The sequence below is a fragment of the Methanolobus sp. ZRKC2 genome (assembly GCF_045291185.1).
Lineage (GTDB): Archaea > Halobacteriota > Methanosarcinia > Methanosarcinales > Methanosarcinaceae > Methanolobus.
In genome coordinates this window covers 1384118-1441526 of record NZ_CP146980.1, presented here as the reverse complement: position 1 = coordinate 1441526, position 57409 = coordinate 1384118, and the positions used below count along the sequence as shown (strand labels likewise).

The following is a 57409-nucleotide window of genomic DNA, read 5'->3' as shown; positions in this document are numbered from 1 at the left end:
TGAACCTCTTTGAGAAAACTCCCTTTGCGTATACTAAGGCTGCGGAATGGAGCTCAAGGGAAGAAGAATTCGTTAAAAGATCAGGCTTTGTGCTTATGGCTCGTCTGGCAGTAAGTGACAAGAAGGCAGATAATTCTGCCTTTGAACAGTTCTTCCCTTTGATTGTCCGTGAGTCCTGCGATTCAAGAAATTATGTAAAGAAAGCCATTAACTGGGCACTACGGCAAATAGGAAAAAGGAACCTTTACCTGCATTCACGGGCCCTTGAGACAGCAGACGAGATTCTTTTGGTCGACTGTACACCTGCCAGATGGATAGCAAGAGATGCTATCAGGGAGCTTACCGGGGAAAAGGTCCGGAAGAAGTTGTTATCAAAAAAGTAACTTGTTTTTGGATCGTTGTTATTCTCCTGTATCTTACATGTAAATCTTACAGGAGCTCTTCGACTTCTCTCATTCAGTAAAACCTTTAGTCTGCATTTTATCCGCGTCCTTAAATCGTGCCATTCCGGTTTTCAATTTTTTAAAGTTCATCTTTTCATAGAATCCTTCTTTACCCGGAGAGGCATACAATATGACATTACATTGTGGAATGCTTTCCAGAATATTATTAAGAATCATTTTACCCAACCCTTTGCCCTGGTATTCCCGTACTACAGCCACATCATAGATGGCTGCCTCGTATGCACAATCTGAAATGGCACGACCAAAGCCAATGAGTTTGTCATCGTCATATACAAACACGACCGAGGAACTGTTTTCAAATGCTTTTTTATGAACATCTCCTTCAAAATGCGTCATATGAACACTTTTCAGGATTGAAGATACGCAGTCCCAATCCACGTTTGAGCAATCATGCTTCAAGCTTATATTCTTGGGCATGTCTTCTTTTGCCATATTTCTCCCATAATAGATTAAGATTAATTGGCAAATGTATTTTACTCATATCGGAGTGCATCCAGTGGTCTCATCCGGGAGGCCTTCCAAGCAGGATACATGCCGCCAAGCAGGCTTGTTCCTATTCCGAAAAATATTCCTTGCAGAATGTAGACTATATTTGAAAACTTCAATAGGTAGGCGGCGTCATCCATTATGTAAGAGATGATCATATAGCTGCCTCCCAGCGTCAACAAACCACCGATAAGGCTTGCAGCAACTCCCAAAAACAGTGCTTCCAGAAGGAACATCTTGAGTATGTCTTTCCTGGATGCACCCACTGCTTTCATGACTCCTATCTCTTTGGTACGCTCCATGGTTGACATGAGCATCACGTTGAGGATACTTACGCCTGCCACCAGCAGGGATATTGAGCCGATTCCCATGAGAAAGAGGGAGATTGCATCAAAAACACCATCAATACTTTCTGTTATCATATTGGTGGCAAAGATCATGATAAGTTCATCTTTCTTATTTATCCTGTCTTCAATGTCTTCCTGGATTCTGTCCAGCTCATCGATATCATCGACTGTTATTATTGCAGAATTGTATCCTTCATCTTCATCCGGGTAGAGTTTATCATACATCGCCGAGGAAGTGAATATACCGCTGTCCGTATCGATATCAAATCCAAGTCCTCTCTCTTTCAATATACCTACTACCCTCAGTTTGGAGTCATCTACTACTATTTTGCTACCTATAGTAACCTCCAGGTTCTCGGCTGTGCTTGAACCTACAACACAGTCAGTAGATCCTGATTTGAAGAATCGTCCTTCCTCCAGTTCGGCAAGGTTTGCAAGACCACTTTCTTCTATGTCGTAGACCGATCCGAAACTCTTCTTATTTTTATACTCTATCAGCTCTCCATGAGATCTGAGAGGAATTATCTCGTCAATGCCAGCTACCTTTCTGATCTGGTCTATCTGTTTCTCGCTTATGGATTCCTCGCCGGGAGCAGGATACACCATAAGTTTGTCACCGATGTCTGCAAAAGAATCGGTAACTGACAGTTTCATGGTATTGCCCAGTATGCCCATGGAGGATATCGCGATAACACCTATGATTATGCCTATGGCTGCCAATATTGTCCGGACAGATTGCCTTTTGAGATTTCTTTTGGCAAGCTCGGCATACATATTATCTTTCAGAGGATCAGCAATTTTCATCGCATATCACCCCATCCTGCAGTCTTATGGTGGTATTTGAAAACTCTTCCAGCTTGGGGTCGTGCGTGACCACAATAACAGTTGTGCCTGCCAGATTGAGCTCCTGCAGTAGTTCCATTACACTGTGACCAGTTTTTGAATCAAGATTTCCTGTGGGTTCATCGGCAAGCAGTATGGGCGGGTCATTTGCAAGAGCCCTTGCAATTGCAACCCTCTGCTGCTGACCCCCTGACAACTCGTTGGGCTTGTGTTGGTCATACTCTGCCGGAAGCTGTGCTTTCCCAAAAAGCTCCAGTGCCTTTTTCCTGCGTTTTGCAGGTGAGCTACCATTAAAGATCATGGGCATCTCAACGTTTTCAAGGGCAGTCAGGGTCTGGATCAGGTTGAATTGCTGAAAAATAAAACCGATATTGTTCCTTCTTATTGATGTCAGCCCATCATCATCAAGCTTGGATATATCTGTGTCGTTGATCATTACTTTCCCTTTTGTGGGAAGGTCAAGGCATCCTACCATATTGAGAAGTGTACTCTTACCTGAGCCCGAGGAGCCCATTATCGTAACAAAGTCCCCTTTTTCAATGGATATGTTAACCTTATTCAGGGCGTATATCTTATTATCTCCAAGGGTGTAGATCTTTGTTACATCCCTGAGTTCTACAATGGGTTTTGGCATGTAAGCACCGATACATTCATTCTTCGGGGAATTCTGAGTTTTCTTCTTGATCGGTTTTTTCCTCATCCCTGCGCTTCTTCCAGGAATATCCTATCAGCGCAATGACTGCAATAGCAACAATTCCGGCAACAACCCAGATGGCAACAGGACTTGAACTTTCCTTGTCACTGTCTCCTGCAAAAGATATCTGGCCATCAATCTCGATATCCTCTTCAATGGAAATATAAGCATTATTCGGGTCCCTGAATTCTATCAATACCGGAATACTTGAAGCATTATCGGACAACACCTGTGCTGAAAGTTCAAAACTGCTGAAATCATCAGCTTCAAGAGTCCCTATAAAATATTTCGCATATGGCTGAACGGGTACTACGGCATCTGACTTTGGAATCGATACGATAACATTCTTTGCATCGGTAGTCCCGAAATTGTTGAGATCTCCTGATACTGTATATCTGTTTCCACTCTTCTCCGTCTCTATGGATGTGAAAATAAGAGAATGCTGACCCGTGATGTCAACTTCTTTTGTTATTTTTTCTCCATTATGGAAATTATCACCGTTAAAGTAGGATACGGCAAAGGATACATCGCTTGCCTGTTCACCGGAGTACATTGTGTTCAGGGTAAAGGTCGCTGTTGACTTGTTTCCCGCCGGAATAGCACCGATAAAGACTTCGGAAGGACTGAATACCATGCCCTCCCCTTCCGGGCTTACAATGACATTTGTTACTTCATTTGGTCGTCTGTTCACTACTTCCACGCTTACGGAAGATACTTCGTTCATCAGGGTCGATGGGAGATTGGATATAATAAGCTTGAGGTCCCTGTCATCGATCTTTATGGGTATCCTGGAGTTGAAGTCATACGTAGTACTCCCACCGGCAAGTTCAAGATCAAGGAAATGAACTCCATTAGGTGCATCATCTTTGGCTTTAATGTTGAACGTAAGCTCAAGAGCATCTCCCGGTCCCACAAGGCCTACATCCGTATAGCTTTCTCCAAGTATTTCAATAACCTCATTCCCCTCAATTGCTGCATTGGCAATATATGCATTCTTTTGCATTGTTATTGTTAGAGTTCCGGTATCTCCGGGCATCAGCACTTCAGGCTCCGTTGAATAGCTTAGTGTTAATGCTGGCCTTATATCAGTATCTGCAAGGGCAAAAGAGGAACATGCAGCCAGGATCACACAGGCTGCTATGATTGTTTTTAAAATCGTTTTCAAATTCATGCACCAAATATTCTTAGTTGGTATAATGTATAGATGATATATATCAGGATAGGTATTCCCACTGTAATTGCTCCATCTCTTACCGACAGGTTTCTGGAATGTACCATTGCAAATAACCAGATGTTTGCGCTCCATAAGGTAAACAGTATTCCTATGATGCCTGCGATCTGAAGTGAAGGATCGGATAACAGGGTTTCCTGAAGAGCCTGAGGGTCCTGGGTCGCCCAGTCAATATTTGAGTAAAGATTGCTCGTAAAGTACGTACTGATCAGAGAATTCAGTATTGAGGGTATGTATCCGTAGGAAACAAATTCAAGCACTCTTTTGAAGTCTCCTTCTCCGTGGAATATCATGGATATAAGGTAGAAAATTCCACTGAAGACGATCCACATTATAAATGTCATGACAAAAGCAGCGATTGCTCCAAAGGCTGCACCAATTGCTGCAAAGCCAGCAGCCTCTTCAGGCAGTGTTCCCATAATGCTCTGTGTTATTATAAAAGCACTAATTGCTCCTACAATGGCTAAAATGGCTATTATTATCAGCGGTGTCTTAAATTCAACATCTTCATTGCTCTTTCTTTTGAAAAAGCCATTGGGGTTTGTCAGGACTTCCAGCATGTTTTACACTTCCGGTTTTTCAGGTATAATTTGTTCATATTCAGACTCGACGATTTATAGACGAACCTTTCTCCATCAATGTATTTATACTTTTGCTTCAGCCTACATTTTTTTAGGCTTGAAACCAAATAAACTATTTATAACTTCAAACAACTCTCTTTATTGGAAGGTTGCAAATTCAAAACGGGGTTTTAGTTTCCATCCTTTGGTCAGGGGATAGTCATGGGTGAATTAATCGATAGTTTCGGAAGAGGTGAGCCTGTAATCGAACTTGTCGATTTGTGCAAGAGTTATCAGGTAGGTGATATGGAAGTCCCTATACTGAAAAGTATAGACCTTTCCGTGAAAAAAGGTGAATTCGTTGCAATCATGGGTCCTTCAGGCTCAGGTAAAAGCACCCTTATGAACATGATAGGTTGCCTTGACAAGCCCAACTGCGGGCAGGTTATCATTATGGGGAAAGAAATCAACAAGCTTTCAGAGGTCGAACTTGCAAGGTTGCGTGGTTTTGAGATTGGTTTTGTTTTCCAGACCTTTAATCTGGTTCCCAGGCTAAGTACTCTTCAGAATGTAGAGCTTCCGACCTATGCTAACAAAAAAGAAGGTATCAACGGCAGGAAAAGGGCAAAGGAACTAATTGAGCTGGTAGGGCTGCAGGATCGTATCAACTATAAGCCCACAGAACTCTCGGGAGGACAGCAGCAGAGGGTTGCAATTGCAAGGGCTCTTATAAATGATCCATCCCTGATCCTCGCCGATGAACCAACTGGTAACCTGGATTCAAAAACCGGTATTGAGATTATGAATATTTTCACCGATCTCCATAAAAAAGGGAGAACGATAATCATGATCACTCACGATCCCGATTTGACAGAGTATGCGGACCGGGTGGTGTACATCAAAGACGGAATGATCGGTGCAACATGAAGGAGGAAACATGCTGAATTCATCAAATCCCGGAAAGATGTGGGAATATATTATTTGTTTTGTGTTTGTTTTCATTTCCTTGAGTATGCCAGCCGCTGCCGCTGAAGGGGCTGATCTCGAGGCAACAATATTACGTTATGAGCCGACACCTGCCGAGATCGGGGAATATGTGACTGTGTGGGTGAAGATCGAGAATCTTGGTTTTGCAAAGGCTGAAGATGTTAAGGTCAGAATGGTCCCTGAGTATCCTTTTTCCCTGGATTCTCCGGAAAATGCTGTCAAAGATATAGGTATACTAAAGCCGGATGATTCTGCTGTTGAAGAGTATCGCCTTTTTGTTGATGAAGATGCAAAAGAAGGGATAGAAACCATTGAGGTATGGTACCAGGAAGATACGGAAGATACATGGTATAAGCAGGAATTTGAAATACGGGTAGGCTCGACCACTTTTGATAGTAAGGGCAATGTGCAGCTTCAGGGCGATCCTGTTTTTGAGCCTGAGGTTTTTATGCCCGGAGATCGTGGAACTGTGAGTTTTACCCTGGCAAACATCGCAACAACAAATACGGTAATTGTTGATGAGGAAGAATTTGATACCAATGCACGGGTACAGGCTGCTTCTCTTGAAGGTCCGGAAGGTATAGAAGTTACGACCAATACCTATCAGGGTGAAGGAATTATAGGCCCTGGTGAGTCCATGAACCTGACTTACAGCATTGTAGTAGATGATGATGTAGTAGATGGGACCTATTATCTGGAACTCTTTGTCATTGGAAGTTCACATGAATTTGATAACAACTGGCGGATTCCTTTTACAGTGGATTCGTCTTCTGTGAGGGTTATACCTTCCTCGCCACTTATAATCAACAATGGTATGGGAACTATTGAATTTGATGTTGCGAATATCCATCCCAATATGCTTTCGTCAGTAAGCGTAAGTCTTGAGGCTGAAGGATTTGATTTTTCACCTGATGATTATTTCATAGGTGCGATGGACCCTGATGAGCTTTTTACAATTGAGTTTATTGTAAATGCAACAGATGAGAATACAGACTACTCGGCAGAAATGCTGGTGAACGCTGAATACAGGAACGGGCTTAATGATCACTCCGGCCTGGTGGATGTTCATGAAATAGAAAATACTGTGGTCAGGGATAATAGCTGGCTGGGAATCGCAATTGGTGTTATAGTTGTGATAGCATTAGCAGTCGGAGGATATATGATGTACCGTCGCAGGAAAGAGAATGAGTAAGGTGCTGGCTTAATGTTAAGTCTGAAGGAGTCTTTCGGGATATCTCTTGGAAGCATTGGCAGTTCTAAGTTAAGGTCAGGTCTCACGACTCTTGGTATAATCATAGGGGTTGCTGCAGTAATTGCTAATGTGTCTCTCGGAGCCAGTTTCAACCAGTTCTTCAATGATGAAATAGGAGCAGTTGGCTCCAACTTTATTGTCATATATAGCCAGAATGACAATGTATTCTTTGATAGCCAGCTTGAACTTATACGTAATACGCCGGGTGTTGTCGGTGTGTCTCCGATAAACCAGCAAATGGCCCAGGTGACATATCTTTCAACTTCACGGCAGATTGATATCCAAGGGGTTAATTCGGATTATGCCGAAGTTGCCAATTTCAAAATGGATTCGGGAAGTTTCCTTGATGACAATGATCAGTATGTGGCAGTGCTCGGCTCAGAAGTAGCCTATGAAAAGTTTGACAAGAAAATATCCCTAAAAAATCCTATCGAGATAACTTTCAGGCTCGAGGATGGCGGGGTTGTGACCCAGAAGTTTATTGTTAAAGGTATAGTGCAGGATCCAAACACAACCTTTGCCCAGACCGGAGTTGAACCGGAGGTCCGTATATTCATTCCAATAGATACAATGAACGAGATTCTTGGGATAGACTACTACGGTGGTTTTTTCATAAAAGCCGAAAGTCTTGAAGCAGTTGGTCCAACCGGGGAAGAGATTGACAAGCGACTTGCACGCAGCCTGGGGGTTCCGAACAGGGACCTTGAGAATCCTGATGCAAAACCCTATGTTCTCTTCGACCAGATTGAGATTCTCGAACAGACTAACCAACTCTCAGCTGCGCTTACGGCTTTGCTGACATCGGTTGCATTAATTTCACTGATCGTCGGCTCCATTGGTATTATGAATATTATGCTGGTGACAGTTGCGGAAAGGACGCGGGAGATTGGCCTGTTCAAGGCCCTGGGTTACACTAAGAATGATATTCTGGCATTGTTCATTATCGAGTCGATGGTAGTTGGTCTTATAGGCGGGATACTTGGAACTGTAATGGGGATCGCAGCAGCACTTATTGTAAATAATTATCTGAATCTTCCCAATATATTTCCTGTAGAACTGATAGTTCTGGGATTTTTTGTAGCGATTTCCGTTGGCTTGATTGCAGGTGTTTATCCGGCCAATAAGGCTGCTAAAATGGATCCTGTTGAGGCATTGAGAAAGGAATAAATTTTTCATGATTGACATCAAGCAGGCACTGGGAATTGCAATTGGAAGTATAAGGAGTGCGAAACTTCGCTCGACTCTGACAACCTTAGGAATAGTAATAGGAGTGGCTGCGGTTGTTGCAAATGTTTCTTTGGGTACAAGTTTCAACCAGTACTTTACCGATGAGCTGGGGTCTCTCGGTTCAAATTTCATAATAATCTACAGTCAGGATGTCAACATACTTTATGACGAGCAACTTGAAGTCGTCAGAAACACTCCAGGTATTGTAGGTGCATCCCCTTTCAACCAGCAAACGGCAGCTGTAAGCTATTTCTCGGCTACCCGGCAGATAGATGTCCAGGGTGTGGGAGAAGATGCTCAGGACATATCCAATTTTGTCCTGGAAGAAGGTAACTTTCTTACTGATAAGGACAAATTTGTAGCTGTTCTTGGGAAAGAGGTTGCTGAAGAGAAATTTGACCAGGATATTTCCACTAAGAACTCCATCGATATTACCTTCCGCAGGGATGATGGTAGTACAGTCACCCGTAAGTTCAGGGTCAAAGGAATACTGGAAGGTGAGGATAATACTTTCGTACAGGGTGGTCCTGATAGGGATGTAAGTATCTACATTCCCATTGCTACGATGAACGAGCTTCTTGAAGTGGATGATTATGGCGGCTTTTCTGCGAAGACTGCAACAGCCGAATCGGTCCGGGAGGTTTCCGATGAAGTGGACAAAAGACTTGCTAGGAACCTTGGAGTACCGGCACGTGATCTGGATAATGATGATGCTAAACCATATCGGATTTTCAATCAAGCTGATATTCTTGAGCAACTTGACTCGCTTTCCAGCTCTCTTACGATACTGATAACGGTAATAGCATTAGTGGCTCTTGTTGTTGGTTCTATTGGTATAATGAACATCATGCTCGTAACAGTTACCGAAAGAACAAAGGAGATCGGCCTGTTCAAAGCACTGGGTTTTACCAGGTCCGATGTCCTGACACTTTTTATGCTGGAATCAGCGGTTGTCGGAATAATCGGTGGTATTTTTGGCACCCTGCTTGGAATGGTTGGCTCTTTTGCAGTTGAATCCTATCTAGACATTCCTCGTATTTTCCCTTCTTACCTGATACTTCTTGGTTTTATCATTTCATTTGTTGTAGGTCTTATAGCAGGTGTTTATCCTGCCAGCAGGGCTGCCAGCCTGGATCCTGTGGAAGCTTTAAGGCATGAATGAAGTAGCCTCTATTTAATTTTGGATTTTGACCAGCCAGTCGATTTATAGAAATACTTAAGTACTCTGAGCATATAGTCTAACCTGTCGATAAATAGTCTGGTTTTACGACATTCTGTTAGATCAAAGTACTAGAGGTATATTGATGGTTGACACTAGTTCGAATAGTCCGGGTTCAGATGCTCCACATGATGTCATTACGATACATGATCTGAAAAAGAGTTATCTTCTTGGGGAAATAGAAGTTCCCATTCTCCACGGGATAGACCTCAATGTGAAAAAGGGGGAATTTGTTGCCATCATGGGCCCTTCCGGTTCAGGCAAAAGTACCTTGATGAACATGATAGGCTGCCTTGACAGACCGACCAGTGGCAGTGTCCGGCTGATGGGAAAAGACACCGCTACCATATCCGATAATGAACTTGCGGAACTTCGTGGTTTTGAGATAGGTTTTGTTTTCCAGAATTTCAATCTGATACCACGTTTGAGTGCATATGAAAACGTACTCCTTCCCACTTATTCCAATTCAAAGAAAGATATAGATGCTATGCAAAGGGCAAAGGACCTGCTGACGCTTGTAGGTCTTGATGACCGTTTGTACCACAAGCCAACTGAACTATCCGGGGGGCAGCGACAAAGAGTTGCAATAGCCCGTTCGCTAATAAATGCTCCTTCTCTCATTCTTGCGGATGAGCCTACAGGTAACCTGGATTCAAAGACCAGTGAAGATATCATGGGAATTTTCTCGGAACTCCATGGAAAGGGCAGTACAATAGTAATGATTACCCATGATCCTGAGATGAAAAAGTATGTGGACAGAGTAGTGCTGATAAAAGACGGAAGAATTGAGAATAACTGAAGTGGTTGATATGGTTGAAAAAAATGATTACGGCCGGAAAATATTAGGTTCCCTTTTTTGTATCGGACTTCTATTTTCCGCATTTGTGGCCCCTGCATCTGCAGCTTCGGCTGGGAACCTTAAAGTAGATGTTATAGATTATGATCCCTATCCTGCAGAAATAGGCGAATATGTGGATGTCACGGTAAAAATCGAAAATGTTGGTTATGGCCGTGCTGATGCAGTTTCTATCAGGATGGATCCAGAGTATCCTTTCTCCCTTGACTCAGAGAAAAATGCGATAAAAGAGATTGGTATCCTTTCTCCTGATGATGCTGCGGTAAAGGAATACCGTTTGTTTGTGGATGAAAATGCCAGATTTGGTACCGGCAGCATAGACATCTATTATCAGACAGATTCCGGTGATACGTGGTTCAAGAAGACATTTGACCTGAAAGTCGGTTCTGCTTCCTTTGACAGCAAAGGAACAATACAGCTGGAATCCACTATAAGTGATCCTGAAGTTTTCATGCCGGGAGACAAAGGTACGGTAAGTTTCACACTTACAAATACGGCAACCGCCAGTTCTGTAACTATAGACGGCGAGGACTATGATACCAATGCCAGGGTTCAGTCTGCTATGCTTACGAGCTCGGAAGGCATTGAGGTAACCAGTAGTGCCTTCGAAGGCTCTGGTGTGATCGGTCCGGGTGATTCCATATCCCTGAGTTACAATGTGGATATCAGCGACGATATTGAGGATGGTACTTATTATCTGGAACTTTCTATGGTAGGAAATTCACATGCATATAATAGTAACTGGAGAATTCCTGTAAAGGTCGATTCCTCAGCAATAAAGGTCATTCCTTCAAAACCACTAATACTTACCAATGGTGAGGGTACCTTTGAGTTTGATGTGGCTAACATGCACCCGAACACTCTAAGTTCCGTGAGTGTCAGGCTAGTTTCTGATGAACTTGATTTCTCTCCTGAGGAATACTACATCGGCTCCATGGACCCTGACGAGTTGTTTACAATTGAGATAAAAGCCAAAGGTGATGCCGAAGCGACATCTTACCCTGTGTCAATTGAGGCAGAGTACAGGAACGGTATAAATGAACATATGACTGAAGTGGGCAGCCGTAATGTAGAGCTGATCACAGAGAACGAAGGAAACAATGGAACTGTTGCAGCAGTTCTGGTGATAGCAATAGTGATTGGCCTTCCGGCTGTGGTTCTTTACAGGCGCAGGAAGCAGAATAAGTGACCCTTCAGGAGAATTCACTATGCTAAGCCTCACACATTCAGTCAGAATGGCATTGGGAAGCATTGGCAGTTCAAAGCTGAGATCAGCACTTACAACACTGGGTATTGTCATTGGCGTTGCTGCGGTAATTGCAAATGTGTCCCTTGGGGCCAGCTTCAATGAATTCTTTACTGAGGAAATAGGCACAGTGGGTAATAATTTCATTATCATTGAGGGCAAATCTCCCCATCTTTTCCATGACAATGAGATGAAACTGGTAAAAAACACGCCTGGAATAGTCGGTGTCTCTCCCTTGCGGCAGGGGGTAGCCGAAGCAAAGTTCATTTCCACGACCCGGCAGATACAGGTGCAGGGTGTTTCCGAGGACTATGAAGAAGTTGCAAACATCGAGATGGAATCTGGAAGCTTCCTGGATGACAATGACAAGTACATGGCCGTTCTGGGACACGATGTGGCATACGAGAAGTTCGGCAAGAATATCTTGGAGAAGAATACAATTGAGTTAACCTTCACCACAAGAGACGGTGAGGTCGTAACCCAGAAGTTCAAGGTCAAAGGCATAGTTAAGAGTCCGGAAACATCGTTCGTTCAGAGTGGAATTGAATCTGATGAAAGAATATTCATTCCCATCTCGACTATGAACGAGATAATAGGTGAGGACTACTACTGGGGATTCTTTGCAGCGGCAACAAGTATGGAATCCATAGACGATGTTACTGATGAGCTTGACAAAAGGCTTGCAAGACATCTTGGAGTTCCTTTCAGGGATATTGACAATGAGGATGCAAAGCCCTATGCTCTTATGAATCAGGCTGAAATATTGAAAGAAGTTGATCAGTTGTCGGCTGCTCTTGGATCACTGCTGACTTCCGTTGCATTAATCTCCCTGATCGTTGGCTCCATTGGAATCATGAACATAATGCTGGTTACGGTCACGGAAAGGACCAATGAGATAGGTATCATGAAGTCTCTGGGTTATAAGAATCACGAGGTATTGTCACTTTTCATAGTAGAATCAATGGTAGTGGGTCTTATTGGTGGCATACTTGGCACAGGACTTGGAATTCTCGGAGCCTTTATGGCAGACAGTGCTATGGGTTTGCCCTACATATTCCCGCTGGACCTGATATTTGTAGGAATGTTAGTATCGATCATTGTAGGACTGCTTGCAGGTGTATATCCTGCCAATAAAGCTGCAAAGATGAATCCAGTGGATGCACTAAGACATGAATAATTAATCTTAAAAAAGGAATTGAATTGTATGTTAGATATGGCATTTATCGGAATTCCATTTTTGATGGTCTTCCTTTTCTTTGGTGTTGGCATAATAGGGACATTGTTCTGGATCTGGATGCTTCTGGATACGGCAATGAAGGAGCCTTCGGAGGGCAATGATAAACTGATATGGATTATCATTATTGTCTTCACTCATCTCATTGGGGCTTTACTCTATTTCCTGTTCAGAAGACCCAAAAGAATCCAGGAGTATGGAAGATAAAGGATCTGTTGATGTTTGATTTAAGCATCAATTTAAACTTTCTTGATTGAAAATTGATCAGATATGTATAGGTAGAAGAAGCATGATTGGACAAAGAAATACATTGGTAGATTTTGTAAGTGTTGCTTTCAGGAAGCAGACATATATGAATATCCTGTATCTTTTGTTCACATTCCCTCTTGGAACTGCTTATTTTGTATTCCTCGTAAGCGGCCTATCACTTGGCTTCAGTCTTATGACTATATGGGTGGGAATTCCCATACTAATTCTGATTTTCCTTGCCTGGTGGGAAATAGCATCCTTTGAGCGCCAGCTTGCAATATGGCTTCTGGGTGTGTATATACCTCCCATGTCCCGGGGACCGGGTGACAATGCCGGTCTTGTCAATAAGGGGGTTACTAGGCTCAAGAATCCTGTAACATGGAAATCACTACTCTACCTGTTCCTGAAGTTTCCTATGGGAATCATGTCGCTCGTCGTCACGGTAGTCCTGATATCACTGACACTGAGTATGCTCCTGTCCCCTGTAATTTATCGTTTCCATTCGATATCTTTTGGTATGCTTCAGGTGAATTCTTTGGAAGAATCCTTGCTAGCCGCCGCTCTTGGAATAATAGTAGGGCTTGTATCGTTACATCTGATGAATTTGCTTGCAAAAATTGCCGGGAGCCTTGCAGTTTTGATGTTGGGTAGCCCTCAGATCGAAAATATTGAAATTCTGGAAAAGGAAACTTGATTTTTGATATTTTGATCTATAAGCAAGTTATGAACTGTTCTCAACCTCGTTGAGTTTTGTATAGAAGTTAAGTATAAGTTGTGTTTTTTTGTTATCAAGATTGAGCCGGAATGTGCGTATTTGTTTTCCAAGAGGTTTTTCTATAACAATACCGCTTTTAATGAGAGGAGAGATCACCCTTGCCACACTGGAATGGGAAAGGCCGGTTTCCTCTGCAATACCCGAAAGATATGTTGACTCGCTCTGATGCAAAATAAGGTTTTTCAGAACTGTCATCTGGGCTGTCTTTCCAAAAATCTCTTCCAGCGCATCCATTTTAATCTTATCTAAGATATTCGGTTATGGATTATAAGGTTTTCTTTTATTTGGATAGTTGGTCTACTCAATATACAAGCTCTTTGATATTTGGAAAGGTTTTAATAGCATCATCAGGGTATTTATTATTGATAGTTCAAGGTAGTATTAATCATGGACACGGAAAAAATTGACCCCAAGATCCTTGCACTAATGGAAAACAATCCCGACATAACCACCGCCGAAATTGCCACCTCTCTTTCACTGGATGAGAACCTTGTTCAACAAAGGCTGGATTTCCTTTCAGATACCCGTGAGAAATTGCTTATAGTCGATGAGGAAATAGATGCTCTGACAGCACTGAAAGTCGCTCTTGAAGCAGAAGGTTATAACGTTATAGTTGCTCTGGATGGTTTTGAGGGGATTGAAAAAGCAAAGACTGAGAATCCCGATGTGATCCTTCTTGACATCATGATGCCAGGAATGGATGGATTCGAAGTCTGCAGACGGTTGAAATCTGATCCTTCCAGTGAGAACATACCTGTCATCATGTTGACTGCAAAAGGGGAGACTGACGACAAGGTAGAGGGACTTGAACTCGGTGCTGATGACTACGTTACAAAACCCTTCAACCTGAAGGAATTGAAAGCCCGCATAAGAACGGTGCTTAGAAGGAGCAGTTTTTGAACTTACTTTTTTGAAAACTTGCGATTTTCGGTCCAATGTGGAATAAAAAAAATAGATGGAACCTTGTTATCTTTGCAGTGATAGTACTACTTCTGGTCGGCTCCATAGTTTTCTTCTGGATGAAGGCAAATGATGAGGTACGATCTATAGTGGAGGATCAATATCAGAATCAACAGCTAATACTTACGCAATACATCTCTTCTTCTATTGAGGAGTTACTCAATGAGAGGGTATTGCTGCTTGAGGTAATGGCTAAGAACCAACAAGGTATTCCTGATGATCTTTTTGTTTCGGATTTTGAGACGATATATAAATCTGCTGAGATATATCATGTTTTAGAGTTCATTGATGCAAATGGTACTGTCGTATCAGGATATCCTTCTGAGAGCGTGCCTTATGGCTATAATCTTTATGAAAATAACAATGAGTGGGCCTTTGAGAATGTAAAGAAGACCGGCGAGGTTTACATCTCCGAACCTACAATGACAATGGAAGGTGTTTTCGGGTCCTTTGTATGGGTTCCTGTCTTTGAAGGTGAGGAGTTCAGGGGTGCGATCTTTGGCATTGTATCTGATGAGAATATTATTCACCAATTCAATACCTCTAACACCTCTAACACTGTCTATCTTCTCAACGGTAAAGGTGAGATCCTCTATGATCAGTCAGGCAGCTATGAAAAAGGAACAAGCTATTTTGATCATATAAGTGATTACGAGGTTGAGCGCCTGAGTATCGTTGAAGCCCAGGTCAATGGCATGGAGGGTAACGGTAAATATCCTGAAATGAACTCGAATGGTCGCATGCAGGATGTACTGGTCTCATATTCTCCTGTCACATGGTATAACAAGAATTGGTCTCTGGGTCTTTCAAGCTCGGGTAGCGAAGTTGATAAGATAATTGTTTCCGTCTACGTGAAATTGTTTACAGTTGCCGGTCTTTCTGTTCTTTTCATACTGTTTTTGAGTTCACAGGTATACTTTATTCTTCTTAACTGGAACAAGAGCCTTGAAAAAGAAGTTGAGAAAAAGACTCGTGAACTACAGCGATCCAACAAGTCGTTGTTATCTGCAAATCAGAAATTAAAAGAGGTTGACCGGCTGAAAACGGAGTTTCTGTCAATGGTTTCACATGAGTTGAAAACTCCCCTCACGGCAATGAAGACCTCCAGTGAATTCCTTCTGGAGGAAAAATGTGACTCGGATACAAGAAAACAGCTACTTGCTCTTATAAACCGGAATGTTGACAGACAGGCCAGAATGGTTGATGATCTTTTGGATATATCCAGGATCGAATCAAACAGGATGAAGTTCGACATGGAAAGCGTTGATTTACATGAGGCTTTGGACTATTCTCTTGAGAACATCCGCAGGTTTTCCGAGGACAAGGGAGTTGATATTGTGTTGGATATGCCGGAATCAATTCCCAGGGTTTTTGCTGACAAAGACAAGCTTATCCAGGTTTTTGTCAACCTGTTAAACAATGCTGTCAAGTTCACTCCTGGAGGCGGAAAGATTACTGTCTCTGCACAGGAAACAGGCAGTAACGTAAATGTAAGTGTTATGGATAACGGGATTGGTATCGATCCTGAAAATCTGGAGCACGTATTCGATAAATTCTATCAGATAGACAGTACTTCTACACGTAAAGTAGGTGGATGCGGGCTTGGATTGTCTATTAGCAAAGGCTTAGTTGAAGGTATGGATGGTTCCATTAAAGTGGAAAGTGAGCCCGGTAATGGAAGCAAGTTTGTTTTTACGCTAAAAAAGAGTGATGAGCAATCAAAGAAATGATAATTTCGTAAATTTGTAAATGAGTAAAGGAGGCATTACATGTTAGTAACGACAACAAATGACATCGAAGGTAAGGAACTGGAGATTCTGGGTGTGATTTTTGGAAACACTGTTCGCACAAAGCATCTTGGAAGTGACATTGCTGCAGGTTTGAAGAACATTGTCGGTGGTGAGCTCAAAGGATACTCTGACATGCTCACCCAGGCCCGTAAAGAGGCCCTTTCAAGGATGATTGAGGAAGCCAATAAAATAAATGCTGATGCAGTTGTAAATGTGAGGTTTACGACCTCGCAAACGATGGCTGGTGCTGCAGAGTTGCTTGCATATGGCACTGCAGTGAGAATTAAAAAAGTGTAAATCAAGTTTGGATTAAGGTGCAGCAGGGATAGTGAAGCTGAAAGTACTACCTTTTTCAGGCTCACTTTCAACCTGTATTTTTCCTCCTAACATTTCCACAAACTCTTTCGCAAGGGAAAGTCCCAGTCCTGTTCCATTAAATTTTCGATTGAGAGATGAATCTGCCTGGCAAAACGGTTTGAAAAGCTTACTCAATTCTTCTTTTGATATTCCAATCCCGCTATCTGTGATGGCGATCCTCAAGAGCTTCCTGTCAGGAGAATATACTTTTACATTTACAGTTCCGCCAGGAGGTGTGAATTTTATTGCGTTATGGGTAATATTATAAAGTATCGTCCTGAATTTCTCTTCATCAGAATATATTGCATTGGATTCTGTGTTGATGTCAAAGCTCAGGTTTATATCTTTCTGTTTTGCTATCGGTGCCATAAAGCTCTCGATTTCGTCTATCACTGCAGGAAGTAAGAATTCTTTTTTGTCAATTTCAAGTGTTCCGTTCTCTATCTCGCAAAGATCAATCATCGAGTTTACCATTTTAAGGAGAGTATCCCCACTTCCTGTTATTACTCGTGCATACTTCTTTTGTTCGTTACTGAGTAAAGCTGAATCATCTTCATGCAGCAGTTTTGAATAACCTATTATGTGATTTAGTGGTGTCCTCAGTTCATGGCTAATGGTGGATATAAATTCTCTTTTTGTCCTGTGTGCATTTTCAGCTATCAGTTTGGCCATTATAAGAGTTTTCTCAGCTTTTTTTCTTTCAGTTATGTCCTCGCCCGATGTAAGAAGTCCTTTTATGTTGCCATTCTCATCTTTTAACAGAATATTGTGCCATTGGAAGGTTCTTATTTCCTTGTCAACCATCTGGATCGAGGATTCAAAATGTTCAGGAAGATTCAGTTCCCCGTTCATGACTTTCCTGTAATTTGCCTTTTCTTTTTCTCTGGAATGTTCAGGAGAATAAATATCGAACCAGTTGCTTGAAAGGACCTCATCTTCCTTGAATCCGAGTACTTCATATCCTTTCCTGTTAATGAGATTGATATTTCCTTCTCTATCAATGACAAATATTATAACAGCTACGACATCGAGATATTTCTGGGCTAAATCTCTTTCTTCTTTTAAGTTCGATTCGACCTGTTTGAGTTTCTTTATGTCTACCATCAACCCGTTTATACCAACTACTTTTGAATCCCTAATAATCGGACGGGATGAGGTATGCACATATCCGATATTTCCTGATTTTTTGATGATCCGGAACATGTAAGGTTCTTTTGCTCCGTGAATTGTCTTCTCGATCTCTTTGATCAGCCTGGGAAGGTCTTCAGGATGAACATAATTTGTAAATGGTGTTCCAAGCACCTCTTCTTTTTTGTATTCGGTTAGATTTTCGATTGCAGAGTTAAGATATGTGAATTTTCCCTCATTGTCAACTGCAAAGAGCACATCGTTCAGATTCTCGAGCCTCTCTTCGTAGAATTCTTGACGTATTCTTAATTGCTTGTTCTTTTTTTCCAGTTCTCTTGTAAGATGCTTTATCTTATCTTCATAGAACTTTGTTGTTTTTTTTGCAACCGGATATTTTGCATTGCTTGGATATGGGCATTGCTCTACCATGTATGACTAAGAGTCTCCATTCATATTTTTATTTAATAAAAATTAAAACATTTATTGGTTTGTCAAAGGCACATTTATTGTTAAATTTTTCTCTCGAATTGCAATCAAGAACAGTTTTTTAGTCTGGTTTTGCTATACTAAAATTAGATATGTAATGTATAAATATATTTTCTCATCCATTATTATGTGAATGAACTAAGTTTATACTAATCAGCAATATTTCTTTCAAAATTTAAGTTTCAACACCATTCAAATTTAGCCTATGAATTAAAGTTAGTGTTATTCGTTTTATTAAGAAGAGTTTGAGTTAAATAAAAAAATGACATATTATCCTTTGCGGGTTGTGGGGTACAAGCTGCAATAAAGGGAGTGGAGTTAAAGAGATGTGGGGACATCTCGAATCGCAAGGAGAGAGGCACCTAAAGGCGTGGTGGTTTATATGGTGCCTCTATCTACCTTCTATTTTCATGTTCATCTGATCAGAACAAACCTTTTCCTGAAATCTTGATTTTAGATATGGATTATGCATCTTGAAAAGATCTTTTATTTTTGATTCAAATGTATAGTTCCAAAAACTTTTGCTTGAAATCCACATGAAACGAGTACTTCGTACTATCAAAAAAGGATTTGTACAGGGCGAAAGATCAATATTATGAGATCTGTCTTATTTCCAGAGGCAGGGTGAAAGAAAAAGTGCTCCCTTTTCCGACTTCGCTTTCAACCCAAATCTCTCCATCATGCATTTCTACAAGATCTTTTACAATAGAGAGCCCTAATCCTACTCCTCCTTGAGCGCGGGCAATCGAACCGTCTACCTGGTAGAATCTGTCGAAAAGGTGTGCTATACTTTCCTTGGGAATCCCGACTCCCGTATCTATAACTGAAAATTTGACCATGCCTTGTAGAGGTTCAGCAAGAACCGTGATAGTTCCTTTCTCAGGTGTGAATTTTGCAGCGTTATGTAGCAGGTTGTTAAGTATCCTTATGAATTTATGTTTGTCTACTACTATTTCTGTAATCTTCGGGTCAATTCTGGATTCTACGGAAATGCTCTTGCTTGACAACAGTGGTCTGGAAGCATTTAAAACGTACTCAACAGTGTCCGGAATTGATACTTTCTCAGAAATGAGGTTAATTTCACCAATTTCAATTCTGGAAATATCAAGGATATCATTGATGATATTCAACAGGTGCTTCCCGCTGTTAAGAACGTTGGAAACATGGCTTTTTTGTTTTTCGTTAAGCTCTCCGAAGATTTCGTGATTAAGGATATCGGAAAATCCTATTATAGAATTCAGGGGAGTCCTTAATTCATGGCTCATATTTGCAAGGAACTCACTCTTTGCAATGTTTGCAGTTTCAGCTTTCATTTTAGCTTCTATTAACATCTTTTCCCTGTTTTTTCTTTCAAATGCTGTCCCGATTATCTCCGAAACCAGGGTCAGGATTTTTGTATCCTCCCCATTCCATTCTCTAGTTTCAACCACATTATCCAAACCAATAAAGCCTCCAAGCTTATCATAAAAGTTTATAGGGAGGACGATCAGGGATTTGATATCTTGGGCCTCCAAAATTTCTTTTTCGGAAGATGCTTCAGAAGGAAGGGAAGAAATGTTTTTGATATGAATTATTTCATTTTTACTAAGCTTGTCCATCCACCACGGAACCATGTCACTGGGCATGTCCTGTAAATTTTCTTTTTGTGCCTCCACACCCTCAATACAGTATTCGTGAGTATTGTCCATGATTGTTCCGTTGTCCCGAAGCAGGAAAATATAACTTCTGCTAGCCCCACATAGTTTACAGAGTTTTTCAAGAGCGACATTGATGGACACATCAATAGTTAAAGGAGATACGAATAAAGTGGAAATTGAAGTAATTGTTTCTTCAATCTCAAGCCTTCGCTGCATCTGTTCTTCTTTTTCTTTAAGGCTCGTGATATCTATGGCCATTTCAAACCGGGCAAATTCTCCTTCTCCCCATTCCACAGGTAAATCGATACATCTGTACCAGCGGTTATTGACACTATTCTTAAATTCTCTGACATATGGTTCATTGGGTTCCCGTTTCATTATAATGTCATTATTGCAAAAAGGACAGGGACTGTCACGCTGTTGAAATATTTTGTAGCATTTTTCACCGACAGCATTCCCAAAAATATTTTCAAGGGGTGTATTCATGTAAAGAATTCTATGATCAGAAGGGTCTGTAATATAGATTGGCTCCCCAATTGAATCAAAAATAGATGCAAGTTGTTTATGGTTCATAGAAATGGAAGTAATAACTTCGTTTTGAATTTTCGGGCTGTTTTTCAAATTCTCATCTCCTGTATACAGGCATCAAACAATCAAGCGAAGTTTGTAAAGCTACAGAAAATTCCGGCTTCCTTACAGTTTAATTGAACTGTATATTTATTTTTCCCTTATTATTCCCCAAACTCATAAGAATTCAACTAGGGCAGCTATTCAAGCTAAAAAATTTATAAATATGCCGACAGTTAGCTTTTAGCATAACAAGCCTTAAAATACTTTGAAAAGTAATCGATGTGAAAGTGTTGGGCTTTTAATCTGGTACAAAACGCCGAGGTTGGGATTCGAACCCAAGCACTCCTCCCGGAGAAACCGGTCTCGAGCCGGTCGCGTATAGACTCCGTGATAATTTTACCACGGATTAGTCCGCTCTGCCACCTCGGCACTGCTGCTTGTGATAGTCTTTATGTATTATATAGATATCGAGATTAGAAATCAAAAAGAGAACTCTGGTTTTTTTCACCTGCTCCGCTTTTCTCCTTCTTTTCCTCCGGCATTTCTATCCAGCCGTACTTTCCTCCACCGCCCGGATGGAGTATTACCTTCCTTTCCCTGAAGGCTATTATAGCATCAACGATCCTGTTGTCCACAAAACCCATGTCCTCAGGTTCTGCATACAGAAGTACATTAAGTTCATCCCCGAATTTTCCAAGAAGGCTATCCCATGCATCCTGAACTCCCTTGGTATTAATACTTGCATGTCCAAGTGCCATCATTATTATTTCCGAAAGTGGCATCAGATGCAGGTATGGCGGTCTGTGGTCTGGATGCATTGGTTCAGAAAGATCGGCAAGTTCGTTTACGCGGTCAAACACTCCTTTTTTGATACGTCCTCCGCATACACTGCATTTCCATTTATGTGAAACGCTCTCCTCCAGTGAATAATGTGTGAAGCATTTGATGCAGGCAGACTCATTGTATTTTCCTTCCTGTGGATAGAAGCCGATATTGAGTGTGACCTTGTAATTGTTTTCCCTCAATATTGCTTTTTTCAGTCCTTCAAATGAGATATCAGGAACTTCCATCTGGTTGAATTCACGGGCGAGTTTATTGGAATAAGGGGAATGTGCATCGGAATTTGAAAGGAAAGTGAGTCTGTGAAGTTCACTAATCCTGTCTGCATAATTACTGTCGGCACTCAGGCCCAGTTCAAGAAAAGAAACGTAATCTGTCATATCCCCATAACAGCTTTTTAGGGAATCATGATACGCGTACATTGCTGTCCAGGGGGTGAAAGCATGACATGGGCCGATAAGTGCTTCAACATCCCTTGCAATTTCTGCAATTTCAGAACCATCAAGATGGACAGTGGGGCGTCCATCTGTTGCGAGATTTCCGTGCTTGCCCATAATCTCTGCAAGCTCCTGTGCTTTTGATATTGATGGCAGTATCAAAAGATGATGTACACGGTTCCTGTCCTCTATCTCTGTTGTTATCGAAAAATTAGTATTTCCTATGATGATCTTCTCATCATCGATTGCATTGTCCCTGATCTCTTTCATCCATTTTGGATGGATGCAGTCTCCCGTTGCGACCAGGTCAATGCCTTTTTTTGCTGCTTCTTCTGCTATCGTCGGCAGGTCCATCTTTTTGGAACATGCCATCGAATATTTAGAATGTATATGCAGATCAGCATTGATTTTCATTCATCGGACACCTTCAGCCTATATATCGCAGGTCTTCATCCCTGACACTGGCTTCCGGTATTCCCTGTTGCTGCTGCTCTACCTCTTTAAGTCTGGCAACGATTTTCTCCATTTCCTTTGCGCGTTCCTCAAGAGGACCTTCATCGATCTCCACATCAAATATTTTGCATATCACTTTCAGTAGTGATTGTGCACTTTTCGGATCAACAAGATATCCTGATGTAAGTCCCATCAGGCATGCAGCATCAATATTTCTGAACTTGCTCAAACCCAGCATTAGGCCGGAAGCGCCAACAATTCCTCCACCAGGTTCGTTCTCTTTGAAAACAACTCCATTTTCCTTAAGCTCGTCAGCAAGCTCCAGGCTGTTAACAGCTCCTAGTACTTCATCAGAGTGTGTAAGCTGCCCTGTGGGAAACCCTCCCAGAGTATAGATTCGCTCAATTCCGAATTCTTCTGCTATGTCCAGATACAGGTCACAGAGCTCATAATGGCCTTCTCCTGTAGAACTCTGATGGTCTCCTACAAGTACGAGAATATCTGACTTGCTGGTAGAACAAATATACATTTCATTGTTAACCATATCGATTTCACTATTCTCATCCACCAGAACCTGTGGTGGGAAATGGTGTGAATATATCTCAATGATCTTCTCAGCATCAAGTTCTTCGATCAGGTGCTCTGCAACGAGTTTTCCTACATGTCCAACACCTGGAAGTCCTACAAGAAAAACAGGGTTATTAAGCTGAACTTCCTCTTTTAATCGAATTACTTTAGTCCCCTTCATAGATTATTCTTCCTTTATGGCCAGTCTTCGATATTTTCCGTAAGGGTCTTTCGGGGAGTATTTTGCCGGTCGTGGATCCACTGCCGGAGAATCACACACCGGGCATTTATCTTCAAGTGTGTATTTGCTGCAGTTCTTACACCTGTAGATCTTCAACCCCAAAAGTACATCACGCCTTTACAGAATCATTATGTCTGTGGAATTCGCCTTTTCCACCGAGCTGCTCGATGGTATCAACAGCAATCTCTGCAGATTTCTTCAGTACGGCTTCTGCTTTTTTATAATCAGGAGCAATCACCTTAATTCTGTATCTGGGTGCACCTGTGTAACTTATGTCGATACGTACTTCATCTTCCTTTACATCATTGGCTGCTTCAAGGGCAGTCTTTATAATTTCAATGCCTTCCGGAAGGTTACACGTCAGGTCGACATAGCCTGCAATATCCACAAAGGGTAATTTGATGTTGTTCTGAGCTATCTCTGCGATGCTGTTAGCAATTTTCTTCTTCAGCTTGATCTCGTTGAAAGCATTGACACCGACCATTGCAGCTTCTTCAAAGGCTGCATAAAGGCTACCGAAATGTTCCAGCAGTTTCTGGCTGGTTTTCTCCATTTCCTCATGGCTGGTATTGGTTTCCTCTTCCACGAACTGAAGCCATTTTGATGCCTTCTGTTCGTTCTTCCATTCCTGGATCTTGGCACGCTTTTGATGCTCGTTGACATCTTTAAGTGACAGGTCGATATGTCGCCGGGAAGAATCCACATTTAATACTTTACAGACTATCTTCTGTCCTTCTCTTACGTGGTCCCTGACATACTTGACCCATCCGGCCTTGATCTCGGAGATATGGATGAATCCTTCCTTTCCATCATACTCCTCAAGTGTCGTGTATGCACCGAAGTCAGTTACATCCTTCACGGTACAGACGACAAAATCTCCGCTTTCAGGCCAGTTGTTTCTATCCATTATGAATCACTTTAATCGAGAACTTCAAGGATATGGGTTGTTATTGTTGATTTGCCGCCTGTAGGTTCAGCAAGTGTCCTTCCGCAAACAAGACATGTTACCTTTTGGCTTGCACTTCCGAAAATGACCTGCTCGTTCTCACAGTCATTGCATTTTACACGTAGGAATCTGCTCTTTGGTTTGTTGCTCATTTATATCACTCCGAGAACTCGAACTTCTTTGCTCTGAAACAGGGCCTTTGGTGGGATTTGTTACACTCTGTGCACTTGTATCTCAGCCAGACTCTCTTGGTTGGCTTGTCTCCTCCAGGCACCTTTGAGAATTTTCCACTGTTACCGATTCCTGTTTGGCGTTTCTTCTGCCTTTCGATATGTGTTAATGACGATGCTTTTCCCTTCTTCACTCTTTCAGCAACAACTTCTGTATGCTTCTTGCATGAAGGGCAATATGTTTTGAATCTCTTCGGGATCTTCATTATCTACACCTTGAATAAGTTTAAATTAATTATTAGTAATCATCTGTGCAACGTTGCGTTTGACCAGTCCTTTTGCGTTCAGGGCAGGTAAAACGACAACATCTTCCGCACGTAATGTATAATTGCGATTGTCCATAGCCTTGAAAGTAGGCAGGTTCTCCAGTATTCGCACAACAACGAATTCTTCATTTATATTACTTTTGCCTATTGCCTCTTTTTCCCGGCTGTTCATGGCAGTTTCTGTTGTGGCTGTTAACTCTCTATAGTCCTGTTCAGGACCTTCAGACATTCTGTTTTTATCAGCAATCTCTTCAGTTGGTTTTGCAGTCGGAATTTGCCTATTTTTCCCTTTGAGTCTGCCAACTGCCTGCGGATCTAGTATGGGCTCAAGTAACTCTTGACGGGAGGTATTTATTGTTGACAGGACAGCGTCATACACTCTCCTTTCTTCGGGGAGGAGCTTATTGATGTCCTGTGGGGGGCGATTGGAAAAGGCGGTTGTGGTAGCACTGACTATTGTTTTTTTCAGCCGACGGATGAATATCACTTCCACATCCGTCATCGCGCTCTGCAGCTCGTCTTCCAGCATCTTTGATTCTACTGATCTTGGATTGTTGATTTCAGCAATCTCTTCCTCAAGCTCTTTCACGTAATCCGCAACTTCCTGGAAGAAGGTCGGATGGATTGCTTTTATCGAAGAACTGCTTTCTTCACGGAGTGTATTTTTAAGCTCAGCGCGATCCATATTCTGCTGCACCTCTGCACATAAAGTAGATTGCGGCGTATTCAGGGACTTCCTGAATGCCTTCCTCTAGTACAAAGTCCTTTCCTTTCATCTGAACTGCAAATGGTTTTATAACTTTTATCTTTACCGTTTTTTCTCCGAAGACAACTGCATCGTCCAGGGGCTCAAAGCCTTCAAGCTCATCAATTCTAAGTGCAGTAACTTTCATCCCGGATTTTCCATGAAGAGAACCCGGCAGGCGGATCAGGCGTTTGATGTCTGCTGTGACAGGTTCGTCTACCTGTGTGCTGCCGAAATTGACTTTTGACTTTTCAACTGCCTGTTTTATCAGCAGGCTGACAACATCCTGAAAATCATCAATATGGCCAAAATCCAGTCTTCCATGTTCAACTATATTCTTCAGTATTTCCGGCTTTTTTGATATCTTTTTAAGTTCCTGGAACCTTTTCGAAGTGCTTTTACCGAATCCTTTGAGTTCTCTTAGTTCACGGAACATCTCCTTGTCTTCTTTTACGGATTCAGCTATCAAGTACTGTACTATATAATGCGCGATCCTTTTACCCCAGCCCGTATCGTAGTTTTTTAATGTGTACTTATAGGGTACAGTCGTCTTTCCCTTGAATGTATCCGTGCCACTTCCATGTTCGCCGATCATCCATTCTTTAGTATAATGCATCTCGGGACTGAGCTTGCCGCTGATATAATCAACAATTTCACGCCTTTCAGGACTTTCAAGCGGGAGCACTGACGGATCACTGATATGGAAGTGGTACCCTCTGCCGCCGGAAAACACGGCATGCACATCATTTTCATCAAAACCGAAATCGTCTATGAGGAAATCCAGCAGCTTCAATGTTTCCCGTTTTCCTTTCTCCAGCATATCTCCATATGAATTTATTTTTCCGGGAAGATGGTCGGAGTCTATGTCGAATATCAGGTCTGCCTTGAGCCAGTTCTTTTCCTTCATCTTCGGAGCTCCGGGGTATTCGTAATAGGCTACTGAATAGTAGGCATGGGCAGGACCGATTCCCTTGAGATAATCGTTCAGTTCTCCCTTTGATCCGAATTCCTTGTGTCTTCGCATGAAAGGATCTCCGGTGCTAAACTCCAGAAATCCCCATTCCCTTGATGTGAACTCCGGCGGAAGTCTAAGTTCCGCTTGCGAATAGTATTCCTGGAATTTTGATACAAGGAAGGAACGTGTTCTCTCATTCATAAGTGCATGCTCTCCGGTTGGCCGACTCTGGGCGCGTAGTTCTATTGGTTTTATTCGACATAAAACTTATAGTCTCCATTTACATTATAATCACCGCATGAAGAAGGAAATGACGAGTGCCGATGTGGCTGCGCTGGTTCTTGAACTTAGCTCAGGTGAGAATTCTATTATAGATGCAAAGATCGGCAAAATATACCAGCCTGCGCCGGAGGAGCTGCGTATTAATATTTTTGTTTACGATAAGGGCCGGGACAACTTTATCATCGAGGCCGGTAAGCGTGCACATCTCAGTGAGCATATTCGCCCGAGTCCCAAGATCCCCCAGGCTTTCCCGATGCTGCTGAGAAAGCACATAATGGGTGGACGTATCACTTATGTCAAGCAGTATGATTTTGACAGGATAATCGAAATTGGCCTGGTTCGTGGTGGAATAGATACCATATTGGTTGCAGAGCTGTTCTCTCCCGGTAACATAGTCCTGCTTGATTCGGAAAGAAAGATCATTTTACCAATGAAACCGGTGACTTTCAAGGGAAGAAGGATTCGTAGCGGTGAGGTTTACCAGTACCCTGAGGCCCAGATAAGCCCGGTTGACGCGGAAGAGCAGGATATAAGGGAAGCATTTGCTTTGTCTGATTCTGATGTTGTGAGGACCATTGCAAGCAGGTTCAATCTCGGAGGTGTCCTGGCTGAAGAGGTCTGCCTGAGATCAGGTGTTGACAAGAAAACACCTGCAAAGGAATTAGGAGACGAAGGAATCTCAGCACTTGCATGTTCTTTGAAAGAACTGTTTACACCTCTCCTCAAAGGGGAACTTAGTCCTAATGTTGTAAAGAAAGAAATAAAATGTGAGGTTCAGCCTTTTGATGTTGTCCCCCTGGAACTCAAACTATATTCTGACATGGAGAAAGAATCTTTTCCTTCTTTCAACAAGGCCCTCGATGAACTCTTTGGCAAAAGGGCGGCTGAAGAGGTTACAGAAGTTGTAGAGGCGGTGAAGAAAGAGAAGGTAGATGTCTTTGCAAGGCGCCTGGGAAAGCAGCAGGATGCAATTGAAAAGTTCGGAAAGGATGCCGATAAGCAGGTGCATATCGCTGAAAAAATATACGCTCATTACGTTGATATCGAAGAGATAGTTGCTGTACTCGATAATGCCAGGGATAAAGGATACACCTGGGACGAGATTAAGAAAATTGTCAAAAAAGCAAAAGACACACTGCCTGCGGCAAAATGCATAGTCAGTATTGATTCAGCTTCAGGTAAGATAGTGCTTGATCTTGAAGGTACTAATGCCACCATTGACCTGCGCCTGACTATTCCTCAGAATGCCCAGTCATACTATGACAAGGCTAAGAAACTGAATAAGAAGAGGGATGGTGCCCTGAAAGCCATAGAGGACACAAAGCTTGCTATGCAAAAGAGGGAAAGAAAAGCTCCTTCAAAACGTAAGGCCAAAATCAAGAAGCATTGGTACGACCGCTTCAGGTGGTTCTTCTCTTCTGACGATTTCCTCGTTGTCGGAGGAAGGGATGCGGAGACCAACGAAGATCTTGTGAAAAAATATATGGAAAAGAACGATATTGTCTTCCATACCCAAGCACCAGGTGCTCCCATAACTATCATCAAGACCCAAGGCAGGGAGGTATCAGAAGAGGTGCTTCAGGAGGCCGCAGAGTTTGTTGTATCTTATTCAAGTATCTGGAAATCAGGACAGTTTAGCGGGGATTGTTACTGGGTCAAACCCGAACAGGTCTCAAAGACTCCGGAATCCGGTGAATACTTGAAAAAGGGTTCTTTTGTCATACGTGGGGAACGTAATTATTATCGTGATGTACAGGTTGCTGCAGCAGTAGCACTGGAATTAGGTGCTGAGACCCGGGTTATAGGTGGCCCTCTTTCTGCTGTAAAGGCGCATGGTAAACATGTGGTGGAAATTACTCCGGGAAAGTTCAACCAGAATGATATAGCAAAAAAGATATACAAAATATATGTCGATAAGTTGAAGGAAGTCAACTTTGTCAAGCAGATAGCATCCCCGGATAAGATTGCAATGATGATTCCGCCGGGTGAGTCTGATATAAAAGTATGATAGTCATGTTTGTCAGTCTGATCTGACATTCATCAGTTTAATTTCATTTATTTGCAGGTAAGTTCCATGCGCGTTACAAAAAGAAGTCTGAAAGGAAGAGATGGTGAGATTGCCGTTACACCCGAAACCCTGGATGATCTGTGGCATCTGAAGTATATAATAGAGAAAGGTGACATTGTCTTTGCCCTGACAAAGAGAAAAGCTGATTCTGCAAGCGATAAGCTGAGGCCTGAAAAAATGGAAAAGAAGAATGTCAGGCTTGGTATAAGGGTAGAGGATCTTGAATTTCACAGGTTCTCCAACAGATTGAGGATTCATGGCGTAATCGAGCAGGGAATGGACACAGGCTCCTATCACACACTCAATATAGAAGACGGTACCAATGTTTCCATAGTTAAAACCTGGAAGAAGGACCAGGTAGAGCGAATAGATGAAGCCGAAGCTTCCTCAAAGCGTCCGAAGGTTGTGGTCGTTGCCGTTGAGGAAGGAGATGCGGATATCGGTCTTGTTCGCCATTATGGAATAGAGTTGTACTCGCATATTACCCAGTCTTCGGGAAAAGGTGAAGGCACTCTCAGGGAAGCATTCTTTAGTGAGATAGTTGACCCGCTTGTCCATGCAGCATCTGGTTCGGAAGCTATAGTTGTTGCTGGTCCGGGCTTCACCAAGGAAGATTTCCTGAAATACTTGACTTCCAAGGAGCCTGAGCTGGCTTCAAGGGCTATTGTTGAAGACACTGCATCTGTGGGGATGTCCGGTTTTCAGGAAGTACTGAAAAGAGGGGCTGTAGACAGGATAATGGAAGAATCAAGGATTGCCAGGGAATCCAAACTCATGGATGAGCTGCTCAAAGAGATATCAACTGATGGGAAAGTCTCATATGGTCTTGATGAGGTAAAGTCTGCCCAGGACTTCGGAGCAATCGAAACCTTACTTGTGGCTGATGAATTTCTTCGCATGGAAAGGGAAAAAGGTAGCATCGATGATTTCCTGCAGTCAGTTGAACATTCCAGGGGAAATATAGTAATCTTCAGCACGATATTTGAACCAGGCCAAAAATTACTTTCACTTGGCGGAATTGCTGCACTTTTAAGGTTCAAGATATAATCAGGTCTCAAAGTTTTTGTATCTATTCTTTATGAAATCATTTTTAGGTTCAAACGATACCCCGGTTTTGAATCAAAAATAGCTCATATGTTTTTCTTATATCAAATTAACCGGGGACTTTTTATATGTAAAAAAATAACAAAAATTTTAGTTTTGTTCTATTACATAAACATTTCGGAATGATTGTGTGTAAATCGTTCACAATTGCTGCAAAAAGAAGATTTTTGTATTTTATATTTGCAAAGTAATATTAATATTGCTTAAAAATTACTTATATTGGGATGTTTACAGGAATAAATCTATTTTGTACCTTTGAATCAATATTAAACAAATAATAATTGCTTAATTTGTAAATAACACTACAAATACCCTTTTCACGTTTCTTAATAATCAAAAATGATATATACCTCTTTACTAAAGTCCTTATCAGGAGGTGAAAAATAGCGTTGGTGAAACCACATATAATACATTTGAAAACGTTTTGATTATAAATTTATTTGAGTTGTTTAATTTGGAATCTCAAGTATCAGTTATATTAACTACAAAATGTTGAAGCTGATTGCATTTATTAACTTATTAGGGAAGTGATTAACTATGGATGGAGAAGTAACAATTAAAGATACAACTGGAAGTCCAGCACCACTGGGTTTCCTTGGTCTCGGTTTTGCAGCCGCATTCCTTGGAATGCCTGCACTGGGACTGTTCAGTGATTTCACAATGATCATTGCAATGGCAATAACCCTTGGTGGATTTGCCCAGCTCTTTGCAGGCCTTGAGCTATGGAAAAAAGGTGACACCTTTGGTGCAACCGCTTTCACAGCATTTGCACTGTGGTGGTTCTCCTGGGCATACATTCAGATAGCAACAACCGTGGGTTTTCTTGGTGCACCACTGCCAGCAGCAAGTGCAGAATCAATAATGTATTACCTCTTGTTCTGGGGTATCATTGCAACTTTGCTAACAATAGTGACCCTTAAGATTGGCGTAATGGGAATAACTGTAGTATTTGTTTTGCTTGACCTCACATTCTTCAGCAATGCACTTGTTGGTGGAATGATTGCAGGCGTAATAACTTTCCTGCTTGGTCTTGCATCACTCTACCTTGGTGTTGCACTGGTAATGGACGAAGTTGGTAAAATAAAAGTCCCTTACTAAAACAAAACACTAATGAACTAAAAAATCCGGCCTTGTGCCGGCATAATTTTCTTTTTTAATTATTCAAGTGGGGTATCAGCAGTATTGTGGCATCTTGCTCTTTCTGTTGACTCTATGGACATGAGTTCTTTTCCGTCCATATATACATGAATCAGTCCGCCTGATTCAGAAACCGTTATTGCTATAGCTACAGTATCTCTTGTGATAGCAGCGGCAGACACATGTCGACCTCCAAGACCTTTGTCCAGCCGGATGTCTCTTGCATCGATATCAAGGTACCGTCCTGCAGATTCCATTTTTCCTTCTTCGGATACTATAAAGACTCCGTCGAGTTGTGCGAATTCTTTTACGGATTCCCAATTCATCTTGCTGAGTACGTCCCTGTCTTCGTCTTTGTGGCCTGAGTATGGATTAAGGATTATCTGGTGGGAACGGCTCATTACTTCTTCAACATCTCCTATGATAAAAGCCGTGCCTATAGGTTTACCTTCACGTCCGGTACTTGATATGTCAAAAGCTATTTTCAGTACCGTACGCATTACTTCGGGGTGTACTCTTTCCTCACATTTTTTCAGTGATTGCACAAGCTGGTTATCTTCAAGACTATGTATTATAGTAGCAATGGAATCGGTCGTTTCAATGATGCCAACTACCAGTCCTTCGTCCAGTTCACCTAGCATGTACTCTGTAGCGGATATCACTTCAATCTGGTCTATCTTTCCTGTGGCCTGCTGTGAAATTCTGTCAGCAATCCCTTTGACCTTTTCTTCTTTGTTTTTTCTTGTGGTTACAAGATGGTCAATTATACTTTTAGTTCTTCTTGAACTGAAAAAGATGGGCACATCCGTGCTTATACCTTCAAGACTTATGTCTCCGGACACTATTATGGCGGTTGACTCCAGATCTTCCGCAAGTTTTATTGCGGATTTCAGAATTGTCTTGATACTGTCCATCTTGTCCCCTCTTGTGTGCTATTATTCAAAGCAGTAATTAATTATAATATGTTCCATTATAAATAAAAACTTGCTTATAGCGTCAACAATTTAAATTCCTAGATTAAATTGTAATTGGTGATCTGTTTGGTGAGAGTTTTTGTAGCAGTGGATTTGCCAGAGGAGTTACACCCTAGAATTGCAGATATCCAATCGAAGTTTAGTGATTTCAAGTTCAAATTCGTGAATCCTGATATCGTGCACATTACTATGAAATTCCTTGGCGAGATTCCCGAAGAGGAGATTGAAAATATATCAAAGGCACTTGATTCCGTGTCCTGTGAACCTTTTGAGACATCTGTGGGGGGGCTGGGTGTTTTCCCGAAACCTCGTTTTGCAAAAGTTATCTGGCTTGGTTGTGGGGGCGATTTTGAACAATTGCATAAATCGATCGAAGAATCACTTTCACCCTTCCAGCTTGCAAAAGATCTTCATCCTTTCAGTGCGCATGCGACTCTTGCACGAGTGAAGTATCTTCCAAAAAAGAAAAAAGAGGATTTCATCCAATTGCTTGAGGAACTTAAAGATATTGAGGTGGGCACGATGCAGGTTGATTCCATAAAGCTAAAGAAGAGCACCCTGACACCTGAAGGGCCTGTTTACGAGACATTGCATGAAGTAAAAATTGGATAATCCGTGGGGATCATCCTTCCAAAGACTACTCTTGTGTAATGTTCTCTGAAATACTTTCATATTCTGCAAACTCACTGGAGCGGACCAGTCTCTTGTCTGATGTTATTATCAGGCATTCGACTCCATCCAATTCCTCTATCATTTCCATCCCGTCTTCTTCTCCCATTACAAATACGGCTGTGGCAAAAGCATCGGCATCCATGGTACTCTCTGTAATTACGGTTACACTGATGAGGTCCTGTGCAGGATATCCTGTACGTGGATCTGAGATATGTGAGACTTTAGCGGCATCGTTAAAATAGCGCTCATAGTTCCCGCTCGTGGCAACTGCCTTATCTTCCATGTCCATCACAACGACTGCCTCTCCGGCTTTGTCCGGATTCTGTAGTCCTACCTTCCAGGGCACGCCTTGCTCTTTGTACCCGATGTATCTTCCATCCCCTCCGGCATTAACAAATCCCGCTTTAATTCCATCATCAGTAAGAGACTCGATTGCCAGGTCAACTGCATATCCTTTGGCGACTCCTCCGAGTGTAAGCATCATTCCTTCGTCAAGAGAGACATTACTGCCCTCCACGTGGATGGCAGAATAATTTACCAGTTCAAGTGTCTCGTTGATCTCTTCCGGAGTAGGGGCTTCATAAGTGCCACCCGGGCTGAATTTGCTTCTCCAGAGGTCAAGTAACGGGAGAATGGATATATCAAATGCTCCCTGACTGCTTTCTGAGTAGGACTTTGACCTGTTAATGACATATATGATGTCAAGGTTAGCTTCATTGAGGTATCCCTGTTCGTTCAGTATACTAAGTTCGCTACTGTTGTCGTAGCTGCTCATTAGCCCGTCTACGTACTCTATCCTTTCAAAGGCTTTTTCTATTGATTCCTGTGCCTTTGTTTCATTGGAACTTAATACGCTGATTGTCACTGTAGTATCCATCAGACTTCTGGTGGTGGAATAAATTTGTTCAGTCTCCGCTTCATTTTCTGCTATTTCCGGCAGGTAATTTATCATTAATAATACTGTGAAAACCGCTATCAGGACAACGGCAACAGTTTTATACTTCATGCCGTATGAAAAGAGATAATTGATATTTATGTACGACGGTACAGTAAAGGGAACCAAGTTTCCGCTCTATTTCACTATATCATTTATTTGAAGGAAGTAATATCATGAGCAACCCCAGCATAAAAAAAGGTACGGGAGGTAGTTCAAGTAAGGACAAGTACCTAGTTGTCGCCCTTCATCAGTTAATGGAAGAGTATGGTTGGAGAGGTATAGAGAAGCATTTTGGCTTTGTAAAACATCATATTATTTATGTTAAGCCTGACTCGCCTCTTGATAAGATCGAACTGAAGGCAAATGTTCTTGGTAACCATATGGATGTGGACTTTTTAGGCGTTACTCCGAAAAAAGGGTTGCTTGATAGAGTTTTCGACTTTAACATAAGGGTAGTCCGTAAGTCGTTTGAGATCAGCAAATATGTCTCAAATGATATGAAAATACTTAATGAGCAGAGCCTCAGGAACAATGTTGTAATAGTTATCAAACAGCTCGAAGAAGCGGTGGAGAGTAAAGAACAGTGAGGTTACCATGGACAAATTAAATACAGTTCTGATTGCAATCTTAATTTTAATGTTCGCCGCAGCAGGAGTTAATGCTTTTGCAGGTTACAGTGGCAATAATGCTCTTGCTGTTCATTATATGACCGAGCAGAAATGGTCGGACGGTTCGTGCGCAGGTTGTCATTTTGGTATGGATGATCAGGTTGCGGAATCATATCATGTGGATCAGGATCTTAAAAAATGGACTTCTTTTATGGATTATGGTGTTGATGTTGATAGTATTGAAGGCGAAGAGCGAGCTCGTACATTTGGCCAGACTCATCCCGGTGGCAACTACATGGCAGAGTACGGTGTTGAGCTTGACTGTATGATATGCCATGAACAACATGATCTCTATGACTATGAAGCAAGATCTGAGGTCATAAGCTCCGGAAACTTTGATATGGCTGATGAGGCAGCACTTGGGGAAGCACGTTCTGAAGTACAAAAAGAACCCCTGTATGTAATAAGTTATATGCTCGATGTACTGACACCGCTTCCTCTTGTAACCGAAATACACGATGAGGTTAATGCAGGTCCCAGGGGTGAACAGTGTGCAAGTACCTGTCACATCAGTGAAGTTCCAAAAACAGCTGTAACCTGGGTAGATGAGAATCATGCTCTGTACGATGCACATGCAGAGCTCGATTGTATTGATTGTCACGAGACAGAGGACCACCAGATAGGCAGTCCGGAATTAATTGATGCTCCTGAATCCGTTGAGGAAGCTTTTGAGGTCGAAGTGAAGAGTTGTGATGCTGAAGGTTGTCATGCAGGTATATCCCACGGTGCGCTGGTTGATGGTCACCTCTCGGCACTTGAGTGCGAGACCTGTCACATACCCGCTTTGCCAGGAGCAGAAATTGAAGGTGGAGGTGCTCTTGAGATGTTCAGCTGGGCTAATGGCATGAGAGAAGATGTGACCCGGGATGAAGAGTTCACACCTGCTATCTCATGGTATAGAGGAATACCCTATGACAGCCTGCCTGTAGAGACAGGTATGGGTGAGGATGCAATGCTCAAGCCTTTCAATATTGTTACAGGAGTATGGTGGGATGAAGGAACGAATCCGGAAGTGGCTGCAGATCCGAATGGAAGTGCATCTATAGGTAACCCAATAGGACCTGCAATAGTAATGGAAGCGGATATAGACGGCAATGGTGAGGTCACGGTTGAAGAAATCCGGTCTTATGACGGCAACTCGGATGGCAATGCGGATTATCCGGACGCAGTGCTCAGGAATGTGGAGATGTATTTCCCCGTAAGTCACAATATTGCAGGCTCTAATGTGGGACTGGCAGAACCTCTTGGATGTGCTGATTGTCATGGTGTCACAGGAACTGCAATCGACTGGCAGGCTCTTGGATATGAAACAGATCCTGCAGGTGCTGATAGTGACTTCACAGGAACGGAGATCGACGTATCAATTCCAGGCCAGAGACCCACTGAAGTAGAAAGGGAGCCAGCGTTCTGAGGTGATCATTGTGGAAAGCAAAAGATTGAAGAAAATTCCGGAAAAAATGACTATCCCTTTGAAACAGCATGAAGGTACGATCTGTGAGCCTATTGTAAAAAAAGGTGATCAGGTGCTTATAGGCCAGAAAATAGGCCAATCCACATCATATTATTCTTCCGATGTGCATTCCAGTGTCTGTGGAGAAGTTCTGGCTGTAGAAGAAGCTCCCCACCCCAACGGTAACAAGGTTTTGAGTGTGATTATACAGCCAACGGATTCCATGGAAACTGTGGAGTTCGTTCCTAAAGAGAACGCTTCCCAGAGTGAATTGATTGCACTGATGCAGGAGGCCGGTATTGTCGAGCATTACGGTGCGCCAACACATACTGTACTCAAGCCAGAGGGTAAAAAAATAGATCTTGTTCTTATTAATTCTACTGCATCCGAATGGATAGGTGGCAAGTACAAGACACCAAACGAATATGCCTCGCAGATGATGGATGCACTTAAACTTCTCATGAAGGCTGCAGAGGCTTCAAAGGGTGCTATAATAATCCGACAAGATGATAAGGAATCAATTGAGGCATTCGAAGGAGTCGATGTTAATGGGAAGACCCTGAAAGTGGCACCACTTGTGGGTAAGCGACGGCTGGGACATTATTTTGAGGATCAGGATTCCAATATTATCGTTGCTTCCCAGGAACGCATCTATGGGAAGAAAATTCTTAATTTCTTTACATATAATGTAACGGGCCGCAAAGTCCGGATAGGCTGTGACCCTACGGATGTAGGTGTTGCTGTATGTGGTGTCAAATCCGCGAAAGCATTGTATGATGCGGTATACGAGGGAAAACCATACTATGAAACAGTTATCAACGTAGAAGGCATGGTAGGCTGTCCTGAGTATATGCTTGTAAGAATAGGCACGCCTTTTAAGGATATTATAGAAACCTGTGATTTCAAGGGAGAGATCGGGAAGATAGTTGCAAATGGTGTGATCACAGGTGTTGCACAATATACTGATGAAGTACCCGTGACCAAAGGTACAACAAGGATAACTCTCCTGACAAAGGAAGAAGTTCTCCGGGACCAGCCTGTCGCTTGTATTCACTGTGCACGCTGTGTGGATGTGTGCCCCGTATCCCTTGTACCCAGCAGACTTAATGTTATGGCCGACCAGGGTCGTTTTGATGAATGCCGGCAGATGCACATAGGGAATTGTATCGAATGTGGCAGATGTGCTGTTGTTTGCCCTTCAAGAATACATATACTGCAACTTATCAGGTACGCAAAGAATGCAATAGAGAAGGCTTATGCAGATGCTGCTCCCAAGGAGTCATCGAATCTTAAACTTGGTTGTTGCGGAGGTGAGTGATGTGGCTTATACGATTTCAGCTCCACCACATAAAAAAGGTAAAATGACTTTTAGTTCTATAAACTGGAGCAAGATACTGGCTCTGTTGCCTGTTAGCCTTATAGCGATATATTTCTTTGGAATACCTGCTCTTGGGATCATACTGGCAGCAGTTATTGCTGCTGTTGTAACAGAGTACGGCATACAACTAATATTCAAACAGGATATTACAATAAAAGACGGCCACGCTGCAATGATCGGACTTATGCTTGCATTATTGATGCCACCGGAAGTTCCTTTATGGTTGCCTGTGGTGGGTAGCTTCTTTGCCATAGCCGTTGGTAAACATGCTTTTGGAGGTGCAGGCTCTTACATATTCACTCCTGTACTGGTCTCATGGGTCTTTATCAGGAGTGCCTGGCCACATCTTATGACACCTGCATCTATTCCACATATCAGCCAATTCTCTGATCTTATTCTTGAGACTGGTGCCGGCTTGCTTGTAGGGGTATCTCCAATCGCGCTCTTAACGGGAGTTTACCTGATCTATAGGAGATACATTGAGTGGAGAGTGCCACTGACATTTTTCCTTACAGTGTTCTTTTTCAACCAGACCATAGCATTTTTTTCTGATATCATACACCTAGTGCAGGAAGGTGTGCTTAACCCTCTGATGTACCTGGCTACCATGTTCACTTTCCTGGAGCTGAACGAAGAATTATCTTATGCATTAATAGGTGTGGTTCTCTTTGGTATACTCTTCCTGTCAACTGACCCGCCAACAACTCCTATTACTAAGAAAGGCCGCCTGATTTATGGAGTTGCATGTGGCCTGCTTGTTTCTATATACGGACTGTTTGGGAACTACGTGGACGGCACTTTGTACGGTATCTTCCTCGCTAACGGCATAGCGTCTTTCATCGAGGCAAGGACTATACCGGGGTCATTCAGTCAGGAATCAGTTCTTGAAAACAGCTACAATCGTGTAATGGCAAAGATTCCCTCTGCCCTGAAATTCGAGGTGATATCTGATGACTGAGTCAAATAAAGATACGATTGTGGTCATAGGTAAACTTGTACTCGTATCGATGTTTGCTGCTTTGCTACTTGGACTAACTTTCATTCCTACCAGTGAACAGCTGGAACAGAACATGATAGCTGCCCAGAAAGAAATTCTGAGTGAACTTGTACCCGAGGCCCAGAACTTCGAGCCTGTAGAGGAGGCAGAGGATGCTGAAGGTCAAAGTAATATCCTATATTATCGCGCAGTGGATGGCTCTGGAAATATCATCGCTTATGCTTTCTTCAAGGAGCAAAGTGGATCACAGGGTCCGATTGTCGTGGCCGGTGCAGTTGATTCTTCCTTCTCAAATGTATTAGGGATGGATGTTTTAAGCCATGAGGAAACCCCGGGATTAGGATCAAAAATCACTTCTACGGATTTTAGAAGCCAGTTTGAGGATGTTCCTGTATCTCAACTTGAACTGTCAAGCTCCGGAGGTTCAATAGATGCTATTACGGGTGCCAGCATTTCTTCAAAAGCGGTTGTAGATGCCATGGATTCAAAGATCGAGGAAATTGAGGATGCAGAGGCTTAGGTGATACTAATGGACCCATTAAGTGAATATATTCGTGGAATTACCAGGGACAACCCGATCATCGGACTGGTATTAGGTCTCTGTCCTGCGTTGGCAGTGACAACGTCAGTTGAAAATGCGATTGGTATGTCAGCAGGTACGGCCTTCGTACTTGTGTTTGCAAATATTTTCGTTTCGGCACTAAGGAAACAGATACCTTCGGCTGTAAGGCTTCCCATATTCATTATAATCATAGCTACCTTCGTATCTATTGTGGATATGCTCATGGAAGCTTATTTCCCGCCTATGTATGCGGCACTGGGTGTTTTTATCCCCCTTATAGTTGTTAACTGTGTCATCATAGGGCGTGCTGAGGCATATGCAAACAAGAACAATGTGTTCTATTCTTTCATAGATGCACTTGGTATCTCCACAGGTTTCCTGCTAGTATTGATGCTGATAGGTGGAATAAGGGAACTTCTGGGAACCGGACAGATAGTGACATTTGGTTATACATTGGTGTCGCTCCCGGCAAACCCTGACGTGACAACTATGATCCTACCTCCGGGTGCATTCCTGACAATAGGGGCTATCATGGCAGTCGTGAACTATCAGAGAGCAAAGAAAAGGGCAAAAGGTGGTTAAGATGGTAGAAAAAGCTTTATTTGCAATTTTCATGGAAGGTGTCTTCATTAAGAATTTCCTGCTAATTCAGTTCCTTGGGTTGTGTTCCTTCGTAGGAGTGACCAAGGATTTCAAGAGTGCTGCGGGAATGTCCGGTGCGGTTATATTCGTTATGGCGATGGCTGCAACGGTTTCTTATGTGATCTACACTTACGTTTTGGTGCCAACGAATATGGAATTCCTTGACCTGATAAGTTTTATTGTGGTCATAGCGGCACTTGTACAGTTGGTTGAGTTCGTTGTAAGAAAGAATATTCCTTCATTGTATCGATCACTTGGTATCTATCTCCCATTGATCACAACAAACTGTGCCGTACTTGGTGTAGTGTTGCTAAACGTACTTTCCGAATATAGTCTTGTGCAGAGTATTGTGTTCGGCATTGCTGCAGGTGTTGGATATACCATTGTAATGCTGATGATGGCATCTATAAGGGAACGTTCGACCTTCGTTCACATTCCTTCATCGATAAGAGGTCTTCCACAGGCTTTCTTTATCGCAACAATGCTGTCATTGGCTTTCGTTAATTACTTCTGGGTGATACCTATATGACCGAGCTCAGCAGTTTCCTGATACAGTCAATGGCTATTCTGGGAGGTCTTGGTCTTGCAGTCGGTATAATGCTTATCCTTGCATCTAAGAAGTTCAGGGTAGAATCAAACCCTCTTGTAGAAGAGATCATTGAGGTTCTTCCCGGTGCAAACTGTGGAGCATGTGGCTTTGCCGGATGTGCCGACTTCGCAGAACGTGTGGTAAATGAAGATGCTCCGATTGATGGCTGTCCTGTGGGAGGCTTTGATGTTGCAAAAGAGATTGGTGGAATTGTCGGGCAGGAGGTTTCCGAGGGTGAGACTGAGTATCCTATTGTTATATGCAACGGAGGTCTCAACTGTGTCGATCGATTCGAGTATGTCGGTTTTGAAGATTGTAAAGCTGTAATGATGCTTTCTGACGGTGAAAAAGGCTGTAATTACGGCTGTATGGGTCGCGGTACATGTGTAAGAGCATGCCCATTTGATGCTATCACAATAGGGGAGGACCGTCTTCCTCATGTTAATAAGAACCTCTGTACCAGTTGTGGACTTTGTATAGCTTCATGCCCCAACGATATCCTGGTCTTTGCAAAGGAGTCTGAAAAGGTACATGTTCGCTGTGTGTCCAGGGACAAAGGAAAGACTGTAAAGGCAGTTTGTAAAGTGGGCTGCATCGGTTGTAAGATATGTGAAAAGAACTGTCCTGAAGATGCTGTTAAGGTCACGAATTTCATTGCTATCATCGATCAGGACAAGTGTACAGCTTGCGGCATATGTGTAGAGAAATGTCCGCAGAATACCATAGAGGCGAGGTAAGATCATGACATATGATACAAAATTAGGTCTAGATGAGAATATAGTTGCGGCTTTAGGCTATGTTGGTATCTGGATAGCAGGCATTATCCTGTTACTCATCGAGCCGAATAACAAATTTGTCCGGTTCCATGCAATGCAGTCTGTTATGGTATTTTTGCCATTGTCCCTGATAATTTTCCTGGTAGCATGGATACCTTATGTAGGATGGATCATAGCTGATTTCATGGGATTCCCGTCTATATTCCTTGCAGTTCTGCTTGCTTTTCTTGCATTCAGGGGTATGAAATTTAAGATACCTCTTATAGGCAACTACGCCTACAAGCTGATATACGAATAAAAATACTTGGGGCAGATGTACTAAGGATTGCCTCAAATATCTTATTTTTATTGTATGCGAAAAGTTAAAAAATAACGCTTACCTATTTATGGCACCAAATACTATTTTTTCCAGCCGGAGGGTTAGACATTAAAGAAGAGATATGGATTGAAAAATACAGGCCCTTTAAGCTTGATGATGTGGTCGGTCAGGTTGAGACTGTCGAAAGATTGAAATCCTATATTAAAACAAGGAACCTGCCTCATCTTTTGTTCTCCGGTCCACCGGGCGTGGGCAAAACAGCCACTGCAGTGTCAATTGCGCGTGAGCTCTTTGCTGACTCATGGCGTGAAAATTTCACAGAACTCAATGCTTCTGATGAGCGTGGAATCGATATTGTCAGGACCAAGATAAAGAACTTCGCGAAAACGTCTCCTATCGGAGGAGCGGATTTCAAGATAATATTCCTTGATGAGGCTGACGCGCTGACATCTGACGCGCAGTCTGCCCTCAGGCGCACAATGGAGCGCTATACCAATAATTGTCGCTTTATTCTTTCCTGTAATTATTCTTCCAAGATAATCGAACCTATTCAGTCAAGATGTGCTGTCTACAGGTTCCGCCCCCTGTCCGATGATGCGGTTGCGGAACGTGTACGTTTTGTAGCTGGCAACGAAGGGCTGGATATTGCCGAGGATGGTGTGGATGCCATTAAATATGTGGCCCAGGGAGATATGAGAAAAGCTATCAATGCGCTCCAGGCTGCCGCATTGATCGCAGATACCATCCACAAGGAGGCTATCTATAAGATCACGGCTACAGCACGTCCTGAGCAGGTCCGTGAGCTTATCGAGACAGCCCTTTCAGGTAATTTTACAGCATCACGAACTCATCTGGACAGCTTTTTGCTGGAACAGGGACTCTCCGGTGAGGATGTCGTCGGCCAGATATACAGGGCAATGTTTGAGGTAGATATCCCTGAAAGAAAAATGGTCGAACTGGTTGATATAATAGCCGAGGTGGATTTCAGGCTGACTGAAGGTGCCAATGAGCGGATTCAGCTTGAATCACTGCTTGCTCACTTTGCATTATCAGGGCCGGAGTGAATTGAATGTCCCTGGAAGATCAGCTTGTTGAGATTTTGAGCTCTGTTCCCGACTGGCTGGCAACCATGATAATTGGTGCTCTCCCCATCGCTGAGTTAAGGGGAGCCATACCTGTTGCAATAGGTATGTACGGAATGGCTCCTGAATATGCATATTTTTTTGCAGTGTTGGGGAACATGATTCCGGTTATTCCTTTGCTTCTTTTCCTTGAACCTGTTTCCTCATACCTGAGACGTTTCAGGGTATTCGATATGTTCTTTTCCTGGCTGTTTGAGAGAACCCGGCGAAACCATACTGAAAAGTTTGAAAAATACGGAACCATGGCGCTTACACTTTTCGTGGCCATTCCTTTGCCTGTTACCGGCGCGTGGACTGGCTGTGTAGCAGCTTTTGTATTCGGGATAGAGTTCAAGCATGCTTTACCGGCAATACTTGTAGGTGTTATGATTGCAGGCCTGATAATGACCTTTGTTACAGTCACAGGGGTAAGCCTGATTGACCTTCTGTCAGGTAATGTCTGAATTTAGAAAAAAATACGTTTTAAAAGAAATCCCGGGCAAGAGTTGAGGACTTATTTGTCCATCATCTCTTTTGCGAGTTTGATATCTTCTGCTTTTACTGTTTTTCTTCCGGCGTGTTCTGCCAGTTTGATCGCTTCCCTTGATATCTCAAGTCCGTAAGACTCAAGCATTTCCGTAAGAGCTACTGCTGCTGATTCACTAACTCTCTGGGCACCAGCGTTCCTTATTACTCTTTCAATGGGTGCAAATGGTATTATTGTCACAAATATCCCTCTATGAAACTTACATCTCCTAATAGAGTATTCTATATAAGCTAATTGGTAAATAAAGTATATAAATATGCCCAATTCTGTATTAGTGTTCAATATCTGCATTTAGTAGATATTTACTTTCTTTTCAATACAATTGGATGCCATGCAGGTTGATTTATCGGATATATTGTTCCAAGAACCTTTTACATCAGGAATCTGATCATTTATGCTTCATCTTCTCGGCAAGGTCCTTTCCCAGTCTATTGCACTCAAGGAGATCCTTCTCTGTTGGTCTGTATTGAATCCTCAACACCGGATCAATTACTTCCATTCCTCCACCGCGCAGTTTCTCAGCTATCTTTACAGGTGCTTCCCCGCTCCATCCATATGATCCGAAAGCTGCTCCTATCTTGTCTTCTACACCGACTTCCACAAGCTTGTCAATAAACTTTGCTATGGGATCAAGCATCGTGTAATAGAAAGTTGAAGAACCAATCGCTATAGCATCATATTGTGCTGCATCTTCAGGATTCCACTCATAGAAATTATTGATCTCTACATTCACGTGACGCTCTGTAGCACCATCTGCAATGGCTTCTGCCATCATTTTCGTATTCCCCTGAGTACTTAAGTAAACTATTGCAAGTTTTGGCATTGATTTTCCCTCCATTGGTGGAGATTGGTCTGTACATTATCCAAACACCACTCCATAAAGCAAGTGCTGTTTGATTGTTGATATATTTTTCTTCCCACATTTTTCTTATTATTTGATTTAACTTTCCGGTTATGTTTATTGCTAATAACCGGATATTCTAAATCAGACTAACCTTCTTTCTAATACGGAGGCTAATATGGAAGATAAAACTGCGCTCCATGTAGAGGAATTAAGCAGGGCGCTTGGGAATGAATATAAGGAAGAGATAAGGGCAGAACTGGAAAAATTACTGAGTTTTAAAGTTCCTCTGGAAGAAGCCAAAAAGACTGTTATCAATAAATTCATGCTGAAGTCTTCATCTGTGGTCCATGTAAAGGACCTTGTCTCTGGGATGAGTGGATTTGAGATCACAGGACGTATCATAAACATTGAAGAAAAAAATGTTGTAGTAAAGGATGAGCACAGGACTATTTTTTCAGGCTCTTTCGGTGACATTACCGGGATATGTTCCTTCACCTGCTGGGATGATATGTCCCTTAAGGCAGGTAATGTTGTAAAGATCAAGAATGCATATGTGAGAATGTGGAATAACCGGACAGAACTTTATTTTGGTAAGCGTTCTGTTATTGAAAAATTACCGGACGATTATCTGGGGGATATTGACACATCATCTCTTTCCGGTCCGAAGAAACTCCGGGACATCTCTTCTATTGATGCGCTTGCAAGTTCTGTTGTAGTTATAATTGAGATGTATCATCGTGATGTTTCTCTGAAAGGTAAGGTCCAGACCATTGTAGAAGGTGTGATGGCAGATGAGACCGGTAAGCTCCCATTTACATCATGGATTCCGCTAGAGAATATCGATATTGGTAGTTTCATAAGGTTCGAAAGCGCGGCTGTAAGGGTTTTCAGAGGTGTACCTTCTATCAACTTCAACGAGAGCACGAACGTTGAATTGATTGAGTACCCTACTGAGCTTCCTTTCACGCTGGAGTCAGCAAGCAAAATGCCTGAACCATCGCTTATTGCTAACATTTTAGAAAAGAACGGAATTTTCGATGTAATTGTTATTGGGGATATTATTTCTGTAAGGCCCGGTTCAGGGGTTATCGAGCGCTGTCCCATATGCAATCGGGTAACACAAAAATCGAATTGCAGGGCCCATGGTCAGGTCGATTGTGTTTCAGACATGCGTATGAAATTGATCCTTGATGACGGGACGGGTTCGGTGCATGTTATGCTTAACAGCGAGCTATCTGAGATCATATACGGAAAAAGCATGTATGAGGCTGAAAAGATGGTTCTTGATTCCATCTCCCGGGATGTGGTATTTGAGGATATGAGGCATAAGCTTACCGGAAAGTATATTGCAGTAAGGGGCAACTCATCAAGGAATGAATTCGGCGTAACCATTGTTGCAAAATCTGCATGGTACCCTGATTATGATTTGAAAGAAAAAGTAGGATCACTGATTAAAAGGATTGATGGAAAAGGTGATGAATGATGGCTGAAAGAGAGATGGCGCACAGACTATTTGCCAAGGAGTTCAATGATTCATGTTTCCAGATCAGTCCCGGTGCAGATATGTCAGGAGAGTCAGAGCTTCACTCGCCCAATTTTCTCGTCACCAAAGCGGGAGCCAAAGTAAATCGCCTTTTTATAGCGGGGGTTGTTACCGAGGTAGAGGACATTGGTAACCAGAAAGGTGGCGAGAAAGAGCTGTGGCGAGCCCGAATCTCCGATCCAACAGGCACGTTTGCAGTCTATTCTGGTAATTACCAGCCGGAAGCGTCTGTATTCCTGTCAACGATTGAAGTACCCTCGTACGTGACGATCGTTGGGAAGGTTCGTTCATATGAACCAGGAGAAGGCTCTGTTTTTGTTTCTATCCGGCCGGAAGAAATCAGTCATGCGAATGAGGACATTCGTAATCGCTGGGTTGTTGAGACTGCGAAACTGACGTTGGACCGGCTTGATATTTTTGAGGATGTTCTTTCGTCCGATATGAAAGAGGCTGAGATAGTTGAATTTCTTTCTAAAAAGGGTGTTCCTTCTTATATGAGGGAGGGAATCTGCCTTGCGTTGGATTACTATCATACCGACCTTTCCTATTTGAAGGACTTAAAAAGTGATATTCGAAACGCTTTGCTGGCGATAGAAAAAGGTTTTTCCTCAAAGTCAGGTTTCCAGTCTGATGCGGAAGATTTGATATTGCATCTTTTAGAGGAAATGAATGAAGGTAAAGGTATGGAATATTCATTACTGGTCAGGGAAGCAAAATCAAAAAATGTGTCTTCAGAAGCTGTTGATTCGGCTGTAAGGTCCCTGCTTTCAAAGGGCCATATATATGAACCGAAAGTAGGTTTTCTGAGGCTGGTTCTTTAATTCAGATATGAATTTGCATTACTTTCAGAAATGGCCGCCATACTTAAATACAGATACATATTAATCCAGAAAAAACATTAAATTCTTGCCAACTACTGAGTACGAGGGTTGATCATGCAAAGTGATGATATTATTGAACAAGTAAGTTCTTGTATAAAAAACATGGAAGGTGTGGGTGATACCCTTATTCTTACAGAAGAAGACCGTGAGACCATAAGGGAACTTGAAAAGAAGGCTGATGAGATGACTTTGATGGGTCTTGGGAAAGGTGACAACAAAGGTGTCAAACAGGTCCTGAATAATGACGTTATATTCGCCTTCACTACGGATATGGATTTCAAATGGCCTGTCGGACCGAATGTTATCCTTATGCATGAAGGCTGTGTAGTTGGTGAGGATGTGGATGATGAAGCCAAACTTGAGGAATTCAAATGTTGCAAAACCAATCTTGTCATAGGCAATATTGTCATTTATGACATAAATGTCCTCAAACGGATGGATACCAAAACAAATCCTCTTATTGTAGTTCTCCCGCCAAAACCTTGTTCGGAAGTTGAAGATCTTCAGGAAGTTTGTAATGCAACACTCGCCTCGCCTTCACCACCAAGTGATGAATATATCAAGGAAAGGCTGGGACTTCAGAACATACACGGCACTGGTACATTCCTTCTCGGATTCGATTTTGAGTGTAACTGCAATTAACTCTGTTTTTAATTTCAGGCGGTCGGGAGTTCCCGGCCAGCTATCTAATCCAATTTATCTTTTTGATTCTAAAAGTCTGCTGTGTTGGAGAATGCTCTTGCTTCTCTGCGTTCTTTCATGAAAACCAGAAATCTCTGACTTCGAGGTTATGAAAACCGCAACCTCAACAGAGGTAGTAATTGTGTAACCCTACTTTAAATAAGAAAATAAACGATTTTCGTTTACGAAAACCGTAATTTCATGAAAAAAGGATATTAATCTATCCCGGATAAATTATTTGTTTTCGTAGATATTCAGAGCTTCTTCCACGGACGCATCGTCTATTGTGATGGCATAAATTGCATTGCACATCCGGATGGCTTCTTCAAGTTCTTTTTGATGGATGTTCCTTCCGGTTGCATTGCCCTGGGCACCGCTTATGTGTATCTGGTCATGCAGCTTTTTCAGGAATGACTCGCATTCATCACTGGAACCTCCTGCACAGACAACCTTTGTCCTGCCGGCAGCCAATACTGCCTCCTTGAATATCTCTTCGGATTTCTTCCCTTCTTTCTTGGGGTAATTTACTTTCACGAAATCCGCATTGAGAGTTGCACCAACACCGGTTGCTCCAGCTATGAGATGTGGATCCTTTTCATCAGCCACTGCTGCTCCTCTTGGATATATCCAGAGCACGGTTACCATTCCGTGTTTGTGTGCATTATATATGAGTTGAGCTGCCTGGTTAAGCATATCAGCTTCGAATTCGCTTCCCAGGTAAATCGTATACCCTATTCCCAGTATTTTAAGACCACTATTTTCGCGGAACTCAACTATTTGTTCCATATCATAAAGCTGATTGCTGAAGGGATCCATTTGTTTTGTTTTTACCAGGTGTGATTTTGAATTTATCTTTACGAGATATGGTACTTCGGGATGGTCCATGCCGTATCTTGCAATAAGTCCAAGCTGAGTAGCAAAAACACCTATCTTCCCCATAGAAGCTATTTTGAAGAGGTGCTCAGGATCATTGTCATCCGCTGGAATTCCCTCTCCGAAAAAATCATCATTCAGATGCTCAACCTTTTGATCACCTGCGAAAAGCATCATTCTTCCTGTTCCCTTTGTGATCTCCATATAATTGTGAAGGTATGTTTCACGAGCTGCCGGAGGGACATCTAAAGGTACCTTTATATCTTCTTCCCGAATTGAAACCATTTGTATCACTCAAACTAAAAATATTTACGATGATATGTGCTTTTTATTGCGTAAGTACCAATAATCACGTTTTTCTATTTTAAACATTGTGTGTGATGTCCGGAAGAATGAAACAGTAATGACTTTGCAGATGACATTAATGAGTAGTTAATGATAATTTTTAATATAATAAATTGTATTTGTATAGACGTAAATTTAATAATCCTGAATTATGTTACTAATATATGCTCATACTGACCCTGGACGAAAGGGCACAAAAAAATATCATGACATTTTATGGATGGACTCATACTGTGATCTGCTCAAATAACATTTACGTTGCATACATCAGTGGAGATTTGTTGTGAACTCTATATACTTTTTAGGCTTAGCAGTTTTTGTGCTTTCCATGAGCATAGTTGCACAATCTCTCAGCAGGCGTTTCAACGTTCCCATTATACTGTTCCTTCTACTTCAAGGTATATTGGCAGGACCTGAAGGGCTGGCTATTATAAACCCGATGTTGTTCGGAGATGGATTGACTGCAATCGTTTCTTTTTCAGTTGCGATAATAGTTTTCGACGGTGGACTCCATATTGATCTCAAGAGTATCCGTACAATACAGAAAACGGCTCTGAAGCTCACGACAATAGGGGTTCTTATAACTTTTATAGGAGCTACTGCTGTAACATATGCTCTTCTTGATCTGCCGATAGAACTTGCAGCTTTGTTTGGAGCGCTGGTAGCTGCTACTGGTCCCACTGTAATAACACCGCTTGTCAGGCAAATTCATGTAAGTCACAAAATAAGCAAGATACTTGAGATAGAGGGTGTCCTTAACGATGCTGCCAGTGTTATCCTTGCAGCGTTCATGTTTGAATGGATAGTATCCCAGTTATCCGGTCTGGAGGCAGTTGCATTCATACTCCAAAGGCTGATTATCGGCCTGATAATAGGTGTTATTAGCGGAGAAATTCTCAAACGTGCACTTTCCAGTGGTTCTCTTGTGACTGATCAGACTGCGAGACTAGTCACACTTACACTTGTCCTGGCAGCATATGTGACATCGGAACTGCTCGGTAATGAATCTGGGATTCTTGCAGTGGCTGTTTTCGGAATAGTGGTTGGTACTTCAAATATTCCCCACAAGCAAGCTCTCAAGGAGTTTAAGTCTGACCTTGTCCTGATAATGTTGTCTCTGATCTTCATATTACTTGCTGCGATGCTGCGTTTCAGGGATGTGCTGAATCTCGGATGGAATGGAATACTTATTGTATTGTTGCTTATAGTTCTTGTAAGGCCTGCCGCAGTTTTCATCTCTACCCTGAATTCCCGCCTGAAGATAAATGAAAAGATGTTTATTTCTTTTATAGGGCCCAGGGGAGTTGTTCCCGCATCCATTGCAACTTACTTTGCATTAAGACTGGATGAGCTGAATATCGAAGGTGGAGAAGTTCTGGTAGGCCTTGTCTTCTTAACAGTAATAATTACAGTAATCATGACAGGAACATTGGGCAGACGTGTGGCCAATGTATTAGGAGTGATACCCATGGAAATTCTAATAATAGGTGGAGGAGAAGTCGGAAAGATTCTGGCCGAAAGATTTGAGAAAAGGGGCGAAAATGTTGTTGTTGTCGATAATTCCAATGATAGGTGTAACCGTTTGCTTAAGCAAGGTATAAGAGCAGTTCATGGGGATGCCGAAGACATAAATGTACTCAAGACTGCGGGTATTGAAAAGGCCAAGTATGTCGTTGCGACAACGGATCAGGACAATACAAACCTCCTGGTGTCACAGATAGCTAAAAGCAAGTTCGGCCTGAAGGAAGAACAGATAGTTGCAAGGGTTAACAGTATGGAAAATCTCCATGCTTTCTGGGATCTTGGTATACGTTCCATGAGTCCTCAGATGACCACGGCTCTTGTACTGGATAACATGGTAGGTAAAAGCTCTATGTTCTCCTTATGTGAGGTCGGTGAAGAAGGTGAGATCCTTGAGGTGAGAGTCACAAACTCAAAAGTTATTGGCAAAGCTATCAAAGAGCTCTCTCTCCCCGTAAACAGTTTGCTTCTGATGATTCGCAGGAATGATAAGTCTCATATTGCAAACGGTAATTTCGTACTTGAATATGATGATCTTGTAACTGTTATTGGCGAGGATGATGCGGCAAAGGAAGTTGCGGATATCCTGCACCGATAAAAGAATAAGAATAACACTCTTTGACCGTGAATGTTCGGGCATCTGCCCGAATACTTTCACCCCGCTTGCTATCTGCATATATACCAGTACTACATACAGTATACTTGCCTCTCTAAAAGACGCACAAACAAGAGGCCCGAGGTTTGAAAATGAAAGAGATTTCACAAGAGATTAACGCAAAGTTTCTGGAATTAGGAGTCGAGATTCCTATTGAGGACATTGAAGAAAGACTGGACAAAATGATCAATAAGTTCAAGGTCCCGAAAGAGGAAGCCAGAAGGAGTGTTGTCAACTATTTTTTGAAGGAATACAACATTCCAAGAAATGATTTTTATACAGGTCAGTCTGAATCACCCCAAAAGAAAGTATCCGAGCTGAATGTTGACGGTAAATGGGTGAATGTAAAAGCTAAAGTGGTACAGCTCTGGGAGAATACTCATGAATCTATATCCCAGGTAGGCTTGATAGGTGATGAGACAGGGACTATCAAATTCACTAAATGGGAGAGTTCTGAGCTCCCCGATCTTGAAGAAGGAAAGAGTTATCTTTTCAAGAGTGTCGTTACCAACGAGTGGAATGGTAAGTTCCAGGTCAATCTCAACAAAAGCAGTTCGGTTGATTCAATTGATGAAGACCTGGAAGTTGGAACATCAACTGCCACGTTTACCGGTGCCATGGTTGATATACAATCCGGTTCCGGACTTATAAAAAGATGTCCTGAATGTAATAGGGCACTGACTAAGGGTGCCTGCATGGAGCATGGCAAGGTTGACGGAATCTATGACCTGAGGATAAAAGCTGTACTGGATGATGGTCTCACGACACAAGATTCTATCATAAAAAGAGAAATTACCGAGGAAATAACAGGTCTGAACCTTGAGAGTGCAATTTCCCTTGCCGCAGATGCCCTTGACCAGGGTGTTGTGCTTGAGCAAATGAAAAAGATACTTGTCGGTAAATATTATACGATCAGTGGTTCCCGGGTGGAGAGATACCTTTTGGTTGATTCAATAGACGAAAGAACGGTTCTGGATCAGGTGGAACTGGATGAGCTGATTAATGCCGCAGAGGTGGTATAAATGGCAGGTTATACAAGGGAAGTCGCACGAAGAGTCTTCGCCCAGGAGTTCAGGGAATCTGATCTGACCTATAAGGATGGTGATGACCAGTATGCACCGCAGTATCTTCTTACACCTACAGGTGCCAGGGTAAACCGCATGTTCATAGTCGGTACACTTGTTGAAAAAGAAGATATAGGAAGTGATTCCGAATACTGGCGTGGTAGAGTTATAGACCCTACAGGCTCCTTTATGATATATGCGGGACAATACCAGCCAGAAGCTGCTCAGGTTCTTGCGGAGTGTGAAACTCCTGCTTTTGTTGCAATTGTCGGTAAACCAAGTACTTATACTACCGGGGAAGGAGATGTGCTTACATCAGTACGTCCGGAATCGATCTTTGTGGTTGACGGGCAGACAAGAGATCTATGGGTAGTCGATACTGCAAAGAAAACCCTGGCTCGCCTGAAAGAGCTTGGTAATGATTCTCCCGACGTTGTAAAGGCAAAGGAGCACTACGATCCTGATGTGAAGCATTATTATTCAATGGTCTCGCAGGCTCTCAAGTCATTAAAAGAGACTTTTTGATAGTCCACAGGACTTTTTTTGGTGCATACGATTGCACCTTTTTTTTATATCCATATTACCAAAACAGTGACCAAAAGTGTCATATGCCTCTGCATCATTTTTAATTTTGAAGGTGATTTAATGAAAACCTATCTCCTACTCTGGTATAGTAGTGAGGGTGCCATGCCTTCAGAGGTAAACAGGAGTCTCATGTCTCTGGGGTTCAAGCCTGTTCAAGGTACCTATGACTATGTATATGACTGGAGCGATAATGTGGAACTGGATGAAATAGTCCGCTTTGGCGACAAGGTACAGATGACTCTGAAAGGCACAGGTGTAATGTTCAAAACAGAGACGGTAGATGGCAAGGGACAGAAATAACATCCTGTTCTATTTCTCACCGAGTTTTCTGGAAAAATCAATATAGCTACACGATTGTCCGGTAATCTCGATCAGTTTCGTACTTACAGAACCATTGTCTATTACAAGCTCCACTGCACACGGATCTGACATTCGCGGTTTGGTCGGTGATCCGGGACATATCAGAAGTACATCATTCTTTTCTATTATTGGCCTGTGCAGGTGGCCAAAAACGAGTATATTCACACCCATTTCAAGTGCTTTGTACTTTATAGGTGCCGTGTCTACAATAGAAAGAGCTCCCTGGTGCACTATACCTATTTTTACTCCTTCAACTTCAAAAATAAGCTCTTCCGGCAGCAGCTTTCTAAGTTCTTTCTCATCACTGTTACCATGCACGGCTCTTAATTTTCCGGTAGACTCCAGTGCCTTGTAAAAAGCCAGTGAGCTGAAATCTCCGGCATGTACTATTAGGTCATAGTCCTCTATGATCGCAGACAGGTATTGTGGGATTTCTCCTTTTTCGATATGTGTATCAGAAATAAGAATGCATCTCACTGTCATTATAAATTCCTTATGATCGATTACTGTATACTCAGATCTACGAGTTCGTATTCAAGGTTCTCTGCTTCAAGCCGACTCAGGATAACAGGCACTTCTTCATCGATTGCCAGTACCAGAGAAGATAATCCATGATATGCAGCTTCAATAACGGATTCTTTGGCGCCGAACATTACATCCGGTTGCATATCTATTTTTTTCAAAGCAACCAGTGATTCCACACCAACAGTAGCAATGTAGGCCTTTGATTTAGCTAATGACCGCAGGCGTTCAAGATCGACATTCTTTGATCCTCCACGTTCGATCCTTGGTACCCTGCAGATGGTTATGCTAGCATTTTCAAGATCAATGAGTCCCATGAGATCTGTTACTCCCACATCTTCTCCCTTCTTTGCATTGGAGATCGTAGTACCTGAAGCGCTTGTTACTTCCTGGGTTCCTACATACAGGAGTCCTTTATTCATTCTAAGGTAAACCTTTGTACCTTTGTCAAGATCTTCTTCTGCAATGGCCGTCCAGGTTGAAACATGGCTTATGATATCACTCATCACATAGCGCGCATAACGTTTCATATCATTTGCATTCTCGAGTACCCATTCCACACCCTGTTTGGTAATGCGGTAACGTACCCTTCCTTCGGAATAAATATGTCCCTCTGCAACAAGTTCTTTTATGTATTCAGAAACAGCCTGTGGAGTAACACCTATCTTTTCAGCGATCTCTTTCTGTCTGACATTCGGCTGGTGTGCAGCTACTTCTATCAGTATCTGAAACTTGGTTATGCCACTTTTACTATGAAGGAGTTCTATCATTCTTTTTCCTCATCCATCATCTTTAACCTTTGTCCCATCACAGACAGCTTATCAGAACGTCTGGCAACAGCACGTATATACAAAGGGCTCTTGTTCAATGCCCTGGTAAGGCTACTCATTGAATTATTGCCCTGCTCTACTAAATTTTCAAGTTCTTCGATGATGTCCGTTACCTCTTCATATGGCATGAAGGTCAGCATTATAATGTCACTCATATCCTCAAAAGAGCATTGAAAATTAGTCTGGACTTTAGAATATGATGTACGATATTCCTTCTCAGGTGTTTTTCCCGGTTCAGGCATATGCCACTGACTTTCGATGAGTCCGCTTTTTTTGAGTATACTGATGCTGGGTGTGACATCAGTACCCAATACTTCTTCCAGATCATCCTTAGTCATCCATAGATTTAGTAGTTCATCAAAAACTTTTTTGTGTCTCTTTGATCCAAAAACTTGAAGCAGAGGTACGAGTTCAGAGGGGTCATTAATAATTCTTGTTCGTTTACTCATTTAATTACCTCATATAATGGACCTGTTATAACCACATTCGAACTTCTCCATATGTTCATGTGGGGGATGTCGCTTGCCCAAATCAATGTAATTTAGTACCTCTTATATTGGCTTTTGATAAATAAATGTGTTTTGTTTTCACACAGTTTCAAAATGCAAACCTATCCCGCTCTCAGTCCACTCAAAGCAAGGAACATTACGTTTGTGAGTGTCTGTTTTTTCATGAAGTGTACGGATCAGGAGTTCCATGAAGATCCGCTTTTCTTTTTAGGGGAAGTCAACAGGATTTACCTTTAATGTAATTAATTGCCCTTATAGTTACCTCATCTAAGTTTTGAAAGATTTTAACCGATAGGTTTATCCAAGTCTGTTATCAATACTGATACGAGAAAAACATGCCTGAAAATCTTCATTCCAGCATCAATGAAATCTTGGAAGGTAAACAGCTTTCTATAAGCGCTATAACACGTGAGCTAAAAGAAATCGGTGTTAATGAACATCGTCTAATTATGACGGGTTATTTGCGTGCTCTGCGGGACATGAAAAAACTTGAGGAGATTGACATTCCTCCATCCAAAGTATATAAGAAAATTGATGACAAAGAGGATCATTCTCAGGCTGATATCCATTCCCTTATTGCTAAGGAAATAAAACATTTTGACCATAATATCAGTCTTCCACTTGCTGTTTATGTAGTTACTAATATACTTGACAGGCCTGTTTTCAGAGAAGAACTGTCTATGATGGGCTTCCATTCCAAGAATATAAATGATCACCTTTCCCGTCCAGATTGCATGATAAAAGAGTCGCGCAATGAAAACATCAAGGAATATAGTTCAGGCATAACAAAATTATCTATTCCTCCTGCTGATCCTGCGTATGAGGCAAATCTGTTAGACAATGACCTTCTTAAAGATGCCAATTGTCTACTCATAAAGATGCTCAGGTTGTCGCTGGATATGAGTGGTCTTACTCCCAGAACAAAGAAAACAACAATTGCTGATTTCGGATAACAACGGATTCAAAAGCAAAACAACAATAGTATGACTAAAGTGCGAGTTGCCTGCATCCAGACAGATATCTGTCTGTGCCACAAAGAGAAGAATGTTAAAAATGCCATTTATATGGTCAGACAGGCAATCTCAGAGGGTGCTGAGGTTATAGTGCTACCGGAAGTTTTTTCCACCGGTTTTTGTTATGATCACATTTCCGGCTCATCCGAGAGCCCGGAAGGACCAACCCTAAAAATCCTCTCTGATCTTACAAAGGAAAGCAACTGTGTCATTATATCCTCTATAATTGAAAAAGAACAATCAATGGAAGAGGAAAAATACTTCAATCTTGGCTTTTGCCTGGATACAGGTGTAGTCACTGGTACTTATCGGAAAACTCATCTTTTTATGAGGGAAAAGCAGTATTTTACTCCCGGAAGCATGATTGTTCCAATAAGTCTTCAAAGTAAAGATCTTGTAATTGGCCTTCAGATATGCTATGAGTTGAGATTTCCAGAAGTAGCAAGAAAACTTTCCCTTATGGGTGCTGACATTCTTGTAACGGTTGCTGAATTTCCAAAACCCCGAAAGGAATTGTGGCAGACTCTTGTCAGGGCAAGGGCCATAGAGAACCAGATTCCGCACATTGCCTGCAACCGCACAGGCAGTGATCCAGACTCTTCCTTTTTCGGAAGTTCAATGATTGTAGATGCTTCGGGTGAGGTAAAAAAGGAAGCCGGTGAAGAAGAATCTATCCTGATATATGACATAGACACGGCGCAGACATCAGATGTCAGGGAAACGATAACTGTTTTAAAGGACCTGAGAACTGATATCTACTGAACTGTCTGCTAACTTTTAACGATTGAGTGTTACCCAGAAGACGCTTCCCCTTTCTCCCGAAGGATTGTCTTCGACACCAACATCACCATCATGAAGCTCCATTATGCGTTTTACAATGGCCAGTCCAAGTCCTGTTCCCTTTATGTTTGTTTTTCCTGCGCGTTCAAAGCGATCAAATATAAGGGGCTTATCACGATCGGAAATGCCCTCTCCTTCATCAGAGATTGATATTTTCCATCCGCTGTTGTTCCATTCGGAAACCTTAACCTTAACCTTGGTTCCCTCTGGTGAGTACTTTATGCTGTTGGAGATAAGATTGGAGAATACTTCCTCTATTATTGTATTAACCCTTGCAGGGTAATTCTTTTCTGGGTTGAATTCTATCTCTATCTGTTTTTCATCAGCTTTTGGCTGGAGGTTTTGTATAACTTCTTCAAGGATACTTCCAATATCTAATTCTTTGAAGTCCAGTTCTTCAACACTTTCCAGTTTAGCAAGGCGAGATGCATTCTCTATCATTTCGATGAGCTTGAGGTTGTTTCTCTCAATCACCTTCAGGGCTGTAGTCTTCTGCTCATCTTCTTCATACTCCAGGAGGTGTTCTACGTATCCCTTAACAACAGTAGCAGGATTTATGAGATCATGCCTGAGAATGTCAGTAAAGAGGTCCTTTAATTCATTGGAATGTTTGAGTTGTTTAAAGTACTGCTTTAGTTTTTTTTCAGCAGCCATCCTCTCCCTTACTTCTATTTCCAGCTCCCGGTTCTTTGAGTTCAGTTCCGATGTCTTTGTCTCTATCTGGTTCTTCAGTACAAAGCTTAGAATTATGAAGAGAAGTAGAAGACCGCCGCCGATTCCTACTGTAAGCTTTAGCCATGTGGGACTTTCCCAGGTGTTAAGGTTTGCAGATTGGCTGTCTTGCGAAAAACGATAAATATAAGTGGGATTCTCCTTTAGCTGCTCAACATGCATGTCTATGGTTTCCACCATTTGTGAGCTTGAGTTCTTAGGCAAGGCAAAGACCATGTCCGTAGGAGTTATCACAAAAGACATTTTGTGTAGAGTGTATTCCTTCTCAAAGGCATCTCCATACAGGTTTGAAACAATTCCTACATCAGCTTCTTTTTCATTCACCAGTTCAAGAACTTCCCCGTAGCTGTCTACTTCTACAAACTGAAAACTGGTGTTCGTATTCGTAAGACTTGCATTAAGGTCTTTGTAAAATATGTCAGAACTGTAAACAGCTATCTGCTTTCCCTGAAGGTCCTGCATGGAGCGTATCCCGGAACCCGCATATGTATAGGCAACACCCCATGCTGTGGTAATACTTTCACTTGTAAATGTATACTTTTCATCCATTTCAGGTGAATGGGGGACCGCAACCAGAATATCAATGTCGCTGTTGTCCAGTCTTTCAAGATTCTCTTCCCATGAACCCCGGATATAAGTTACTTCCCAACCTTCATCTTCTGCAATGGCTCCGATTATATCCACGTAAGGGCCAGTCACGTCCTCATTTTCACTAAAAGATACAAGGGGTTCATTAGGAAAGACACCTATTCGGACAACATTGTCAGAGTTGTCTGCAAGGGAGGTAGGCATCAGTAGTATAAGGAATACTAATATAAGGAATTTCAGAATTCCTCTGGATCTGAAATATTTAGTTTCAGGGCTTATACCTTCCCTTTTGAAGCAACTATGCATTATATAAAATATATCCAACTTTAATATATATTTATTTATTAGAATTTCTATGTACTTTGCAGTAATCTATTCCTGATGTTTTCGGGAAACCTGATAAAACAGTGAATTAAACAAAAAAGTATGGCAAAGTCTGCCTGACAATGCCGTAGAAAGTTTTATTCAAGATATATTGCAGGTCTCAGGGGTGCTGCAAATCTTGACTTATTTTCAGGGTCA

The 57409-nt window shown here is 42.1% G+C and carries 64 protein-coding genes and 1 tRNA gene (2 of these 65 cut by a window edge); 38 read left to right on the top strand and 27 right to left on the bottom strand.

What is annotated here, in order from left to right:
* Positions 1-383, top strand: partial view of a DNA alkylation repair protein gene (locus tag V7O62_RS06710; protein WP_406658232.1) — the 3' portion only. Its footprint begins 319 nt before the window's first position; the window shows 383 of its 702 coding nt (coding positions 320-702); the start codon falls outside the window, past its left edge; the stop codon is at positions 381-383.
* A 69-nt stretch (positions 384-452) separates the two neighbouring features.
* On the opposite strand, the gene V7O62_RS06705 is transcribed toward V7O62_RS06710, so the two are convergent.
* Genes V7O62_RS06705 through V7O62_RS06685 form a run of 5 tightly spaced genes read right to left on the bottom strand, consistent with a single transcriptional unit; the run spans position 453 to position 4625 of the window.
* Positions 453-896 (bottom strand): GNAT family N-acetyltransferase, encoded by a 444-nt coding sequence (locus V7O62_RS06705; RefSeq protein WP_406658231.1) that lies wholly within the window; start codon positions 894-896, stop codon positions 453-455.
* A gap of 41 nt (positions 897-937) precedes the next feature.
* A complete protein-coding gene (locus V7O62_RS06700; protein WP_406658230.1) occupies positions 938-2101 on the bottom strand; it encodes an ABC transporter permease in 1164 nt (387 codons plus the stop codon).
* Positions 2088-2774, bottom strand: a complete 687-nt coding sequence (locus tag V7O62_RS06695; protein ID WP_406658229.1) for an ABC transporter ATP-binding protein — start codon at positions 2772-2774, stop codon at positions 2088-2090. The genes V7O62_RS06700 and V7O62_RS06695 overlap by 14 nt, the downstream gene beginning before the upstream one ends.
* Positions 2775-2790: 16 nt before the next feature.
* Complete coding sequence (locus V7O62_RS06690) at positions 2791-4005, bottom strand: COG1361 S-layer family protein (protein WP_406658228.1); 1215 nt, start codon at positions 4003-4005, stop codon at positions 2791-2793.
* Positions 4002-4625, bottom strand: coding sequence for a YIP1 family protein (locus V7O62_RS06685; RefSeq protein WP_406658227.1), 624 nt, complete (start codon positions 4623-4625; stop codon positions 4002-4004). The genes V7O62_RS06690 and V7O62_RS06685 overlap by 4 nt, the downstream gene beginning before the upstream one ends.
* Before the next feature lie 222 nt (positions 4626-4847).
* On the opposite strand from V7O62_RS06685, the gene V7O62_RS06680 reads away from it, so the two are divergent.
* The 9 genes from V7O62_RS06680 (at position 4848) to V7O62_RS06640 (ending at position 13589) form a co-directional block, all read left to right on the top strand.
* Positions 4848-5552 carry an ABC transporter ATP-binding protein gene (locus V7O62_RS06680; protein WP_406658226.1) on the top strand — a complete coding sequence of 235 codons (705 nt, stop codon included), beginning with the start codon at positions 4848-4850 and terminating at the stop codon, positions 5550-5552.
* 10 nt (positions 5553-5562) lie between these two features.
* On the top strand, positions 5563-6804 hold the full coding sequence (locus V7O62_RS06675; RefSeq protein WP_406658225.1) for a COG1361 S-layer family protein: 1242 nt from the start codon (positions 5563-5565) through the stop codon (positions 6802-6804).
* 12 nt (positions 6805-6816) lie between these two features.
* Positions 6817-8031, top strand: a complete 1215-nt coding sequence (locus V7O62_RS06670) for an ABC transporter permease (protein WP_406658224.1) — start codon at positions 6817-6819, stop codon at positions 8029-8031.
* 7 nt (positions 8032-8038) lie between these two features.
* Positions 8039-9253, top strand: coding sequence for an ABC transporter permease (locus tag V7O62_RS06665; protein ID WP_406658223.1), 1215 nt, complete (start codon positions 8039-8041; stop codon positions 9251-9253).
* A 142-nt stretch (positions 9254-9395) separates the two neighbouring features.
* Positions 9396-10109, top strand: coding sequence for an ABC transporter ATP-binding protein (locus tag V7O62_RS06660; RefSeq protein ID WP_406658222.1), 714 nt, complete (start codon positions 9396-9398; stop codon positions 10107-10109).
* Positions 10110-10119: 10 nt separating this feature from the next.
* Positions 10120-11355, top strand: coding sequence for a COG1361 S-layer family protein (locus V7O62_RS06655; protein WP_406658221.1), 1236 nt, complete (start codon positions 10120-10122; stop codon positions 11353-11355).
* 19 nt (positions 11356-11374) lie between these two features.
* Positions 11375-12589, top strand: a complete 1215-nt coding sequence (locus tag V7O62_RS06650; protein ID WP_406658220.1) for an ABC transporter permease — start codon at positions 11375-11377, stop codon at positions 12587-12589.
* A 36-nt stretch (positions 12590-12625) separates the two neighbouring features.
* Complete coding sequence (locus V7O62_RS06645) at positions 12626-12853, top strand: PLDc N-terminal domain-containing protein (RefSeq protein WP_406658219.1); 228 nt, start codon at positions 12626-12628, stop codon at positions 12851-12853.
* A gap of 82 nt (positions 12854-12935) precedes the next feature.
* Positions 12936-13589 carry a sensor domain-containing protein gene (locus tag V7O62_RS06640; protein ID WP_406658218.1) on the top strand — a complete coding sequence of 218 codons (654 nt, stop codon included), beginning with the start codon at positions 12936-12938 and terminating at the stop codon, positions 13587-13589.
* Between the two features lie 27 nt (positions 13590-13616).
* Here the strand turns inward: V7O62_RS06640 and V7O62_RS06635 are convergent, their stop codons facing one another.
* Complete coding sequence (locus V7O62_RS06635) at positions 13617-13904, bottom strand: MarR family transcriptional regulator (protein WP_406658217.1); 288 nt, start codon at positions 13902-13904, stop codon at positions 13617-13619.
* Between the two features lie 153 nt (positions 13905-14057).
* Between V7O62_RS06635 and V7O62_RS06630 the strand changes: the two genes are divergently transcribed.
* From V7O62_RS06630 to V7O62_RS06620, 3 genes are read left to right on the top strand one after another with little or no spacing between them, the layout of a single operon-like run.
* On the top strand, positions 14058-14570 hold the full coding sequence (locus V7O62_RS06630; protein ID WP_406658216.1) for a response regulator: 513 nt from the start codon (positions 14058-14060) through the stop codon (positions 14568-14570).
* A gap of 35 nt (positions 14571-14605) precedes the next feature.
* The gene (locus V7O62_RS06625) at positions 14606-16360 is read left to right on the top strand and encodes an ATP-binding protein (protein WP_406658215.1); all 1755 of its coding nucleotides are present in this window, start codon (positions 14606-14608) and stop codon (positions 16358-16360) included.
* Between the two features lie 39 nt (positions 16361-16399).
* A complete protein-coding gene (locus tag V7O62_RS06620; RefSeq protein ID WP_406658214.1) occupies positions 16400-16717 on the top strand; it encodes a YbjQ family protein in 318 nt (105 codons plus the stop codon).
* A 12-nt stretch (positions 16718-16729) separates the two neighbouring features.
* On the opposite strand, the gene V7O62_RS06615 is transcribed toward V7O62_RS06620, so the two are convergent.
* The 11 genes from V7O62_RS06615 to priS all read right to left on the bottom strand — a co-directional run bounded on the left by V7O62_RS06615 (position 16730) and on the right by priS (position 26479).
* Entirely contained in the window at positions 16730-18334 is a 1605-nt protein-coding gene (locus V7O62_RS06615; protein ID WP_406658213.1) for a PAS domain-containing sensor histidine kinase, read from the bottom strand.
* Between the two features lie 650 nt (positions 18335-18984).
* A complete protein-coding gene (locus V7O62_RS06610; protein ID WP_406658212.1) occupies positions 18985-20649 on the bottom strand; it encodes an ATP-binding protein in 1665 nt (554 codons plus the stop codon).
* 263 nt (positions 20650-20912) lie between these two features.
* Positions 20913-21027 (bottom strand) — tRNA-Ser (locus V7O62_RS06605).
* Positions 21028-21071: 44 nt separating this feature from the next.
* A complete protein-coding gene (locus V7O62_RS06600; protein WP_406658211.1) occupies positions 21072-22289 on the bottom strand; it encodes a TIGR00375 family protein in 1218 nt (405 codons plus the stop codon).
* Positions 22290-22302: 13 nt separating this feature from the next.
* A complete protein-coding gene (locus V7O62_RS06595; protein ID WP_406658210.1) occupies positions 22303-23076 on the bottom strand; it encodes a proteasome assembly chaperone family protein in 774 nt (257 codons plus the stop codon).
* A gap of 3 nt (positions 23077-23079) precedes the next feature.
* Positions 23080-23238, bottom strand: coding sequence for an RNA-protein complex protein Nop10 (locus tag V7O62_RS06590; protein ID WP_406658209.1), 159 nt, complete (start codon positions 23236-23238; stop codon positions 23080-23082).
* 7 nt (positions 23239-23245) lie between these two features.
* Positions 23246-24043: a translation initiation factor IF-2 subunit alpha gene (locus V7O62_RS06585; RefSeq protein ID WP_406658208.1), complete on the bottom strand. Its 798-nt coding sequence runs from the start codon at positions 24041-24043 to the stop codon at positions 23246-23248.
* An 11-nt stretch (positions 24044-24054) separates the two neighbouring features.
* The gene (locus V7O62_RS06580; RefSeq protein ID WP_406658207.1) at positions 24055-24234 is read right to left on the bottom strand and encodes a 30S ribosomal protein S27e; all 180 of its coding nucleotides are present in this window, start codon (positions 24232-24234) and stop codon (positions 24055-24057) included.
* Positions 24235-24239: 5 nt separating this feature from the next.
* Complete coding sequence (locus tag V7O62_RS06575) at positions 24240-24518, bottom strand: 50S ribosomal protein L44e (protein ID WP_406658206.1); 279 nt, start codon at positions 24516-24518, stop codon at positions 24240-24242.
* A 25-nt stretch (positions 24519-24543) separates the two neighbouring features.
* Positions 24544-25263: a hypothetical protein gene (locus V7O62_RS06570; protein WP_406658205.1), complete on the bottom strand. Its 720-nt coding sequence runs from the start codon at positions 25261-25263 to the stop codon at positions 24544-24546.
* Positions 25250-26479 carry a DNA primase catalytic subunit PriS gene (gene priS / locus V7O62_RS06565; protein ID WP_406658204.1) on the bottom strand — a complete coding sequence of 410 codons (1230 nt, stop codon included), beginning with the start codon at positions 26477-26479 and terminating at the stop codon, positions 25250-25252. Before priS ends, V7O62_RS06570 begins: the two co-directional genes overlap by 14 nt.
* Positions 26480-26576: 97 nt before the next feature.
* Between priS and rqcH the strand changes: the two genes are divergently transcribed.
* The 3 genes from rqcH to V7O62_RS06550 all read left to right on the top strand — a co-directional run bounded on the left by rqcH (position 26577) and on the right by V7O62_RS06550 (position 30830).
* Positions 26577-28568, top strand: a complete 1992-nt coding sequence (gene rqcH / locus V7O62_RS06560; protein ID WP_406658203.1) for a ribosome rescue protein RqcH — start codon at positions 26577-26579, stop codon at positions 28566-28568.
* Between the two features lie 66 nt (positions 28569-28634).
* Positions 28635-29675: an mRNA surveillance protein pelota gene (locus tag V7O62_RS06555; RefSeq protein ID WP_406658202.1), complete on the top strand. Its 1041-nt coding sequence runs from the start codon at positions 28635-28637 to the stop codon at positions 29673-29675.
* Between the two features lie 594 nt (positions 29676-30269).
* Positions 30270-30830 carry an acetate uptake transporter gene (locus V7O62_RS06550; RefSeq protein WP_406658201.1) on the top strand — a complete coding sequence of 187 codons (561 nt, stop codon included), beginning with the start codon at positions 30270-30272 and terminating at the stop codon, positions 30828-30830.
* A 59-nt stretch (positions 30831-30889) separates the two neighbouring features.
* On the opposite strand, the gene V7O62_RS06545 is transcribed toward V7O62_RS06550, so the two are convergent.
* The gene (locus V7O62_RS06545) at positions 30890-31783 is read right to left on the bottom strand and encodes a DNA integrity scanning protein DisA nucleotide-binding domain protein (protein ID WP_406658200.1); all 894 of its coding nucleotides are present in this window, start codon (positions 31781-31783) and stop codon (positions 30890-30892) included.
* A 129-nt stretch (positions 31784-31912) separates the two neighbouring features.
* Here V7O62_RS06545 and thpR point away from each other — a divergent pair, with 129 nt between their 5' ends.
* Positions 31913-32455, top strand: a complete 543-nt coding sequence (gene thpR / locus V7O62_RS06540; RefSeq protein ID WP_406658199.1) for an RNA 2',3'-cyclic phosphodiesterase — start codon at positions 31913-31915, stop codon at positions 32453-32455.
* 25 nt (positions 32456-32480) lie between these two features.
* Here the strand turns inward: thpR and V7O62_RS06535 are convergent, their stop codons facing one another.
* Positions 32481-33521, bottom strand: coding sequence for an FAD:protein FMN transferase (locus V7O62_RS06535; protein ID WP_406658198.1), 1041 nt, complete (start codon positions 33519-33521; stop codon positions 32481-32483).
* Positions 33522-33625: 104 nt separating this feature from the next.
* Between V7O62_RS06535 and V7O62_RS06530 the strand changes: the two genes are divergently transcribed.
* The 11 genes from V7O62_RS06530 (at position 33626) to V7O62_RS06480 (ending at position 42418) form a co-directional block, all read left to right on the top strand.
* Positions 33626-34039, top strand: a complete 414-nt coding sequence (locus tag V7O62_RS06530) for a hypothetical protein (RefSeq protein ID WP_406658197.1) — start codon at positions 33626-33628, stop codon at positions 34037-34039.
* A gap of 7 nt (positions 34040-34046) precedes the next feature.
* A complete protein-coding gene (gene mmcA / locus V7O62_RS06525) occupies positions 34047-35531 on the top strand; it encodes a methanogenesis multiheme c-type cytochrome (RefSeq protein ID WP_406658196.1) in 1485 nt (494 codons plus the stop codon).
* Between the two features lie 10 nt (positions 35532-35541).
* The gene (gene rnfC / locus V7O62_RS06520; RefSeq protein ID WP_406658195.1) at positions 35542-36888 is read left to right on the top strand and encodes an Rnf electron transport complex subunit RnfC; all 1347 of its coding nucleotides are present in this window, start codon (positions 35542-35544) and stop codon (positions 36886-36888) included.
* 1 nt (position 36889) lies between these two features.
* Positions 36890-37906: an Rnf electron transport complex subunit RnfD gene (rnfD, locus tag V7O62_RS06515; RefSeq protein ID WP_406658194.1), complete on the top strand. Its 1017-nt coding sequence runs from the start codon at positions 36890-36892 to the stop codon at positions 37904-37906.
* A complete protein-coding gene (gene rnfG / locus V7O62_RS06510; RefSeq protein ID WP_406658193.1) occupies positions 37899-38465 on the top strand; it encodes an Rnf electron transport complex subunit RnfG in 567 nt (188 codons plus the stop codon). Before rnfD ends, rnfG begins: the two co-directional genes overlap by 8 nt.
* Before the next feature lie 9 nt (positions 38466-38474).
* Entirely contained in the window at positions 38475-39089 is a 615-nt protein-coding gene (gene rnfE, locus V7O62_RS06505; RefSeq protein ID WP_406658192.1) for an Rnf electron transport complex subunit RnfE, read from the top strand.
* Between the two features lies 1 nt (position 39090).
* Positions 39091-39678 (top strand): Rnf electron transport complex subunit RnfA, encoded by a 588-nt coding sequence (gene rnfA, locus V7O62_RS06500; RefSeq protein WP_406658191.1) that lies wholly within the window; start codon positions 39091-39093, stop codon positions 39676-39678.
* Complete coding sequence (gene rnfB / locus V7O62_RS06495; protein ID WP_406658190.1) at positions 39675-40475, top strand: Rnf electron transport complex subunit RnfB; 801 nt, start codon at positions 39675-39677, stop codon at positions 40473-40475. Before rnfA ends, rnfB begins: the two co-directional genes overlap by 4 nt.
* Before the next feature lie 4 nt (positions 40476-40479).
* Entirely contained in the window at positions 40480-40812 is a 333-nt protein-coding gene (locus V7O62_RS06490; protein WP_406658189.1) for a DUF4870 domain-containing protein, read from the top strand.
* Positions 40813-40940: 128 nt separating this feature from the next.
* Positions 40941-41897 carry a replication factor C small subunit gene (locus tag V7O62_RS06485; RefSeq protein ID WP_406658263.1) on the top strand — a complete coding sequence of 319 codons (957 nt, stop codon included), beginning with the start codon at positions 40941-40943 and terminating at the stop codon, positions 41895-41897.
* A gap of 5 nt (positions 41898-41902) precedes the next feature.
* Entirely contained in the window at positions 41903-42418 is a 516-nt protein-coding gene (locus V7O62_RS06480) for a COG2426 family protein (RefSeq protein ID WP_406658188.1), read from the top strand.
* Positions 42419-42468: 50 nt separating this feature from the next.
* On the opposite strand, the gene V7O62_RS06475 is transcribed toward V7O62_RS06480, so the two are convergent.
* Positions 42469-42681, bottom strand: a complete 213-nt coding sequence (locus tag V7O62_RS06475; protein WP_406658187.1) for a histone family protein — start codon at positions 42679-42681, stop codon at positions 42469-42471.
* Positions 42682-42889: 208 nt separating this feature from the next.
* The gene (locus tag V7O62_RS06470) at positions 42890-43324 is read right to left on the bottom strand and encodes a flavodoxin domain-containing protein (RefSeq protein WP_406658186.1); all 435 of its coding nucleotides are present in this window, start codon (positions 43322-43324) and stop codon (positions 42890-42892) included.
* A gap of 196 nt (positions 43325-43520) precedes the next feature.
* Here V7O62_RS06470 and V7O62_RS06465 point away from each other — a divergent pair, with 196 nt between their 5' ends.
* From V7O62_RS06465 to V7O62_RS06455, 3 genes are all read left to right on the top strand, one after another.
* Positions 43521-44828: a Single-stranded DNA binding protein gene (locus tag V7O62_RS06465; RefSeq protein WP_406658185.1), complete on the top strand. Its 1308-nt coding sequence runs from the start codon at positions 43521-43523 to the stop codon at positions 44826-44828.
* Positions 44825-45709 (top strand): RPA family protein, encoded by an 885-nt coding sequence (locus tag V7O62_RS06460; RefSeq protein WP_406658184.1) that lies wholly within the window; start codon positions 44825-44827, stop codon positions 45707-45709. Before V7O62_RS06465 ends, V7O62_RS06460 begins: the two co-directional genes overlap by 4 nt.
* Before the next feature lie 114 nt (positions 45710-45823).
* Positions 45824-46411, top strand: coding sequence for a hypothetical protein (locus V7O62_RS06455; RefSeq protein WP_406658183.1), 588 nt, complete (start codon positions 45824-45826; stop codon positions 46409-46411).
* A 273-nt stretch (positions 46412-46684) separates the two neighbouring features.
* Here V7O62_RS06455 and V7O62_RS06450 read toward each other — a convergent pair whose 3' ends face one another.
* Positions 46685-47608, bottom strand: a complete 924-nt coding sequence (locus V7O62_RS06450; RefSeq protein ID WP_406658182.1) for an aldolase — start codon at positions 47606-47608, stop codon at positions 46685-46687.
* A gap of 343 nt (positions 47609-47951) precedes the next feature.
* On the opposite strand from V7O62_RS06450, the gene V7O62_RS06445 reads away from it, so the two are divergent.
* From V7O62_RS06445 to V7O62_RS06430, 4 genes are all read left to right on the top strand, one after another.
* The gene (locus V7O62_RS06445; protein WP_406658181.1) at positions 47952-49787 is read left to right on the top strand and encodes a cation:proton antiporter; all 1836 of its coding nucleotides are present in this window, start codon (positions 47952-47954) and stop codon (positions 49785-49787) included.
* A gap of 149 nt (positions 49788-49936) precedes the next feature.
* Positions 49937-50866 carry a replication factor A gene (locus V7O62_RS06440; protein WP_406658180.1) on the top strand — a complete coding sequence of 310 codons (930 nt, stop codon included), beginning with the start codon at positions 49937-49939 and terminating at the stop codon, positions 50864-50866.
* Positions 50867-51433 carry an RPA family protein gene (locus V7O62_RS06435; protein WP_406658179.1) on the top strand — a complete coding sequence of 189 codons (567 nt, stop codon included), beginning with the start codon at positions 50867-50869 and terminating at the stop codon, positions 51431-51433.
* Positions 51434-51553: 120 nt separating this feature from the next.
* Entirely contained in the window at positions 51554-51793 is a 240-nt protein-coding gene (locus V7O62_RS06430) for a hypothetical protein (protein WP_406658178.1), read from the top strand.
* Positions 51794-51802: 9 nt separating this feature from the next.
* On the opposite strand, the gene V7O62_RS06425 is transcribed toward V7O62_RS06430, so the two are convergent.
* The 3 genes from V7O62_RS06425 to V7O62_RS06415 are packed head-to-tail and all read right to left on the bottom strand — an operon-like array spanning position 51803 to position 53654.
* Entirely contained in the window at positions 51803-52330 is a 528-nt protein-coding gene (locus tag V7O62_RS06425) for a YfcE family phosphodiesterase (RefSeq protein ID WP_406658262.1), read from the bottom strand.
* A 26-nt stretch (positions 52331-52356) separates the two neighbouring features.
* Positions 52357-53145, bottom strand: a complete 789-nt coding sequence (locus tag V7O62_RS06420; protein WP_406658177.1) for a MarR family transcriptional regulator — start codon at positions 53143-53145, stop codon at positions 52357-52359.
* The gene (locus V7O62_RS06415) at positions 53142-53654 is read right to left on the bottom strand and encodes an ArsR family transcriptional regulator (RefSeq protein ID WP_406658176.1); all 513 of its coding nucleotides are present in this window, start codon (positions 53652-53654) and stop codon (positions 53142-53144) included. The genes V7O62_RS06420 and V7O62_RS06415 overlap by 4 nt, the downstream gene beginning before the upstream one ends.
* A 153-nt stretch (positions 53655-53807) precedes the next feature.
* On the opposite strand from V7O62_RS06415, the gene V7O62_RS06410 reads away from it, so the two are divergent.
* The 3 genes from V7O62_RS06410 to V7O62_RS06400 all read left to right on the top strand — a co-directional run bounded on the left by V7O62_RS06410 (position 53808) and on the right by V7O62_RS06400 (position 55489).
* Entirely contained in the window at positions 53808-53951 is a 144-nt protein-coding gene (locus V7O62_RS06410) for a hypothetical protein (protein WP_406658175.1), read from the top strand.
* 98 nt (positions 53952-54049) lie between these two features.
* The gene (locus V7O62_RS06405; RefSeq protein ID WP_406658174.1) at positions 54050-54667 is read left to right on the top strand and encodes a hypothetical protein; all 618 of its coding nucleotides are present in this window, start codon (positions 54050-54052) and stop codon (positions 54665-54667) included.
* A gap of 30 nt (positions 54668-54697) precedes the next feature.
* Positions 54698-55489, top strand: a complete 792-nt coding sequence (locus tag V7O62_RS06400) for a carbon-nitrogen family hydrolase (RefSeq protein ID WP_406658173.1) — start codon at positions 54698-54700, stop codon at positions 55487-55489.
* Between the two features lie 15 nt (positions 55490-55504).
* On the opposite strand, the gene V7O62_RS06395 is transcribed toward V7O62_RS06400, so the two are convergent.
* Entirely contained in the window at positions 55505-57193 is a 1689-nt protein-coding gene (locus V7O62_RS06395) for an ATP-binding protein (protein WP_406658172.1), read from the bottom strand.
* 155 nt (positions 57194-57348) lie between these two features.
* Positions 57349-57409: the final stretch of a leucine--tRNA ligase gene (gene leuS, locus V7O62_RS06390; RefSeq protein ID WP_406658171.1), read on the bottom strand. 2828 nt of this gene lie beyond the right edge of the window; 61 of the gene's 2889 nt are visible here — the last part of the coding sequence; the start codon falls outside the window, past its right edge; it ends in the stop codon at positions 57349-57351.

Bases quoted from the DNA above. Each gene is read 5' to 3' on its own strand.
- V7O62_RS06705 (WP_406658231.1), bottom strand. From the start codon at position 896: ATGGCAAAAGAAGACATGCCCAAGAATATAAGCTTGAAGCATGATTGC.
- V7O62_RS06700 (WP_406658230.1), bottom strand. From the start codon at position 2,101: ATGAAAATTGCTGATCCTCTGAAAGATAATATGTATGCCGAGCTTGCC.
- V7O62_RS06695 (WP_406658229.1), bottom strand. From the start codon at position 2,774: ATGCCAAAACCCATTGTAGAACTCAGGGATGTAACAAAGATCTACACC.
- V7O62_RS06690 (WP_406658228.1), bottom strand. From the start codon at position 4,005: ATGAATTTGAAAACGATTTTAAAAACAATCATAGCAGCCTGTGTGATC.
- V7O62_RS06685 (WP_406658227.1), bottom strand. From the start codon at position 4,625: ATGCTGGAAGTCCTGACAAACCCCAATGGCTTTTTCAAAAGAAAGAGC.
- V7O62_RS06680 (WP_406658226.1), top strand. From the start codon at position 4,848: ATGGGTGAATTAATCGATAGTTTCGGAAGAGGTGAGCCTGTAATCGAA.
- V7O62_RS06675 (WP_406658225.1), top strand. From the start codon at position 5,563: ATGCTGAATTCATCAAATCCCGGAAAGATGTGGGAATATATTATTTGT.
- V7O62_RS06670 (WP_406658224.1), top strand. From the start codon at position 6,817: ATGTTAAGTCTGAAGGAGTCTTTCGGGATATCTCTTGGAAGCATTGGC.
- V7O62_RS06665 (WP_406658223.1), top strand. From the start codon at position 8,039: ATGATTGACATCAAGCAGGCACTGGGAATTGCAATTGGAAGTATAAGG.
- V7O62_RS06660 (WP_406658222.1), top strand. From the start codon at position 9,396: ATGGTTGACACTAGTTCGAATAGTCCGGGTTCAGATGCTCCACATGAT.
- V7O62_RS06655 (WP_406658221.1), top strand. From the start codon at position 10,120: ATGGTTGAAAAAAATGATTACGGCCGGAAAATATTAGGTTCCCTTTTT.
- V7O62_RS06650 (WP_406658220.1), top strand. From the start codon at position 11,375: ATGCTAAGCCTCACACATTCAGTCAGAATGGCATTGGGAAGCATTGGC.
- V7O62_RS06645 (WP_406658219.1), top strand. From the start codon at position 12,626: ATGGCATTTATCGGAATTCCATTTTTGATGGTCTTCCTTTTCTTTGGT.
- V7O62_RS06640 (WP_406658218.1), top strand. From the start codon at position 12,936: ATGATTGGACAAAGAAATACATTGGTAGATTTTGTAAGTGTTGCTTTC.
- V7O62_RS06635 (WP_406658217.1), bottom strand. From the start codon at position 13,904: ATGGATGCGCTGGAAGAGATTTTTGGAAAGACAGCCCAGATGACAGTT.
- V7O62_RS06630 (WP_406658216.1), top strand. From the start codon at position 14,058: ATGGACACGGAAAAAATTGACCCCAAGATCCTTGCACTAATGGAAAAC.
- V7O62_RS06625 (WP_406658215.1), top strand. From the start codon at position 14,606: ATGTGGAATAAAAAAAATAGATGGAACCTTGTTATCTTTGCAGTGATA.
- V7O62_RS06620 (WP_406658214.1), top strand. From the start codon at position 16,400: ATGTTAGTAACGACAACAAATGACATCGAAGGTAAGGAACTGGAGATT.
- V7O62_RS06615 (WP_406658213.1), bottom strand. From the start codon at position 18,334: ATGGTAGAGCAATGCCCATATCCAAGCAATGCAAAATATCCGGTTGCA.
- V7O62_RS06600 (WP_406658211.1), bottom strand. From the start codon at position 22,289: ATGAAAATCAATGCTGATCTGCATATACATTCTAAATATTCGATGGCA.
- V7O62_RS06595 (WP_406658210.1), bottom strand. From the start codon at position 23,076: ATGAAGGGGACTAAAGTAATTCGATTAAAAGAGGAAGTTCAGCTTAAT.
- V7O62_RS06585 (WP_406658208.1), bottom strand. From the start codon at position 24,043: ATGGATAGAAACAACTGGCCTGAAAGCGGAGATTTTGTCGTCTGTACC.
- V7O62_RS06580 (WP_406658207.1), bottom strand. From the start codon at position 24,234: ATGAGCAACAAACCAAAGAGCAGATTCCTACGTGTAAAATGCAATGAC.
- V7O62_RS06575 (WP_406658206.1), bottom strand. From the start codon at position 24,518: ATGAAGATCCCGAAGAGATTCAAAACATATTGCCCTTCATGCAAGAAG.
- V7O62_RS06570 (WP_406658205.1), bottom strand. From the start codon at position 25,263: ATGGATCGCGCTGAGCTTAAAAATACACTCCGTGAAGAAAGCAGTTCT.
- priS (WP_406658204.1), bottom strand. From the start codon at position 26,479: ATGAATGAGAGAACACGTTCCTTCCTTGTATCAAAATTCCAGGAATAC.
- rqcH (WP_406658203.1), top strand. From the start codon at position 26,577: ATGAAGAAGGAAATGACGAGTGCCGATGTGGCTGCGCTGGTTCTTGAA.
- V7O62_RS06555 (WP_406658202.1), top strand. From the start codon at position 28,635: ATGCGCGTTACAAAAAGAAGTCTGAAAGGAAGAGATGGTGAGATTGCC.
- V7O62_RS06550 (WP_406658201.1), top strand. From the start codon at position 30,270: ATGGATGGAGAAGTAACAATTAAAGATACAACTGGAAGTCCAGCACCA.
- V7O62_RS06545 (WP_406658200.1), bottom strand. From the start codon at position 31,783: ATGGACAGTATCAAGACAATTCTGAAATCCGCAATAAAACTTGCGGAA.
- V7O62_RS06535 (WP_406658198.1), bottom strand. From the start codon at position 33,521: ATGAAGTATAAAACTGTTGCCGTTGTCCTGATAGCGGTTTTCACAGTA.
- V7O62_RS06530 (WP_406658197.1), top strand. From the start codon at position 33,626: ATGAGCAACCCCAGCATAAAAAAAGGTACGGGAGGTAGTTCAAGTAAG.
- mmcA (WP_406658196.1), top strand. From the start codon at position 34,047: ATGGACAAATTAAATACAGTTCTGATTGCAATCTTAATTTTAATGTTC.
- rnfG (WP_406658193.1), top strand. From the start codon at position 37,899: ATGACTGAGTCAAATAAAGATACGATTGTGGTCATAGGTAAACTTGTA.
- rnfE (WP_406658192.1), top strand. From the start codon at position 38,475: ATGGACCCATTAAGTGAATATATTCGTGGAATTACCAGGGACAACCCG.
- rnfA (WP_406658191.1), top strand. From the start codon at position 39,091: ATGGTAGAAAAAGCTTTATTTGCAATTTTCATGGAAGGTGTCTTCATT.
- rnfB (WP_406658190.1), top strand. From the start codon at position 39,675: ATGACCGAGCTCAGCAGTTTCCTGATACAGTCAATGGCTATTCTGGGA.
- V7O62_RS06490 (WP_406658189.1), top strand. From the start codon at position 40,480: ATGACATATGATACAAAATTAGGTCTAGATGAGAATATAGTTGCGGCT.
- V7O62_RS06480 (WP_406658188.1), top strand. From the start codon at position 41,903: ATGTCCCTGGAAGATCAGCTTGTTGAGATTTTGAGCTCTGTTCCCGAC.
- V7O62_RS06470 (WP_406658186.1), bottom strand. From the start codon at position 43,324: ATGCCAAAACTTGCAATAGTTTACTTAAGTACTCAGGGGAATACGAAA.
- V7O62_RS06465 (WP_406658185.1), top strand. From the start codon at position 43,521: ATGGAAGATAAAACTGCGCTCCATGTAGAGGAATTAAGCAGGGCGCTT.
- V7O62_RS06460 (WP_406658184.1), top strand. From the start codon at position 44,825: ATGATGGCTGAAAGAGAGATGGCGCACAGACTATTTGCCAAGGAGTTC.
- V7O62_RS06455 (WP_406658183.1), top strand. From the start codon at position 45,824: ATGCAAAGTGATGATATTATTGAACAAGTAAGTTCTTGTATAAAAAAC.
- V7O62_RS06450 (WP_406658182.1), bottom strand. From the start codon at position 47,608: ATGGTTTCAATTCGGGAAGAAGATATAAAGGTACCTTTAGATGTCCCT.
- V7O62_RS06440 (WP_406658180.1), top strand. From the start codon at position 49,937: ATGAAAGAGATTTCACAAGAGATTAACGCAAAGTTTCTGGAATTAGGA.
- V7O62_RS06435 (WP_406658179.1), top strand. From the start codon at position 50,867: ATGGCAGGTTATACAAGGGAAGTCGCACGAAGAGTCTTCGCCCAGGAG.
- V7O62_RS06430 (WP_406658178.1), top strand. From the start codon at position 51,554: ATGAAAACCTATCTCCTACTCTGGTATAGTAGTGAGGGTGCCATGCCT.
- V7O62_RS06420 (WP_406658177.1), bottom strand. From the start codon at position 53,145: ATGATAGAACTCCTTCATAGTAAAAGTGGCATAACCAAGTTTCAGATA.
- V7O62_RS06415 (WP_406658176.1), bottom strand. From the start codon at position 53,654: ATGAGTAAACGAACAAGAATTATTAATGACCCCTCTGAACTCGTACCT.
- V7O62_RS06410 (WP_406658175.1), top strand. From the start codon at position 53,808: ATGCAAACCTATCCCGCTCTCAGTCCACTCAAAGCAAGGAACATTACG.
- V7O62_RS06405 (WP_406658174.1), top strand. From the start codon at position 54,050: ATGCCTGAAAATCTTCATTCCAGCATCAATGAAATCTTGGAAGGTAAA.
- V7O62_RS06400 (WP_406658173.1), top strand. From the start codon at position 54,698: ATGACTAAAGTGCGAGTTGCCTGCATCCAGACAGATATCTGTCTGTGC.
- V7O62_RS06395 (WP_406658172.1), bottom strand. From the start codon at position 57,193: ATGCATAGTTGCTTCAAAAGGGAAGGTATAAGCCCTGAAACTAAATAT.